At 36.2% G+C, this 57,671-nt stretch carries 52 protein-coding genes and 1 tRNA gene (2 of these 53 running past the window's edge); 22 read left to right on the forward strand and 31 right to left on the reverse strand.

Translation table 11 applies throughout. The features are described 5' to 3' along the window. Positions 1 to 236: the beginning of an acetyl-CoA hydrolase/transferase family protein gene (locus EGH73_RS09475; protein WP_123281621.1), read on the reverse strand. Its footprint begins 1,036 nt before the window's first position; the window shows 236 of its 1,272 coding nt (coding positions 1–236); it begins with the start codon at positions 234 to 236; its stop codon lies off the left edge, out of view. Between the two features lie 174 nt (positions 237 to 410). Here EGH73_RS09475 and EGH73_RS09480 point away from each other — a divergent pair, with 174 nt between their 5' ends. Continuing rightward, positions 411 to 701: a hypothetical protein gene (locus EGH73_RS09480; protein WP_089769035.1), complete on the forward strand. Its 291-nt coding sequence runs from the start codon at positions 411 to 413 to the stop codon at positions 699 to 701. 30 nt (positions 702 to 731) lie between these two features. On the opposite strand, the gene EGH73_RS09485 is transcribed toward EGH73_RS09480, so the two are convergent. After that, entirely contained in the window at positions 732 to 1,883 is a 1,152-nt protein-coding gene (locus tag EGH73_RS09485; protein WP_123281672.1) for a homogentisate 1,2-dioxygenase, read from the reverse strand. A gap of 373 nt (positions 1,884 to 2,256) precedes the next feature. On the opposite strand from EGH73_RS09485, the gene EGH73_RS09490 reads away from it, so the two are divergent. From EGH73_RS09490 to EGH73_RS09500, 3 genes are all read left to right on the forward strand, one after another. Beyond that, positions 2,257 to 2,940 (forward strand): Bax inhibitor-1/YccA family protein, encoded by a 684-nt coding sequence (locus tag EGH73_RS09490; protein WP_063971051.1) that lies wholly within the window; start codon positions 2,257 to 2,259, stop codon positions 2,938 to 2,940. Between the two features lie 152 nt (positions 2,941 to 3,092). Continuing rightward, positions 3,093 to 5,117 (forward strand): TonB-dependent receptor plug domain-containing protein, encoded by a 2,025-nt coding sequence (locus EGH73_RS09495; RefSeq protein WP_123281622.1) that lies wholly within the window; start codon positions 3,093 to 3,095, stop codon positions 5,115 to 5,117. A gap of 32 nt (positions 5,118 to 5,149) precedes the next feature. Beyond that, positions 5,150 to 5,626 (forward strand): thiol:disulfide interchange protein, encoded by a 477-nt coding sequence (locus EGH73_RS09500; protein WP_148041695.1) that lies wholly within the window; start codon positions 5,150 to 5,152, stop codon positions 5,624 to 5,626. Between the two features lie 40 nt (positions 5,627 to 5,666). Here the strand turns inward: EGH73_RS09500 and EGH73_RS09505 are convergent, their stop codons facing one another. Further along, a complete protein-coding gene (locus EGH73_RS09505; protein WP_123281624.1) occupies positions 5,667 to 7,004 on the reverse strand; it encodes a UDP-N-acetylmuramate--L-alanine ligase in 1,338 nt (445 codons plus the stop codon). Between the two features lie 336 nt (positions 7,005 to 7,340). After that, positions 7,341 to 7,544 (reverse strand): hypothetical protein, encoded by a 204-nt coding sequence (locus EGH73_RS09510; protein ID WP_123281625.1) that lies wholly within the window; start codon positions 7,542 to 7,544, stop codon positions 7,341 to 7,343. 292 nt (positions 7,545 to 7,836) lie between these two features. Here EGH73_RS09510 and EGH73_RS09515 point away from each other — a divergent pair, with 292 nt between their 5' ends. Beyond that, entirely contained in the window at positions 7,837 to 8,823 is a 987-nt protein-coding gene (locus EGH73_RS09515) for an SDR family oxidoreductase (RefSeq protein WP_123281673.1), read from the forward strand. Between the two features lie 121 nt (positions 8,824 to 8,944). On the opposite strand, the gene EGH73_RS09520 is transcribed toward EGH73_RS09515, so the two are convergent. Beyond that, positions 8,945 to 9,015, reverse strand: a tRNA-Cys gene (locus EGH73_RS09520). A gap of 309 nt (positions 9,016 to 9,324) precedes the next feature. Between EGH73_RS09520 and ribB the strand changes: the two genes are divergently transcribed. Next, the gene (ribB, locus tag EGH73_RS09525) at positions 9,325 to 10,446 is read left to right on the forward strand and encodes a 3,4-dihydroxy-2-butanone-4-phosphate synthase (RefSeq protein WP_089770682.1); all 1,122 of its coding nucleotides are present in this window, start codon (positions 9,325 to 9,327) and stop codon (positions 10,444 to 10,446) included. A gap of 113 nt (positions 10,447 to 10,559) precedes the next feature. On the opposite strand, the gene EGH73_RS09530 is transcribed toward ribB, so the two are convergent. Continuing rightward, on the reverse strand, positions 10,560 to 12,497 hold the full coding sequence (locus EGH73_RS09530) for a M1 family aminopeptidase (protein ID WP_123281626.1): 1,938 nt from the start codon (positions 12,495 to 12,497) through the stop codon (positions 10,560 to 10,562). A 122-nt stretch (positions 12,498 to 12,619) separates the two neighbouring features. On the opposite strand from EGH73_RS09530, the gene EGH73_RS09535 reads away from it, so the two are divergent. From EGH73_RS09535 to EGH73_RS14015, 3 genes are all read left to right on the forward strand, one after another. Beyond that, positions 12,620 to 13,114, forward strand: a complete 495-nt coding sequence (locus tag EGH73_RS09535) for a metallophosphoesterase family protein (protein ID WP_089770683.1) — start codon at positions 12,620 to 12,622, stop codon at positions 13,112 to 13,114. Between the two features lie 62 nt (positions 13,115 to 13,176). Next, positions 13,177 to 13,671, forward strand: a complete 495-nt coding sequence (locus tag EGH73_RS09540; RefSeq protein WP_123281627.1) for a Smr/MutS family protein — start codon at positions 13,177 to 13,179, stop codon at positions 13,669 to 13,671. Positions 13,672 to 13,680: 9 nt separating this feature from the next. After that, the gene (locus EGH73_RS14015; RefSeq protein ID WP_164467818.1) at positions 13,681 to 13,836 is read left to right on the forward strand and encodes a hypothetical protein; all 156 of its coding nucleotides are present in this window, start codon (positions 13,681 to 13,683) and stop codon (positions 13,834 to 13,836) included. Between the two features lie 76 nt (positions 13,837 to 13,912). Here EGH73_RS14015 and EGH73_RS09545 read toward each other — a convergent pair whose 3' ends face one another. Further along, positions 13,913 to 14,461: a YqgE/AlgH family protein gene (locus EGH73_RS09545; protein WP_123281628.1), complete on the reverse strand. Its 549-nt coding sequence runs from the start codon at positions 14,459 to 14,461 to the stop codon at positions 13,913 to 13,915. Positions 14,462 to 14,791: 330 nt separating this feature from the next. Between EGH73_RS09545 and pdxH the strand changes: the two genes are divergently transcribed. After that, entirely contained in the window at positions 14,792 to 15,442 is a 651-nt protein-coding gene (gene pdxH, locus EGH73_RS09550) for a pyridoxamine 5'-phosphate oxidase (RefSeq protein WP_123281629.1), read from the forward strand. A 139-nt stretch (positions 15,443 to 15,581) separates the two neighbouring features. Here the strand turns inward: pdxH and hisIE are convergent, their stop codons facing one another. The 15 genes from hisIE to EGH73_RS09625 form a co-directional block, all read right to left on the reverse strand. Further along, positions 15,582 to 16,169 carry a bifunctional phosphoribosyl-AMP cyclohydrolase/phosphoribosyl-ATP diphosphatase HisIE gene (hisIE, locus tag EGH73_RS09555; protein WP_123281630.1) on the reverse strand — a complete coding sequence of 196 codons (588 nt, stop codon included), beginning with the start codon at positions 16,167 to 16,169 and terminating at the stop codon, positions 15,582 to 15,584. Continuing rightward, the gene (gene hisF / locus EGH73_RS09560) at positions 16,166 to 16,918 is read right to left on the reverse strand and encodes an imidazole glycerol phosphate synthase subunit HisF (protein WP_123281631.1); all 753 of its coding nucleotides are present in this window, start codon (positions 16,916 to 16,918) and stop codon (positions 16,166 to 16,168) included. Before hisF ends, hisIE begins: the two co-directional genes overlap by 4 nt. Next, the gene (hisA, locus tag EGH73_RS09565) at positions 16,918 to 17,634 is read right to left on the reverse strand and encodes a 1-(5-phosphoribosyl)-5-[(5-phosphoribosylamino)methylideneamino]imidazole-4-carboxamide isomerase (protein ID WP_089770672.1); all 717 of its coding nucleotides are present in this window, start codon (positions 17,632 to 17,634) and stop codon (positions 16,918 to 16,920) included. Before hisA ends, hisF begins: the two co-directional genes overlap by 1 nt. 171 nt (positions 17,635 to 17,805) lie before the next feature. After that, positions 17,806 to 18,387: an imidazole glycerol phosphate synthase subunit HisH gene (hisH, locus tag EGH73_RS09570; RefSeq protein WP_123281632.1), complete on the reverse strand. Its 582-nt coding sequence runs from the start codon at positions 18,385 to 18,387 to the stop codon at positions 17,806 to 17,808. 92 nt (positions 18,388 to 18,479) lie between these two features. Further along, on the reverse strand, positions 18,480 to 19,613 hold the full coding sequence (gene hisB, locus EGH73_RS09575) for a bifunctional histidinol-phosphatase/imidazoleglycerol-phosphate dehydratase HisB (protein ID WP_123281633.1): 1,134 nt from the start codon (positions 19,611 to 19,613) through the stop codon (positions 18,480 to 18,482). Between the two features lie 100 nt (positions 19,614 to 19,713). Beyond that, positions 19,714 to 20,748, reverse strand: a complete 1,035-nt coding sequence (gene hisC / locus EGH73_RS09580; protein WP_123281634.1) for a histidinol-phosphate transaminase — start codon at positions 20,746 to 20,748, stop codon at positions 19,714 to 19,716. Between the two features lie 88 nt (positions 20,749 to 20,836). After that, positions 20,837 to 22,141 carry a histidinol dehydrogenase gene (hisD, locus tag EGH73_RS09585; protein ID WP_123281674.1) on the reverse strand — a complete coding sequence of 435 codons (1,305 nt, stop codon included), beginning with the start codon at positions 22,139 to 22,141 and terminating at the stop codon, positions 20,837 to 20,839. Beyond that, on the reverse strand, positions 22,141 to 22,998 hold the full coding sequence (hisG, locus tag EGH73_RS09590) for an ATP phosphoribosyltransferase (protein ID WP_123281635.1): 858 nt from the start codon (positions 22,996 to 22,998) through the stop codon (positions 22,141 to 22,143). The genes hisD and hisG overlap by 1 nt, the downstream gene beginning before the upstream one ends. Positions 22,999 to 23,227: 229 nt before the next feature. Then, the gene (locus EGH73_RS09595; protein WP_123281636.1) at positions 23,228 to 24,034 is read right to left on the reverse strand and encodes an aminotransferase class IV; all 807 of its coding nucleotides are present in this window, start codon (positions 24,032 to 24,034) and stop codon (positions 23,228 to 23,230) included. Positions 24,035 to 24,080: 46 nt separating this feature from the next. Further along, positions 24,081 to 24,467 (reverse strand): START-like domain-containing protein, encoded by a 387-nt coding sequence (locus tag EGH73_RS09600; protein ID WP_089770678.1) that lies wholly within the window; start codon positions 24,465 to 24,467, stop codon positions 24,081 to 24,083. Between the two features lie 126 nt (positions 24,468 to 24,593). Next, the gene (locus EGH73_RS09605; RefSeq protein ID WP_123281637.1) at positions 24,594 to 25,772 is read right to left on the reverse strand and encodes an aspartate aminotransferase family protein; all 1,179 of its coding nucleotides are present in this window, start codon (positions 25,770 to 25,772) and stop codon (positions 24,594 to 24,596) included. Between the two features lie 306 nt (positions 25,773 to 26,078). After that, positions 26,079 to 27,824 carry an OstA-like protein gene (locus EGH73_RS09610; RefSeq protein ID WP_123281638.1) on the reverse strand — a complete coding sequence of 582 codons (1,746 nt, stop codon included), beginning with the start codon at positions 27,822 to 27,824 and terminating at the stop codon, positions 26,079 to 26,081. Further along, on the reverse strand, positions 27,824 to 28,303 hold the full coding sequence (locus EGH73_RS09615; protein ID WP_123281639.1) for a Fur family transcriptional regulator: 480 nt from the start codon (positions 28,301 to 28,303) through the stop codon (positions 27,824 to 27,826). The genes EGH73_RS09610 and EGH73_RS09615 overlap by 1 nt, the downstream gene beginning before the upstream one ends. A gap of 27 nt (positions 28,304 to 28,330) precedes the next feature. Beyond that, entirely contained in the window at positions 28,331 to 30,310 is a 1,980-nt protein-coding gene (locus EGH73_RS09620; protein ID WP_123281640.1) for a KUP/HAK/KT family potassium transporter, read from the reverse strand. A gap of 132 nt (positions 30,311 to 30,442) precedes the next feature. Continuing rightward, positions 30,443 to 30,769 carry a hypothetical protein gene (locus EGH73_RS09625; protein ID WP_123281675.1) on the reverse strand — a complete coding sequence of 109 codons (327 nt, stop codon included), beginning with the start codon at positions 30,767 to 30,769 and terminating at the stop codon, positions 30,443 to 30,445. Between the two features lie 40 nt (positions 30,770 to 30,809). Between EGH73_RS09625 and EGH73_RS14020 the strand changes: the two genes are divergently transcribed. Together EGH73_RS14020 and EGH73_RS09630 are read left to right on the forward strand one after the other, a co-directional pair. Then, on the forward strand, positions 30,810 to 30,983 hold the full coding sequence (locus tag EGH73_RS14020) for a DUF5522 domain-containing protein (protein WP_177165167.1): 174 nt from the start codon (positions 30,810 to 30,812) through the stop codon (positions 30,981 to 30,983). Between the two features lie 10 nt (positions 30,984 to 30,993). Next, positions 30,994 to 31,575, forward strand: a complete 582-nt coding sequence (locus EGH73_RS09630; protein WP_394338736.1) for a DUF4136 domain-containing protein — start codon at positions 30,994 to 30,996, stop codon at positions 31,573 to 31,575. Positions 31,576 to 31,643: 68 nt separating this feature from the next. Here EGH73_RS09630 and EGH73_RS09635 read toward each other — a convergent pair whose 3' ends face one another. From EGH73_RS09635 to EGH73_RS09645, 3 genes are all read right to left on the reverse strand, one after another. Then, a complete protein-coding gene (locus EGH73_RS09635; RefSeq protein ID WP_123281677.1) occupies positions 31,644 to 32,960 on the reverse strand; it encodes a sensor histidine kinase in 1,317 nt (438 codons plus the stop codon). Positions 32,961 to 33,071: 111 nt separating this feature from the next. Next, complete coding sequence (locus tag EGH73_RS09640) at positions 33,072 to 34,415, reverse strand: sigma-54-dependent transcriptional regulator (RefSeq protein WP_123281641.1); 1,344 nt, start codon at positions 34,413 to 34,415, stop codon at positions 33,072 to 33,074. Next, positions 34,415 to 35,548, reverse strand: a complete 1,134-nt coding sequence (locus EGH73_RS09645) for an ATP-binding protein (RefSeq protein WP_123281642.1) — start codon at positions 35,546 to 35,548, stop codon at positions 34,415 to 34,417. The genes EGH73_RS09640 and EGH73_RS09645 overlap by 1 nt, the downstream gene beginning before the upstream one ends. 310 nt (positions 35,549 to 35,858) lie before the next feature. Between EGH73_RS09645 and EGH73_RS09650 the strand changes: the two genes are divergently transcribed. The 6 genes from EGH73_RS09650 to fabV all read left to right on the forward strand — a co-directional run bounded on the left by EGH73_RS09650 (position 35,859) and on the right by fabV (position 45,480). After that, entirely contained in the window at positions 35,859 to 37,100 is a 1,242-nt protein-coding gene (locus EGH73_RS09650; protein WP_123281643.1) for an efflux RND transporter periplasmic adaptor subunit, read from the forward strand. 100 nt (positions 37,101 to 37,200) lie between these two features. After that, complete coding sequence (locus EGH73_RS09655) at positions 37,201 to 37,923, forward strand: ABC transporter ATP-binding protein (protein WP_123281644.1); 723 nt, start codon at positions 37,201 to 37,203, stop codon at positions 37,921 to 37,923. Between the two features lie 105 nt (positions 37,924 to 38,028). Beyond that, complete coding sequence (locus EGH73_RS09660) at positions 38,029 to 40,443, forward strand: FtsX-like permease family protein (protein WP_123281645.1); 2,415 nt, start codon at positions 38,029 to 38,031, stop codon at positions 40,441 to 40,443. Between the two features lie 77 nt (positions 40,444 to 40,520). Then, positions 40,521 to 41,810, forward strand: a complete 1,290-nt coding sequence (locus EGH73_RS09665) for a TolC family protein (protein WP_123281646.1) — start codon at positions 40,521 to 40,523, stop codon at positions 41,808 to 41,810. Positions 41,811 to 42,101: 291 nt separating this feature from the next. Continuing rightward, entirely contained in the window at positions 42,102 to 44,204 is a 2,103-nt protein-coding gene (locus EGH73_RS09670; RefSeq protein WP_123281647.1) for a type IA DNA topoisomerase, read from the forward strand. Between the two features lie 73 nt (positions 44,205 to 44,277). After that, the gene (gene fabV / locus EGH73_RS09675) at positions 44,278 to 45,480 is read left to right on the forward strand and encodes an enoyl-ACP reductase FabV (RefSeq protein WP_123281648.1); all 1,203 of its coding nucleotides are present in this window, start codon (positions 44,278 to 44,280) and stop codon (positions 45,478 to 45,480) included. Between the two features lie 96 nt (positions 45,481 to 45,576). On the opposite strand, the gene EGH73_RS09680 is transcribed toward fabV, so the two are convergent. The 3 genes from EGH73_RS09680 to EGH73_RS09690 form a co-directional block, all read right to left on the reverse strand. Then, on the reverse strand, positions 45,577 to 46,374 hold the full coding sequence (locus tag EGH73_RS09680; protein WP_123281649.1) for a lysophospholipid acyltransferase family protein: 798 nt from the start codon (positions 46,372 to 46,374) through the stop codon (positions 45,577 to 45,579). Positions 46,375 to 46,418: 44 nt separating this feature from the next. Beyond that, positions 46,419 to 47,048, reverse strand: a complete 630-nt coding sequence (locus tag EGH73_RS09685; protein WP_089768451.1) for an NUDIX hydrolase — start codon at positions 47,046 to 47,048, stop codon at positions 46,419 to 46,421. A 142-nt stretch (positions 47,049 to 47,190) separates the two neighbouring features. Continuing rightward, positions 47,191 to 48,555, reverse strand: coding sequence for a TolC family protein (locus EGH73_RS09690; protein ID WP_123281650.1), 1,365 nt, complete (start codon positions 48,553 to 48,555; stop codon positions 47,191 to 47,193). Positions 48,556 to 48,721: 166 nt separating this feature from the next. Between EGH73_RS09690 and EGH73_RS09695 the strand changes: the two genes are divergently transcribed. The 4 genes from EGH73_RS09695 to EGH73_RS09710 all read left to right on the forward strand — a co-directional run bounded on the left by EGH73_RS09695 (position 48,722) and on the right by EGH73_RS09710 (position 53,422). Beyond that, on the forward strand, positions 48,722 to 49,411 hold the full coding sequence (locus EGH73_RS09695; RefSeq protein WP_123281678.1) for an ABC transporter ATP-binding protein: 690 nt from the start codon (positions 48,722 to 48,724) through the stop codon (positions 49,409 to 49,411). Between the two features lie 118 nt (positions 49,412 to 49,529). After that, entirely contained in the window at positions 49,530 to 50,759 is a 1,230-nt protein-coding gene (locus EGH73_RS09700) for an ABC transporter permease (protein ID WP_123281651.1), read from the forward strand. 153 nt (positions 50,760 to 50,912) lie between these two features. Beyond that, positions 50,913 to 52,181 (forward strand): ABC transporter permease, encoded by a 1,269-nt coding sequence (locus EGH73_RS09705; RefSeq protein WP_228411425.1) that lies wholly within the window; start codon positions 50,913 to 50,915, stop codon positions 52,179 to 52,181. A gap of 47 nt (positions 52,182 to 52,228) precedes the next feature. Continuing rightward, positions 52,229 to 53,422, forward strand: coding sequence for an efflux RND transporter periplasmic adaptor subunit (locus EGH73_RS09710; RefSeq protein WP_184808094.1), 1,194 nt, complete (start codon positions 52,229 to 52,231; stop codon positions 53,420 to 53,422). A gap of 256 nt (positions 53,423 to 53,678) precedes the next feature. On the opposite strand, the gene EGH73_RS09715 is transcribed toward EGH73_RS09710, so the two are convergent. The 3 genes in view from EGH73_RS09715 to dapF are tightly spaced (at most 29 nt apart) and all read right to left on the reverse strand, a layout consistent with a single transcriptional unit that may run on beyond the window. Then, on the reverse strand, positions 53,679 to 56,258 hold the full coding sequence (locus tag EGH73_RS09715; protein ID WP_123281654.1) for a TonB-dependent receptor domain-containing protein: 2,580 nt from the start codon (positions 56,256 to 56,258) through the stop codon (positions 53,679 to 53,681). Positions 56,259 to 56,287: 29 nt separating this feature from the next. Continuing rightward, positions 56,288 to 57,313, reverse strand: coding sequence for an endolytic transglycosylase MltG (gene mltG, locus EGH73_RS09720; protein ID WP_123281655.1), 1,026 nt, complete (start codon positions 57,311 to 57,313; stop codon positions 56,288 to 56,290). 20 nt (positions 57,314 to 57,333) lie between these two features. Next, positions 57,334 to 57,671, reverse strand: partial view of a diaminopimelate epimerase gene (gene dapF / locus EGH73_RS09725; RefSeq protein WP_123281656.1) — the end only. 427 nt of this gene lie beyond the right edge of the window; only the last 338 of its 765 coding nucleotides appear in the window; the start codon falls outside the window, past its right edge; it ends in the stop codon at positions 57,334 to 57,336.

Consider the following 57,671-nt stretch of genomic DNA (forward strand, 5'->3'; position numbering starts at 1 on the left):
ACAGGAGCAGAAGTAAAGAGGGAATTGATATAAAAACTGTCTTTATATTGAGGTTTGGCAATTTCAACATTTCCTTGTTGAGTGATAGAAACCATCTCCACATCTTTTAGCCTGTGAGCCTGATTTGCAAGCTCCTCATAAAAAAGATTGGGTGTACAGGCACTTCCGTGACCGAAAATCCTGTCACCACTTTTAATAATTGAAACCGCTTCTTCTGAACTAACATAATTAAACATAGCTTTCTTTTTTTTCAAAATTAATTATTATTGATAAAATATTTGATGAGTCTTATCAGTTATGTGTCAATTTGTTATCCTAAATGATAAAAATCAGAATTTTCTTTGACAAACCAAAAATAATATTTTAATTAGTCCTTTAAAGTTCTTTACAATAGTTAAAATTCGCAAATTATGATGGCACCAGCTTTAAGAAGTACTTTACTCTACTCAATTCCTTTAATAATATTGAGCTTTCCGCTCATCGCAATGCAGCTTACCAACGAAGTAAATTGGACTATCTCAGATTTCCTTGTAATGGGAATACTTTTATTTTCAACAGTTTTTACAATTGATTTCGTTTTGAAGAAAGTCAAAACTTTGAAATCTAGGCTTATAGTGATCTTTGCAATTGTTATTCTACTTGTTTTAGTTTGGGCAGAATTGGCGGTAGGGATTGTTGGCAGTCCTTTAGCTGGGAGTTAGAAACATAATTTAAAAATCGAAGTTATTATTTTATTCTAGCCAACTCGTTTTATAACTCGGGTCTTCTACCTTAATCGCTTCTTCGGTCAACTTCAGAGGTCGGAAAGGGTCAACCATTACCGCATATTCGTCAGTGAATTTTTTACCGATGCTCCGTTCCATTGCACCGGGATGTGGACCGTGAACAATTCCGCCTGGGTGAAGGGAAAAATCCATCAAATCGACGTGATTTCGGCTCATAAAATCACCTTCGGTATAAAACAAAACCTCGTCTGAATCGATGTTGGAATGATTGTACGGCGCTGGAATGGCTTGCGGATGATAATCATACATTCTTGCACAGAACGAACAAACCACAAAATTGTGTGCTTCAAAATTCTGATGAACTGGAGGCGGTTGATGAACTCTACCTGTAATGGGTTCAAAGTTTTTGATATTGAATTTATATGGATAAAAATAACCATCCCAACCAACGACATCAAAAGGATGTGTCGCATAGATGAAATCGGTAATTTGGTTTTCTTTTTTGACTTTGATGAGAAAATCGCCTTTTTCATTTTTCGGTTCTACAAAAGTTGGAGGAATAATATCTCTCTCACAAAACGGCGAATGTTCCAGCAATTGTCCGAACTCATTTCGGTAACGCTTTGGAGTATAAATCGGAGAATGTGCTTCTATGAAAAAGAAAACATTTTGCTCCGATTCAACTTCCAACTGATAAATGGTTCCTCTTGGAATTATGAGATAATCTCCAACAGAAAACTCAATGTTTCCGAGCATTGTTTTCAGAGTTCCTTTGCCTTCGTGGACGAAAAGTAACTCATCACATTCTGCATTTCTATAAAAATAATCAGTAGATTTTCTAGGTTTTGCAAGACCCATTTTGAGATCGTTATTAAGCATCAGAACTTGCCGGCTTTCCAAAAAATCATCCTCAGCGGTGATTTTTGCACCTTTAATCATTCTCGGCGTTACGTTTTTTTCCACAGCAATTTTGGGTGTTACGTCTTTTACATTGCCAATTGATCTGATCTGAGTCGGGCGATGTGTATGATAAAGCAACGATGCAATCCCGTGAAAACCTTCTGTGCCAAAGAGTTGCTCGTAATAAAACTGGTCATCTTCGGATTTGAAAACGGTATGTCTTTTTGGTGGAATCTTACCTAACGGAACGTATCTCATTTTGTTGGATTTGGCTTTTCTCAAATGTAATATTTTTTTGAGAATTAGATTGCAACTTATTTTTGAACGCATACTTCCACTCCGCTCAGTACACACGCAAATATTTTTTTTGACTATACTAAAAATATTTTTGAGTTCGCAAAGACGCTTTCGCTGAGCTAAGATGACAAAACGTGATTTTACGCTGACTGTTGTTTTGTACTGAAAACTGCAGCCCGACTTGAGTGGAAATCCTTTTTTTGTGGCTGGAAAAGCTAGGCAAAAAAGATTGGGAACGGAAGGCGGATAAAGCTGCCCAAATAAAAAATACGGCATCAACTTTTCTTGATTCTTGTATCTTTTACTATCTTTGAGATTATTAAAATTTTTACAAATGAATGATTCATTAATGGTTTCTCAGATTTCAGAAATCGAAAGGGCAGAATTTTACAGAAAAACGTATATGCACGTCGCAGTGGCGATTTTGGCGTTCGGAGCGGTGGAATATTTGTTGTTGAAAACGATTCCATTGGAGACCGTTTTGTCAATGGTAACCGGGAAATATATCTGGCTGGCGGTTATCGGCGTTTTTTGGTTAGCGTCTATGCTGGCGACAAGACTCTCTTTTTCAGTTTCCAAAAACACGCAGTATTTGGGATTGGGATTGTACGTTTTGATAGAAGCCGTCATTTTCCTTCCAATGCTGGGAATTGCAAGTTTGTACGCACCGGAAATCATCACACAGGCTGCGCTGGTAACAGCTTTTATGTTTGCGGGTCTGACTGCAGCGGTCTTTATGACCAACAAAGATTTTTCTTTCCTTAGGAACATCATCGTTATTGGTGGATTTGTTGCCTTGGGCGTGATTGTCGTTGGCGCGATTTTCGGGTTCAATCTTGGACTTTGGTTCTCTTTGGCGATGGTTGGATTGGCGAGTGCAAGTATTCTTTATGAGACTTACAACATCAAAAATATCTATACAAAAAACCAATATGTTGGCGCGGCTTTGCAAATGTTTGCTTCGATAATGCTTTTGTTCTGGTATATTCTGAGAATTTTTATGAGCAGAAGAAGCTAATCAAGAAGCTAGATTTTAGAGATTAGAATTTAGACTTATCTATAATTAAACTCATCATTTTTTGGTGAGTTTTTTTGTGTCCGAAAAATTAAAATAAAAGTAAATTTTTTATTTCTAATAAAATTGTTAGCTTTGTCTAACATTTTTGTTTTATGAAATTAATTATCGCCTTACTACTATTTTTATCCGTTTTCATTAATGCTCAACTGGATTCTGCTAATGTTTCTAAATCTGATACAATCAACAATTCTAAAAGCATTGACGAAGTCACCATTACTCAATTCTCTGTGAAGAAATTGAATAGTCCGATTTCGACAGATGTTTATTCGCAACAGTTTTTTCGGAAAAATCCGACGGCTAATATGTTTGAAGCAATTGCGATGGTCAACGGCGTGAAACCCCAATTGAATTGCGCGGTTTGTAACACAGGTGACATTCACATCAACGGTTTGGAAGGCGCTTACACGATGATTTTGATTGACGGAATGCCGATTGTCAGTTCGCTTTCCACAGTTTACGGACTCAGTGGAATTCCGAATAGTTTGATTGATAGAATTGAGGTTACGAAAGGTCCGGCTTCGTCTATTTATGGTTCGGAAGCGATGGGTGGCGTTATTAATATCATTACAAAAAATGCTTTGCAGGCGCCGGATTTTGCGACCGATGTGATGACGGGAAATCAAGGTGAAATCAACCTTGATATTGCGAAGAAAGTGTTTGATAACAAGAATTTTTCCAGTTTGTTGAGTCTCAATTATTTCTATTTCGGGAACAGAATTGACCAGAATAAGGATAATTTCACGGACACACCTTTGCAAAACCGAATCTCCGTTTTCAACAAATGGAATTTTAAAAGAAAAGAAAACCGACAGGCGAGTTTTGCCTTGAGGTATTTTTATGAAGATAGATTTGGTGGTGAAATGCAGTGGCAAAGGAAAAATCGCGGTTCGGATGATGTTTATGGCGAAAGCATTTATACGAATCGTTTTGAGTTTTTTGGAATTTATCAATTGCCTTTGAAGGAGAAATTTCTGCTTCAATATTCTTACAATTACCATCATCAGGATTCGTTTTACGGGAACACTTCTTACTTGGCGACTCAGAAAGTTTTGTTTCTTCAAATGAATTGGGAAAAGCAATTGGGCAAACATCTTTTGAGAAGTGGAACAACTTTAAAATCGACTTTTTATGATGATAATACGCCAGGAACTGCCAACTCGATGGAAGAAAATCAGCCAATGAAATCTCCAATTTATGGTTTTTACCTTGAAGACGAATGGGAAATCAATCATAAAAACACCTTGCTTTTGGGTTACAGATATGATTATCACAAGATTCACAAATCCGTGCATTCTCCGAGAGTGGCGTGGAAATTTGAGCCAAATCCTAACCATACTTTGAGGCTGAGTTTTGGAACTGGTTTCCGTGTTGTGAATCTTTTCACAGAAGACCACGCGGCGTTGACTGGTTCGCGGGAAGTGGTTATTGCGGATGATTTGAAGCCGGAAAAATCTTTAAATACAAACCTGAGTTATCTGATGAAAATTCCAATCAAAGATTATTTTATTAATGTTGATGTGAACGGATTTTACTCTTATTTTAATAATAAAATTGTGGGCGATTTTGATTCGGAGCCTGATAAAATTATTTACGATAATTTGGCTGGACACGCGATTTCGAGAGGAATTTCTGCAGACGTCAGTACGAATTGGACTTTGCCGATTCAGTTGATGTTTGGAGTGACTTATATGGATGTTTCTCAGGAAAATGAAGGCGACAGAATCCAACAATTGCACGCACCGAAATGGAGCGGAACTTACAATTTGAGTTATCAGTTTGCGAACAAATTTTCGATGGATTTGACTGGACAATTCTACGGACCAATGCGATTGCCAACTGTTCCAGATGATTTCCGACCGGAATATTCGCCTTGGTTTACGTTGATGAATATCCAGTTGACGAAGAAATTTGATAATGGTTTTGAGATTTATGGAGGCGTGCGAAATCTGTTAAACTTTACGCCGAAAAATCCAATTCTAAGACCTTTTGACCCGTTTGATAATCAAGTGGATGATGTTGCAATTAATCCATACGGCTATACTTTTGATACGACTTATGGCTATGCGCCGATGCAGGAAATCCGGACGTTTTTGGGGATTCGTTATCAGATAAGATAGATGTTAGAAATTAGATTTTAGAAGTTAGATTAATGAAAATACTGACTTTCATATTATTAATGATTTCCGGGATTTTTAATTCGCAGGAAGTGAAGCATTATGGGTTTGAAAGTTTACCGGAAAAGTTGGAGAAACCGATTTTGATTTATATGAAAACCGATTGGTGCTCAATTTGTAAGGTTCAGAAATATCAAGTTGAGAAAGATTTGGAGTTGAGAAATCTGATGGATGAAAAGGTTTATTTTATCACTTTTAATCCTGAAAAATATAAGGAATCGATTAAATTCTTTGGTGAAAATTACCATTATATTTCAAACGGAAATTCTGGCATTCACGAACTGGCATTTGAATTTTCATCCAACAAAAAACCTGTTTATCCGAGTTGGATTTTGATTGATAAAAATGGGAAAGTTTTGTTACGAAATGAGGGATTGGTTGATAATGGGACTTTGAAATTATTGATAAGCACTTCGACTCCGCTCAGTGTGACAAATAAAAAAACCTTCTGAAAATTAATCCAGAAGGTTGCTATTTGTATTTAATAAAATCTTATTTCGTCAAATCCAAACCGCCGAAATTACCGGAACTCATCATCACAAAAGCGCCTTGGGATTTGTCCAAAGTTTCCCAGTAAGCGTGAAGGTCTTCGGCATTGGTAAAGACTTTCAGGTTTTCTTTTTTGAATTTTTCCTTAATCAAATCCGGAGAAATCGGGTCCATTCTTTTGATTTTCAAAGCGTCTTCTGAATAGAAAACGACCGCATTATCCAAACCATCCATTGCGTGGTCGTATTGCTCGAGGAAAACCGGATTCAGACTGGAATAGGTGTGCAATTCTAAAAATCCAAACGTTTCAGTTTTTGAAAATTGTTCTGCAAATGCGGAAACAGTCGCTTTCACTTTGCTTGGTGCGTGTGCGAAATCTTTGTAAAGCAGTCCACCATCCGCTCTTTTAACAATTTCAAGACGTTTAGATGCTCCTTTAAAACTCATAATCGCTTCATAGAATTCCTCTTCCATTATTCCCAATTGAGAACAGATGAATCTTGCGCCTTCCATATTCAGCAAATTGTGTTTTCCAAAAACAGACAGTGGAATATCGCCCATATCGGTTTTCAGATTGACGATTCCGTTTTCTATTTTGTAAGCTGGGGTTTTGTATGGGATTTTTCTGAAGAAATTCTCAGAAGCTTCCACCACTTTTACCACTTCTTCATCTTCTTCGTTATAAACCAAAACACCGCCAGGCGTGATGCTCGCAACAAATTTTCTGAATTGGTCGATGTAATCATCAAAGGTTTTGAAAACATTGATGTGATCCCAAGCAATTCCGGAAATCAAAGCGATATTGGGTTGGTATAATAGAAATTTTGAACGTAAATCAATTGGAGAAGACAAATATTCATCACCTTCAAGAATCATAAAGTCATTGTCATCCGTGATTTTCACCATACAATCAAAACCTTCCAATTGCGCGCCGACCATATAATCTATGTCTTTCTGATGGAAATTCAGAACGTGAAGAATCATTGATGTAATCGTCGTTTTCCCGTGAGAACCACCAATTACAACTCTCGTTTTCTCTTTGGATTGTTCGTAAAGAAACTCAGGATAAGAATAGATTTTCAATCCCAATTCTTTCGCTCTTGCTAATTCAGGATTGTCGGTGTGTGCGTGCATCCCGAGAATGACAGCATCAATATCCGAAGTCAGTTTTTCCGGAAACCAACCTAACTCTGCAGGAAGAATCCCTTTTCTTTCCAATCTGGATTTTGAAGGTTCGAAAATAGCATCGTCGGAACCGGTCACCTGATAGCCTTTATCTTTGAGAGCAATGGCAAGATTGTGCATCGCAGAACCGCCAATGGCAATGAAATGGGTTTTCAATTCAATATAATTTTACACAAAAGTAAGGAGTTTTCTTTGAAAGATGTTAGAAATTAGAAGTGAGAAGTAAGATTTCCGTCATTAATCATAAAATAAAAAACCTGATTTTTTACAATCAGGTTTCGAGGATATTTATGATAAAGTGGTTTGGAGCTTAGGACGTTCGTATTCTATTTTCAGTTCTTCGCCTGTTAATGTAAAGTAGATATTCTGCAATTGGTGAAGATAACTACATTTGATATAGTTTCCGAAAAACAAAAAACCTTCTAAAATTTTATTAGAATTGAGATCAAAATCATATCGGCAATAGTTTGGAAGGTCGAATCTTATTCTGCTTTAAGAACGATAAGCCTCCTTAAATCCCAATTTTGAAAACCATTCAGCAGTCAATGCAATTGGTTTTAGTTTTCTAGAATCAATAGCAGTTTCAGAATCAATTTTCACAAGGATTTCTTCATTAATATTTTCCATTCCGATAATTGGCACAATCGAGTCTTCATACATAAGCAGATTGTTGAGTCTAAGTTCTGTCGCTTCCATGTCTATAAGATATTAGTGATTTGTATAATTCAGTGTCACTAGCAGTAAACAAAAGCTTTGCCAAGTTCATGTAAAATAAATAATTAATTTAATTTATCATTGATGAATTAATTTTATGTAATCGAGCATATTTTGTTGTGTTTCTGACATTTCTTCATTGTTTCTGTATATTCTGTCTTTTATTATATTTTCAATTTTTTGTTTTTATGATTTTGTAATAATCAAATATAGAATTCAATGTTTGATGGCATTTTCTTTGAACTGGCTTAAATATAACATCAAATCTATAGTTATGAAAAGTAAAGAAATAATATCTATCCGTAATAAAACTGTAGTTATTACCGGTGCCTCAAGTGGTGTAGGAAGGGCTGCAGCAGAGGCATTTGCACAGGAGGGTTGTAATCTTGTATTGGCTGCCAGGGGGAAAGAAGCGTTAGAAGAAACTGTTGCCATCTGCAAAGGTTTTGGTGCATTTGCGATAGCGATTCCAACTAATGTTGCGGAATATAAGGAAGTGGAGCATCTTACAGAAAAAGCTTTGGAAATTACAGGAACCATTGATTTCTGGGTCAATAATGCAGGCGTAATGGCTACAGGAAGATTCGAGGAGACGCCTGTGGAGGTAATAGACCAGCTTATCAAAACTAATCTTTTAGGTTATATGCACGGAGCAAGAAGTGTGCTTCCGGTCTTTAAAAAACAAGGACATGGCATTCTTATAAATAATATATCTATTGGCGGATGGATGCCTGCGCCTTATGGTGCTGCTTATTCTGCTTCAAAATATGGAATTCGTGGGATGGTGGAATGCCTTCAGGGTGAAGTTTCGGATCAGCCGGATATTCATTTGGTAGCGTTGTATCCCAGCATCCAGCGCTCTACAGGTAATATGCACTCGGCGAAATATTCTGGATTAGATTTTAAAATTCCGCCAACAGCAGCCGACCCAAAAAAGCTGGCTGAGGAAATGGTGGCAATGGCTAAAAATCCTAAAAAAAGCAAATTTACGGATTGGTCATCACTGCTTATGAAGACGGCTTATGGTTTTTTTCCGAAAGTGGTTATCAATTCAACTTCAGCGGCATTACGTCTGCTGATGAAAGAAGACCGTACAACAGATACGGATGGCAATATTCTTACACCATCCAAATCTCCAATGCAAGTGTACGGCGAAACGATATTGCCAGTGCCTAGTAAGAAATCTAAGATTTTAATGGCAGGTATTTTGGCAGCTGGAGTCATTTTGATGATCTCGAAATCCCGAAAGCCGATATCGTGAGAGATTTACAGAGTAATCTATAATCCTAACCATAAATAGGTTGGTACTTATAACGTTTCCCTGTTTTTTCTCTTAACAAAATAAAAAACCCTGAATAAGAAATATTCAGGGTTTCATTTTGAGGTGCCTAGCGGATTCGAACCGCTGTAGATGGTGTTGCAGACCACTGCCTAGCCGCTCGGCCAAAGCACCGTTTTATTGGAATGCAAATTTAGTGTTTTTTTTTAAATTTCAAATTTTATAACTAGTTTTCTTCAACTTTTTTGAGAAAAAAACAGTGCAACTAAAATTAATGAATTGCAAAAATAGCCCTGATGGCAGCGGTTACCCCGCAGTGAGATGGGAAGAACGGCATCGGAGGTGGAAGAAAGGGCACGAGGAGTATGAGCGAACAGCAGGTTCCCGGCTTCTAAATATTAATGTTTTGAATTTCTTTAATTATTGATTCCAATCTTTATTTCGGTTCCAAATAAGTATCTTTGCAGAAATTTTTTAGAAATAATGGATAGAATCCAACTGAATACAATTGAAGAAGCGCTGGAAGATCTTAAAGCGGGTAAAATGGTAATTGTGGTAGACGATGAGGATAGGGAAAATGAAGGCGATCTTGTCGCAGCTGCAGAACTTACTACGGCAGAAACAGTCAATTTTATGGCCACTTTTGCCAGAGGTTTGATCTGTATGCCTATCACAGAAAAACGGTGCGACGAGCTGGAACTGCATTCTATGGTTGCTAATTCTACGGATCCTAAAGAAACCGCTTTTACCATTTCTGTAGATCTTCTTGGAAAAGGTGCTACCACAGGAATCTCTGCGAGTGACCGTGCAAAAACAATACAAGCCATTATGGACCCCGAAACCAAACCTGGTGATCTTATGAGACCGGGCCATATTTTCCCTCTCCGGGCAAGAGAAGGCGGCGTGCTGAAAAGAGCCGGACATACGGAAGCTGCCATAGACCTTACAAGACTTGCAGGATTGAAAGAGGGTGGTGTGATCTGCGAAATTCTGAATGAAGACGGAACCATGGCAAGATTGCCACAGCTGAGAGAGTTTGGTAAAAAACATGATTTGAAAGTGGTTTCTATTGAGGATTTGATTCATTATAGATTGAGACAGGGCGATCTTGTAGAAAGAATAGAAGAGCGTGATATCAAAACGCATTTTGGGGATTTCAAATTTTATGTTTTTGAAGAAAAACCAACAGAACAAATCCATTATGCACTAACGAAGGGAACTTGGACTACAGATGAAGCCGTGCTGGTGAGAGTGCAATCTTCGGGAACTTATTTTGATGTATTCAGTCGTTTGTCTAATGGTGAGCATCCATTGATGCAGAAAGTTACAGACTTGATAAATGCGGAAGGTAAAGGCGCTGTGGTTTTCATCAACAATGTTTCTAACAAAGAAAATACATTGAGCAGGATTCAGCATTTCCTTAATTTCCAGGATGGAACTAATGATCAGCCGACCATTGCTCCTAATTTCAGGGATTATGGTATCGGGACTCAGATCCTTAAAGATCTTGGAATTAATAAGTTCAAAGTCATTACTCAAAATCCGAACATAAAACCGATTATTTCCGGCTATGATGTGGAAGTGAGTGAAATGATTGCCTTGTAGACATAAAGTTAATATGAGTATAGATAATAGATTTTTATCTTGATTATAACAAGAAAGCGCTCCAATCGGAACGCTTTTTTTTTGTATTTTCTATTCGTTTATTCTTTCTAAGTCTATTTTGCAGGCCAAATATTATTCTTTGGATTAATATCCGGAACAATTGATTTTGGGTCAAGTGAAACTGAGCTTATCTCCTTTGTAGAATCCATTTGGAAAGTCCATTCTGTGTTTCTTTTCCAAACTTCTACAGGTAGTTTTACTGTTTCAGTTGTTCCGTCTTTAAAGGTTACCAAGACTGTTGTAGGCATAGGCAGCTGACCAATATTTTCTACCGTGATCTGCGCGCCGTTTTTGTAATCACCATTCACAGGTTTTACAGCTTTCACGGCTTGATCTACTTTCCATTTGTTCATAAACCAACCTCTCCAGAACCAGTTAAGCTCTTCTCCGGATACATTTTCCATCGTGTGGAAGAAATCCCAAGGCGTAGGATGTTTAAAAGCCCATCTGTGAACATAAGTTCTGAAAGCTTTATCAAATTTTTCGGGTCCGAGGATGGTTTCTCTCAGGATTCCCAAGCCAAGTCCTGGTTTAAAATAAGCAAGAACACCAATGCTTCTTTCTTTCATATTATCCGGGCCTACCATGACCTGCTCAAAGTTGTCACTTTGCACGAAAGGTCCCATTTTTCCTATATCTTGTTTATGGTAATATTCGCCTTTGTTGAAAGCTTCTGTCGAAAGTTCATTAATAAACGTATTGAAACCTTCGTCCATCCAAGCAAAAACCCTTTCATTGGAACCAACAATCATTGGAAACCAAGTATGGCCAAATTCGTGGTCAGTCACACCCCAAAGATCATCGCCTTTCGAATTCCTATGACAGAACACAATGCCCGGATATTCCATTCCTCCTTCATTTCCAGCTACGTTGGTTGCCGCAGGATAAGGATATTCAAACCACTTTTGGGAATAATGTTCAATAGAAGCTTTGGTATATTCTGTAGATCTTCCCCAAGCTTTTTCGCCGGCACTTTCTACAGGATAAGCTGAGATGGCCAGAGATTTTTTACCGCTTGGCAGATTGATTCTTGCAGCATCAATAATAAAAGCGGCTGATGATGCCCATGCGAAATCTCTTGCCTTTTCAATTTTGAATTTCCAGGTTTTGGTGCCGGAATTATTTCCTTTTCCTAGCTCAGATTCCGGGTGAATCATTACTGTTTTTTCGCTGTTTTTTGCAGTATTCCAACGGCTGATTTCTTCTCTGGAATACACTTCTTTCTCGTTCAATAATTCTCCCGAAGCTACTACATAATGATTAGCGGGAACAGTAATATTAGCAGATAAAGTTCCATATTCTAGGTAGAACTCCGATGCACCAAGGTAAGGGAGTGTATTCCAACCCATTACATCGTCATAAACACACATTCTGGGATACCATTGTGCAATCGTAAAGATCTTTCCATTCTTTGTCTCTTCCACGCCCATTCTGTCTGATCCATATTTCGGTGATTTGAAAGCATATTCTATTTTAAGCTTTGCAACACCGCCATTGGCTTTAAGTTCTTCCGGAAGGTCGATTTGCATTCTGGTGTCTGTAATTGTATATTTTACGTCTTTACCATTATACTTTACCGATTTGATTTTATAACCGCCATCGAAAACTTCGCCTTTTGCCCCATTTCTGCTTCCGGCAATCGGGATGACGGCATTTCCTCGGGAATCTTTGGAGAACAGATTCTGATCCAGCTGAAGCCATAAAAAACTGAGCTGATCCGGACTGTTATTGGTATAGATGATGTCTGCTGAACCTGTAAGTTCATTGCTTACATCATTTAGGCTCACATTCAGCTGATAATCTGCGGAGTTTTGCCAGTACTTGTGACCCGGTTGTCCGCTTGCAGAACGAGTTTCGGTTCCTGTTTGCGGATAAAAAAACGGTTTAAATGCTTCTGTGTAATCATACTTTGGAGATTCCTGCGCAAAAGTATGCCCTGTAAAAGCAACAAGAGCAACAGCAGAAAGCAAATACGGAAGTCTGAATTTCATTTAGGGAAAATTTTTGGTTAAGTAAAATTAGTGCTTAAAAAACTTCTGATGTTACAAATAAAACGTTATAATAAGGATTAGATAAAAAATCTGTTTGTACATTTGTGATTGAAAATCCGAAAATGACACGTATTCTTCTTTTATCAGACACGCATTCTTACATCGATGACAGGATTCTCGATTATGCAAACGATGCCGATGAAGTTTGGCATTGTGGCGATTTCGGGAGTATGACTGTGATTGAGGAATTAGAAAAAATAAAACCAATCCGTGGTGTTTATGGCAATATAGATGAAGCCAAAATCAGAACCATTTTCCCGGAAGTTTTGAGTTTCAAATGCGAAGATGTAGAGGTTCTGATGATTCATATTGGTGGTTATCCGGGGAAATACTCACCGTTGGCAAAGAAAGAAATTGCTGAGAAAAAACCGAAATTATTCATTTCCGGACATTCTCATATTTTGAAAGCAATGCACGATAAAAAGAATAATCTTCTTCATCTTAATCCTGGCGCATGTGGAAAATCCGGTTGGCACAAAGTGAGAACAATGATGCGTTTCACGATTCATAAAGATGAAATCAAGGATTTAGAAATCATAGAACTCGGAGCTCGGTAGGAGAGTTTGAGAATTATTGAGTTTGAGAAATCACATATCAATCATCATTTATCAATTATTATATGAAAGTTGGAGATTTAGTTTCTGTTATTGATGAAAATCTTAAAGGTAAAGTTCTAAAGATTATTGCTCAGCAAGTAAAAATCGAAGACGAACACGGTTTTACGTATAATTTTTCTAAGGATAAATTAACAATCATTGATGCCGATTTGTACGAAAATTCTCCAATTATTAGAAAAAATGAAACACCCAAAGTTGTTTCGAAAAAACATAACAAAGCACCTTTGAAACTCGATTTGCATTTTGATTTATTAGTCAAAAATCCATCAGATTATGATGCTTTTGAAAGATTGATGATTCAGAGAGAAAAATTGCTGGAAACGATTGATTTTTGTAGAAAGAATAAAATCAAAACCTTACAAATCATCCACGGAATTGGCGATGGTGTTTTGCAAAAAATGGTTTATGATGTTTTGGAAGGTCTTACAAATATCGAATATGACAGTGACGGATTTTTCTATCATCAATCCGGAAATGTCGAAGTCAAATTTTTATAAAAAGTAATTATGTGCAGAAAACAAATCAGTCTTATTTTAATTTTAATATTTGCGTTCAATTTTGCTCAAACCCAATATAAAACCGAAAGCAACATCTCTTATTATCCTGAAAAAATCAGTAGAACAGATTCTTACATCGAAGTTCAGGATCTGACTAAAAAATAAAGTCAGAGAAGAATATAAAAGAAAAAAAAAGTCGAAAACCGGATATATAGTTTGCGACTTTTTTCTGAGGTAAAATTTAATTCAAACTCACATCTTCCGGTGCATTTGCCCAAAGAAGAAACTCGCCGCCGAGATTTTGCATAATATTTTTCCAAAGATTCTGGTCATTTGGAAGCGTATAATCTAAGTTGTAAACATCTACAATTGTCCACATTTTACGCTGGATTTCGCCTTCAAGTTGCATCGCAGACCAACCAGAATATCCGGAAAAAACCTTGATATTTTCTATATCAGTAGAGCCTTCAACAATTGACGAAACTACAGAGTCAATATCTTCAGTAATATAGAATTCATCATTGATTTCAGAATATTCCTCCGCAATTTTTTCACCTTTCAGGATAAAATAAATCTTATCATTTTCCACAGGTCCGCCTTCATACACATCCACTGGAAACCCGAAAATATTCAGCAGACGGGAACTAATATTTTTGTTCTTTTTGTTCAAAATCAGCCCAAAAGCACCATTTTCATTATGCTCAATAATCAGCACCACAGAACGCGAAAATATATCGCCGGAAATATCAGGCGTTGAGATTAAAATTTTACCTTTGTAAGAGTAATTCATCTATCAAAGCTATTAAAAAATATTTTTTTTGAAAAAGAATTCAAGCAAAAATTAATCTAAAATTGTGACAAGTTGAATAATTTGGGCGCCTTTATCCGCCCTCCGTTCCCGCTTTTTTGTTTTTTTAGAAAAAACAAAAAGAGCTCCACTCAGGTCGGGGCGCGCTTCGCAAAAAAGGAAAATTTGTCAAAGAATCCAAAATAAACCTTTAGTTTAGTTTTTCTTTGATGAGCAAAGCGTCTTTGCGACTCCTAAAACATTGAATCAAAAAAAAACTTTGCGAACTTTGCGTTTAAAAAAATCAATATTATAAAGCATCTCAATCATAAAATGAACAACGAAAACCTCCACGATAAAAGAAAAGTTTACGATAAGTCTCAATTAGTCGAAAGTGAAATCAAAGCCAATCCAATCGAGCAATTCCGTAATTGGTTTTTGGAAGCTGAAGAAAATCCACAAGTTTCCGAAGCCAACGCAATGGCAATTTCAACGGTAGAAGAAGACGGTTGTCCAAGAACCAGAATGGTTTTGCTGAAGTCGTACAATTGGGAAGGTTTTATTTTTTATACCAATTACGAAAGCCGAAAGGGAAAATCACTCGAGAAAACTAAAAAAGCCTGTCTTCATTTTTTCTGGCCAAGTTTAGAAAGGCAAATTATCATCAAAGCCAATATAGAACGAATTGCGGAGAATATGAGTGACGGCTATTTCCATTCTCGTCCGAAAGGAAGTCAACTTGGAGCAGTGGTTTCGCCTCAAAGTCAGGAAATCCCGGACCGAAATTTCCTAGAAAACAAACTAAAAGATTTAGAAACCGAATACGAAAACAAAGAAATCCCAAGACCTGAAAATTGGGGCGGTTATATCGCAAAACCCTACGAAATCGAATTTTGGCAAGGCAGACCAAACCGTCTTCACGACAGGATTTTATATTCTTTGACAGAAAATTTCGATTGGAAGATCTCCAGATTAGCACCGTAAGTTTTAACCACAAAAGTCACAAAGATGTATTGATCTTTAGATACTCAAAAGATTAGATAATTTTATAACATATCTTTTAAAGCTTTTTGAAAATTAATGTTTTCAAACTTTTCTTTTGTGACTTTTGTGGTTGAAAAGATTATTTACTTCTCGACTTCAAAATTGTCTCAACATCTTCCAAGGTAAAACCTTTGGCCTTCAACAAAATCAAATAATGATAAAACAAATCTGCTGCTTCATTCAAGAATAATTCGTCATTATTATCTTTCGTTTCGATAATTAATTCCACAGCTTCTTCACCTACTTTTTGCGCTACTTTATTGATACCACTTTTAAATAGAGAATTGGTGTAAGAATTTTCATCATTATTATCAATTTTATCAGAAATTGTTTTCTGTAATTCGTATAAAAAACCTTTGTCCGTTTCTTCTGCAAAACAAGTCGTCGTTCCTTTGTGACAAGTTGGTCCAAGCGGTTTTGCTTTGATGAGAATCGTATCTTTATCACAATCTAATTTCCAATCCATCAATTCCAAAAAATTTCCCGAAGTTTCACCTTTTGTCCAAAGTCTGTTTTTGGAACGGGAAAAGAAAGTTACTCGTTTTTCTTGTAGCGTTTTATCAAAAGCTTCTTGATTCATATAACCAAGCATCAGAACTTTCAGATTAAGATAATCCTGAATGATGACAGGAACTAAACCTGTGTTGTTATCAAATTTTATATTCATCTTATTGGTAAATTTTTGGATTTAAGATAATTTTTAAGTTCCGGAATTTCTATTTCATTAAAGTGAAAAATACTGGCTGCCAAAGCTCCGGTTGCTTTGGTTTCTGTAAAAATGTCTTCAAAATGTTGCAACGTTCCTGCACCACCAGATGCAATCACCGGAATATTAACTAATTTCGAAAGTTGTTTTGTAATGTCGATAGCAAAACCGGATTTTGTTCCGTCTGTATTCATCGAGGTTAAGAGGATTTCTCCGGCTCCAAGATTTTCGACTTCTTTTGCCCAATAAAACAATTCTTTTTCGGTTTCGATTTTGCCGCCGTTGCTGAAAATCTTATTCTGATTTTGTACCAATTTGGTGTCAATTGCCACAACCATACATTGTGAACCAAATCTTTTGGCAATTTCTGTTATCAGATTAGGATTGGAAATCGCAGCAGAATTAATTGTGATTTTATCTGCGCCGTTTTTCAGAAGTTCTTCCACATTTTCCAAAGCGTTGATTCCACCGCCAACCGTGAAAGGAATATTGATATGTCGGGCAATTTCCCGAACAAGCGGAATCAAAGTTTTTCTTCGTTCTTCTGTCGCAGAGATATCAAGAAAAACCAATTCGTCTGCACCTTGGTCAGAATATTTGATGGCCATTTCCACAGGATTTCCAACTTCTTTCAAATCCAAAAAATTGACACCTTTTACGGTTTCTCCGCTTTTGATATCGAGACAAGGAATGATTCGTTTTGCTAACATCAGAGAAATGGTTTTAAATCGTTAAGAGAAATCCTGTTTTCATACAAAGCTTTGCCGATAATTGCGCCTTCACAACCAATTGAGTTTAACTGAACTAAATTGTTAGTAGAAGTAATTCCGCCCGAAGCAATAAGTTTAATGTCTGGATTTTCGGCAATTATTTTTTCATATAAATCGAAAGAAGGACCTTCTAACATTCCATCTTTATCAATATCTGTTGAGATAATATATTGGATTCCGTCTTCTGTTTTTTCTTTGATGAAGTCATAAATATTCATTTCGCTTTCTTCCAGCCACCCCGAAACTGCAATTTTTTCTTTTTTAGCATCCGCTCCCAAAATGATTTTTTCTTTACCATATTTTTCTAAGGTTTCAAGAAATAATTCTGGATTTTTGACAGCAACACTTCCCAAAGTCACTTGTTTTGCACCGCTTTCAAAAGCGATTTTAATATCTTCTTCGGATTTTAAACCACCTCCAAAATCTATAATTAAAGATGTTTTTGAAGAGATTTGTTCTAATGTTTTATAATTGATAATTCGGTTTTCTTTTGCACCGTCCAAATCGACCAAATGCAAAAACTGAATTCCATTATCTTCAAAATTTTTCGCGACATCCAAAACGTTCTTGCTGTAAATGGTTTTCTTATTGTAATCGCCTTTGGAAAGCCGAACACATTCGCCGTTGATGATGTCTATTGCTGGGATTATTCTCATTTTCTATTTTTATTTACAATGAATTAATAGCTTTTAACCACAAAAGGCACAAAAGATTTTTATATTTTTTAGTTGTTCAAAAGTTCAAAATAGGTTTATTTGAAATTTTGTTTTCTTTTGAACAGCTTTTATTTTAATTTTTCCTTTTGTGTCTTTTGTGGTTCAAATCAATCATAATTTTAAAAAGTTTTCTAATATTTTACTTCCGAAAACACCACTTTTTTCCGGGTGAAACTGAACGCCGAAAAAATTATCTTTCTGCAAAGCTGTGCTGTAAGACTCGGAATAGTCTGTTGTGGCAATTGTATTTTGATTTTTCTCAGCATAATAACTGTGAACGAGATACATATAACTCTGCTCAGGAATATTTTTGAACAGATCCGATTTCAATTCATAAATTTGATTCCAACCAATCTGCGGAACCAATACAGAATCGGGAAATCTCTTCACCGAAACATCAAAAATCCCCAAAGCTTTTGTCTCACTTTCCTCCGAATCTTTGCAGAGTAATTGCATCCCAAGACAAATTCCCAAAAGTGGTTGTTTGAGTTCTGGAATGAGCAAATCTAATTTTGTTTCTTTTAAAGAATTCATTGCAAAAGATGCTTCACCAACGCCCGGAAAAATAACTTTGTCAGCTTTAGAAATTTCATCAGGATTATTCGTGAGTTTTGCTGAAAATCCTAATCTTTCTATCGCAAACAGAAGACTTTGGACATTTCCGGCTTTGTAATCTATAATGACTGTTTTCATATTTTAATTTTTAGATACTTCGACAAGCTCAGTATGACATCTTTAATATTAACTTTTTTGTCAGGCTGAGGCTCTCGAAGCCTTTTGATTATTTATAACATTCCTTTTGTTGATGGTAAAATCATTTTTTCCGAATCACGTTTTACTGCAGATTTTAAACACTTAGCAAAAGCCTTGAAAATCGATTCTATTTTATGATGCTCATTGTCGCCTTCTGCTTTGATGTTTAGATTTGCTTTAGCTGAGTCTGAAAACGATTTGAAGAAATGAAAGAACATTTCGGTCGGCATTTTTCCAATCATTTCGCGTTTGAATTCTGCATCCCAAACGATCCAGTTTCGTCCGCCAAAATCCAAAGCGACCTGAGCTAAACAATCGTCCATTGGCAAAACAAAAGCATAACGTTCGATTCCTAATTTGTTTCCTAAAGCCTGATAAAAAGCTTCGCCAAGTGCAATTCCTGTATCTTCTATTGTGTGATGTTCATCCACTTCCAAATCACCATCAACCTTGATTTCCAAATCCATTTGACCGTGTTTAGCAATTTGGTCAAGCATATGGTCGAAGAAGGCAATTCCTGTATCAATATTGGATTTTCCTGTTCCGTCGAGGTTTAGATTGATTTTAATTTTGGTTTCGTTGGTATTTCTGATGATTTCTGCTGTTCTGTTTTCAAGTTTTAGAAATTCGTAAATCGATTTCCACGATGTTGTTTTCAGAGCAATTACATTGTCTAAATCATCATTTTCTAAAATCTCCTCGACTCCAAGAGTTTCATCATTATTAATGAAAATCGCTTTTGAATTAAGGTTTTTCGCCAGTTTTACATCAGTAATTCGGTCACCAATCACGAATGAATTTTCTAAGTTATAAGTGTCTTTATCGAAATATTTTGTCAGCAAACCTGTATTTGGTTTTCTGGTTGGCGCATTATCTTTTGCAAAAGTTTTATCAATAAAAATATCTTCGAATTTCACATCTTCATTTTCAAACGTTTCGATAATGAAATTCTGAATTGGCCAGAAATTTTCTTCTGGATGAGAAGCTGTTCCCAAACCGTCCTGATTCGTTACCATTACCAATTCGTAATCCAATTCTTTGGCGATTTTTGATAAAAAAGTGAAGACTTGTGGATAGAATTTCAGTTTTTGAAAAGAATCAACTTGATAATCTTCGGGTTCAAGAACCAAAGTTCCGTCGCGGTCTATAAATAGTAATTTTTTCATTTTTTTTATGGACTTTTTATTTTTATTAAGGCTTCGAGAGCCTCAGCCTGACAGCGTTTGATGAGCAGTGTCACACTGAGCGGAGTCGAAGTGTCTGTTTTTAGTTATCAATATTTTGGAGAGTTTCTATCAATTTTTTATTTTCATCAGGATAACCAACTGTAATTCTCAAACAGTTTTTGATAACCGAATTTCGGTTTCTGATAATGACATTTTGATTGACCAATTCCTGATAAACTGAATTTGCATTGTCAACTTCTATCAAAATAAAATTGGCATCTGAAGGGAAGATTGTCTTAACCAAGTCCAGTTTTTCTAAGTTTTGGATTAAGGATTTTTTCTCTTCCAGAATAATTTTGATATTTTCTGAAACCTGATTTATATTTTCATCATTAAGTGTTTTTATAATCGCATCTTGATTAAGTTGACTAATGTTGTAAGGCGGTTTTACTTTATTGTAAAATTTAATGATTTCTTCGGAAGCATAAGCAATTCCAACTCGCACAGAAGCCATTCCCCAAGCTTTGCTGAAGGTTTGGCTAACAATAAGATTTGGATAATTTTTGATTTGATTTGTGAAACTTTCTTCCGGACTGAAATCGATGTAGGCTTCATCAATAAAGACAATTCCATTGAAGTTTTCAAGAATATATTCTATGTTTTTGATCGAATTTCCCGTCGGATTATTTGGCGAACAAATAAAAATTATTTTTAGATTTTCATCATTTAAATAAGGTTTTAAAGATTCCAAATCGATTTGAAAATCTTCATTCAGTTCAACATTGATTAATTCCACATCATTGATATTGGCCGAAACTTCGTACATCCCATAAGTCGGCGAGAAGGTTAAAATTTTATCTTTTTTTGGTTCACAAAAGATTCTGAAAGCCAGATCTATGACTTCATCACTTCCGTTTCCGAGGAAAATATTTTCGGTTGAGATTTGATTTAGTTCGCTTAATCTTTCTTTGATTTTTCTTTGAGTTGGGTCAGGATAACGGTTCAGTTTTCCGAAAGGATTTTCATTCGCATCTAGAAAAATTCCGTTTTCACCTTCAAATTCATCTCTTGCGGAAGAATATGGTTTGAGACTGAGAATGTTTTTTCGAATTAATTTTTGAATATCAATTGTCATTTCTATTTTTTTTAATTGGTAAAAATTGGGAACACTTCGACAAGCTCAGTTTGACATCTCTAATACTAACTGTCTTTGATTTTCTTTGTCAGGCTGAGCCTGTCGAAGCCTTTTCTAAGGACTTTAATCTTATCGAAATAGCGTTTTTATGGGCAACCAATTCTTCAGCTTCTGCCATTAACTCAATGGTTTTTCCTAAGTTTTTAATTCCGGTTTTTGTCACATTTTGAAAAGTTATTTTCTTTACAAAGCTGTCCAGAGAAACACCGCTGTAATTTTTTGCGAAACCGTTGGTCGGCAAAGTATGATTGGTTCCCGATGCATAATCGCCTGCACTTTCTGGACTGTAATTTCCAAGAAAAACAGAACCTGCATTAGTGATTTTAACAGTAAAATTTTCTGCGTTTTCAATGGCTAAAATCAAATGTTCCGGTGCGTAACTATTAGAAAATTCAATCGCTTCGTTCGTGGAACTTAACAAAATTGATTTGCTGTTTAGTAAAGCGATTTCTGCAATTTCTTTTCGAGGTAAATCGTTAAGTTGTTTTTTAATTTCAATATTAATTTCGTTAATGATTCTTTCAGAATTACTTAATAAAATCACTTGAGAATCGGTTCCGTGTTCAGCTTGTGAAAGTAAATCTGAAGCGACAAAACTTGGAATTGACATTTCATCAGCAATGACCAAAACTTCACTTGGACCAGCCGGAATATCAATAGCAAGATTGTAGTTAAGAGCCAATTGTTTTGCAGCTGTTACGTATTGATTTCCAGGTCCGAAAATCTTGTCAACTTTCGGAATTGTTTCTGTTCCAAAAGTCAAAGCTGCAATCGCTTGGCTTCCGCCAACTTTGAAAATATTTTTAATTCCAATTAAGTTTGCTGTGAACAAAATCGCTGGATTAATTTTTCCGTTTTTATCGGGAGGCGAACAAATCGTAATATTCTTACAACCTGCAATAGTCGCGGGAATTCCCAACATCAAAACGGTAGAAAACAAAGGCGCCGTTCCTCCGGGCACATAAATTCCAATATTTTCAATTGCGCGACTTTCTCGCCAGCAAAAAACACCTTCGGTAGTCTCGATGATTTTTTTCTCTTCTTGTTGAGAACTGTGAAATTTTCTAATGTTTTCCGCAGCCAATTTAATGGCTGATTTTAATTCATCGGGAACTAAATTGTTTGCTTCATCAACTTCGATTTCTGAAACTTTTAAATCATTTAAAATGACGTTGTCGAATTTTTCTGTGAAAAACTTCAAAGCCTTATCGCTATTGTTTTTCACTTCATCAAAAACAGATTTTACCTGCTCAGAAAGATTTTCTTGATTTTGTAAAGGTCTTTCACAAAGTGATTTCCATTCGGAAATTGGTGGATATTTGTATTGCTTCATCATAATATCATTTTTTCTATTTCTAATACCAAGATTCCTTGTGCGCCTTCTTTTTTCAGATTCTCAATCACGTCCCAAAATTTATCTTCTTTGATTACTGAATGAATAGACGACCAACCACTTTCAGCTAACGGAAGGACAGTTGGGGATTTCATTCCTGGTAAGAGATTGATGATTTTTTCGAGGTTTTCATTTGGAGCATTTAGGAGAATATATTTGCTTTCAGAAGCTTCTTTTACCGCATTGATTCTGAATAAAAGTTTCTTCAGAATTTCTTGATTTTTATTCGATAAATTCTCGTTGGAAATCAAAACGGCTTCGCTTTCTAAAACAGTTTCCACCTCTTTTAAACCATTCGTAAGTAGAGTAGAGCCTGTGCTGATGATGTCGAAAATACCATCTGAAAGACCAATTCCAGGAGCAATTTCGACGCTTCCTCCGATTTTTTCGATTTGAGCATTGATATTATTCTTTTGGAAATAATTTGATAGAATCTCAGGATAAGAAGTCGCTACTTTTTTATTCTCGAAATATTGGATTCCGTTATAATTTTCTTCTTTTGGAATGGCCAGAGACAATCTGCATTGTGCGAATCCAAGTTTCTGAACAAGGTCAATGTTTTTCTTTTGTTCCAGAACTTCATTAAGTCCGATAATTCCGATATCTGCAACGCCTTGCTCAACATATTGCGGAATATCATCATCACGAAGAAATAAGATTTCTAATGGAAAGTTAGAGGACACAGCTTTCAGTTTTCTGGTGCCGTTGGAGATTTTGATGCCACATTCTTCCAGAAGTTTCAGAGACTTTTCGCTCAGTCTTCCGTTTTTTTGAATGGCTAATTTTAGTTTACTCATTTTGGATTTTATAGATAGAGTCTGAGTAAACAGCAAGGAAAATTGGGAAACAAAAAACCGTCTGATTACTCAGACGGTTAATAATATTTAGAAGTTATGACATACCATTAACTTCCCGCCTGAACGTGAAAATGATGGTGATGATGCATAAATTGTATAGACATTTTTTGTTTTTTGTTAGGACAAAGGTAGAAATTATTTTTAATAAAAATATTTTTTTTGACAAAAATTATTCAAAACTGTTTTTCCATTGAGTAATCATTTCTGAAAATCTCGTGTTTTCAAACGATTTATTTCTGATTTTTGAAACTGAGTGAACGCCCTTTTCATCAGAGATTCTAAGGATTTCTTCCGCTTTTTGAGATTCGAAAGCGATGATTTCTGCTTCTTCAATTTCTGCCAATTTATTTTTATGAATAAAAGTGACAAAGTTTTCCATCAAAGGTGAAATGTATGCACCTTCTGTCTGTTTAGGAATTTTAATCACGTTCTCCTGAAGAAACAAAAGATTTCCGAAGATACTTCTGGCGATTTTCTTGTTCGGATTCAGGAGAATCACATCATCCAAATCATTTTCTTTCGCATAGATTTCGGCATAGATATTCTCCGCAGAATGAACTCGGATATTACTCAGAAGATTCGCATTCACATTGATTTCTTTAATCAAATCCAATTCTATATTGCCTTGGATTTCAAGAATATCTCCGGATTCTTCCATTTCAAAATAGAAAGCTGTATCCGATTTCGGCAGCGGTTTGTCTTCTTGTTTTCTGTAAGCCATCAGTTGAATAATTCCGTTCTGGACGCCTTTGTCCAAAACTTCTTTCTGGAAAAGTTCCTGAAAAAACTCTAGGGTGTAACTTAGTGGGATATTCAATCTCATTTTTCTCATTGATGCCATCAGGAAGAAATAAGATTCTTCTGCCATTATGAGATTTCCTTTTCGTACGAAAAATGAAACCCAAACCGAATCTCCAAAAAGAAAAGAACGGTTAATGAGTTGTAAGTTATCTTCTGTGAAAACTAATTTTTGCATAGTAGTAAAAAAAATAATGAACGATAAAATCGTTCATCTAAAAATATTAAGCTGCACCTAATTTTATCTGTAGATTCTCAATGAGGTTTTCCCAGTAGAGTCTATTTTCTTCTTCATCGCCAGGCTCACAAAAATCGGTAATGTTTAGTGAAAGATCGTCAGTAATTTCATCTATTATGATAGAAAGTTCGAAGAAATATTTGGTACCTTCATCTTCTTCCCAACGGAAACGCACAAAACTTTCTGGCTTATAACGGATGAGTGTTGCTTTCTCCGCAGGACCGCCGCCCCAACTGAAAAAGAAATCGTCACCACGTTCAACAACATCGTCTGCAAACCACTCTGATAATCCTTCTGCACTTGCCAGATACTCATACAATATCTCCGAGAGACAATGCATATTGTATTCATACTGTACTTTCGTTTTCGCCATATCTTAATTCTAATTGTGGCGCAATATATAAATTAATTTCTTATTTCCAAATGAAAATCTCTATGGAAATTCAAATTTTTTATAGAAAATAAGTATGATTTTTATTAGTTGATTTTTGAATCTAATTTACCAATCCTCATTCAAAGCTTCCAGAATGATAGCGCAACCTTTTCGGATTTCGTCTTCAGAAATTGTGAGTGGAGGAGAGATTCTTAGATATTCGTTTCTGTATAGTTGCCAGAAAACAATCAGACCTTTTTCCATACATTTTGACGCCACTTTCAAAGTGTATTCTGGAGAACCGAGATTCACAGCCAACATCAATCCTTTTCCGTTCACATTTTTGATTTTTGGATGAACCAATAACTCTCGGAAAAGTTTTTCTTTTTTGTCGGTTTCGTTCATCAGTCCGCTTTCCAAAACTTCTTTCAAAGTGGCGTGGGAAGCAGCTGCAATCAAAGGATTTCCTCCAAAAGTTGTAATATGTCCTAATTTCGGCGAATGAGAAAGGCTTGTCATAATTTCTTTCGAACTCATAAATGCACCCACAGGAACGCCGCCGCCCATTCCTTTTCCCATTACGAGAATGTCCGGAACAATTCCGAAATGTTCAAATGCAAACAACTTCCCGGTTCTTCCAAACCCAGGCTGAATCTCGTCTAAAATCAATAAAGCACCAACTTCTTCACAACGTTTTTTCAGATTGATGAAATAATTCTCTTTCGGCATAATGAAACCTGCCGCACCTTGAATGGTTTCTACAATTACACAAGCTGTTTTTTCTGTAATCTTATCAAAATCATTTTCATTATTAAACTCGATGAAATTGACCATCGGCAACAGCGGACGAAATTCTCTTTTGTGAACTTCATTCCCTGCAACAGAAAGCGCACCGTGCGTATTCCCGTGATAGGCATTTTTGAAGGCAATGATTTCTTCTCTTCCTGTGTAACGTTTTGCCAGTTTTAAACTGCCGTCAATGGCTTCTGCTCCGGAATTTACAAGATAAGTAACTTCCAAAGGTTCGGGTGTGGCTTCTGCTAAAAGTCTGCAAAGTTCGACAGGTTTTTCCTGCGCATATTCGCCATAAACCATTACATGCAAATATTTATCAGCTTGTTCTTTGATCGCATTGACCACTTTTGGATGTGAGTGTCCAAGCGTGTTGGCAGAAACGCCAGCTACAAAATCCAGATAGGCTTTTCCGTCCTTTCCATAAATATAGCTTCCTTCGGCTTTTTCAACTTCGAAACCGGCTGCATAAGGTGTTGTTTGAGCTTGGTATTTAAAGAAATCTTGCTTCATTTGAGATAGATGTTAGAAATTAGATTTTAGAAGTTAGAACTTAGAATGCTTTTCAATACTAAATGGACTTCTAAACTTTTACAAAGGTCGTGAATTTTAAGTTTCGATGTTATGAAATGGCTAAATTTTCGACTTGGCGAAGCGCCCCGACTTATTTTATTTATATTCTTTTATTTGAATCGATGAACCGCTTTGTTAGGTTTGAGTGAAGCTTTTTTTCTGTTGTTGCGATTATATAAAGTTTTAGAGATTACTTTACTTCGTTAGCAATGATAGAAAAAAGCTGGAACGGCCCCAATAAAATTTTTACTTTTTGACCCGCACCGGCGTTTTCGGTTTGTTTTTTTCTTCGATTTTCTTACGTTCGGCTTCAGCCCGTTCAAAAAGGGAATTATCAGATTGATAAACAACTTCGGGATAATTGGGTGTGTCCAGGAAAATGTCGCCCCATTTTTGGAGTCGGTCTTTGGTATTCCAGTTAAAATCTTTGAAAAATCTTTGATCTTTAGAGATCTTGCTCATAGGGTAAGTATCTGTGTTGGCGCCGATATTACAGTCCACCTGTTCCAGTTTTTTTTCGGTAAAATGAGCCACAATCTCGCCGCATGTGGACAATGCAACACCGATTCTAGTCACTTCTTTAGTCTTCTCATTGGTATCATCGGCATAAGTGATGGCTTGCGCGTTGCCGACAGCTTTTGCAATATCTATGGCGTTATCTTTGAGGTACACCATCATATTCTTGCTTTTGATCTGGTTGAATTCATCCTTTATATTCAAGGAATCCGCTTTGCTGATGGCGAATGCATTGCCCAAAACTCTTATTGAATCTGTGATTTCCTTTTCCGGATTACTGTATACACGGATCTCGTCACCAGTTACCTGTTTTGCGCCCATCCAGAGGATTGGTTTACGCATCATATGCATCTCGCCATCGGTTTCATTAAAACTCAATGAATCTGCACGTCCCTGCATATTGGATTTAAAAATACGGACTTTTCGAAATGCCCTTAGAAAACTTTTCTTTTTGAGCGAGTTGGCAGAATCTTGCCTCTGGAAAGTTAAAAATTTATCCGCCGACATATAAAGAGAATCCTTTGCGAAAATTTTCACAAAATAAGGTTTATCGGTAATCATGGCGGAATCTTTCTTTTCAAAGATCTCTCCATAACCACCTTTTATATATCGTTTCTCTCTCGGATCGTCCAGCATAACATTTCCAGTTCCTTTGCCGAAACCAGTGTTTCTGTTGAAGTACAATTTGTCACCTGTCAGGATTTTGCCATTGTTATGTATTCTGGAGTTTTTGTTGAGAAAAGATTCACCAGTTTTTGAGTTATAAGAACCTTGTTCTGTATAAACGTAATTGATAGGATTTTTTTTGTCTCTAATAGTCGTAGGACCAAAAAAATCGGAGACACCTGTGTTTTGATTCTGTTTGATATTATCGCTGACAATGGTATATTTATCTGTTTCGATGTTCGAACGTCCTACAAAATCTATCATTTTTGAGTTGAGATTATAGGTAGCCGATTTGGTGTACATCACACTTCCGTCGTTACTGTAAATCGTCCCACCAGTGTTGAAATATGCAGTATTAGGAATTTTATCGTAATAAAGCGTTTCTGTTTTTATGGTCTGCTTTGGATCTGTAAGCACTACATTTTTTCTGGCAATTCCGCGTTGTGTATTACCATCATATTCCATTTCTGCAGCGGTAATTCTGCTTCCGTCAGCACTTGTAAGGACAACATTGCCAATGGCTTTCAGGAAATTTTCTTTTTGATACCAAACCACTTCGTTGGCCGTGAGAACAGAACCTTGCTGCTCGAAAACAACATTGCCAGAAAAAACAGGATTTCCATCATATTTATCCGGGCTTACACCAAAAGTATCCGAGTGCTTGTGCTGAACTTTTTTACCGGATTGTTCCTGAGGATTTTGATTATTGAAAAAAGGATCCTTTACCAAACCTTGATTTTGAGCTGGAATATCTTGAGAAAATATTCTGATAAATACCAAAAATAGAACAGCTAAAAGAGATTTCTTCATTAATTTTCAGACTTCTTGTGTCCGTAGAAGTATAGTGAATGTGTATCAATACTTACGCCAAAGGCTTTTTCTATAGATTCTTTGATGCCTTGGATTCTGGGATCGCAAAATTCTATAATTTCTTCAATTTCTTTGTCAGAGTCACTTTTATAAATCACCAAGTGATCGTGCTGTTTGTCAAAATAAGATTTTTCGTAGGAAGAAGAACTCTGTGTTTTTTCTCCAAACTGATGTTTTCTAATCAACCCAGCATCAAGAAAAATCTCGATGGTGTTATAAATGGTAGCCTTACTGACGTGGTATTTCTTCTGCATCATCAGAAGGTAAAGATCATCTACATTGAAATGATGCTCCATATTATAGATCTCTTCCAGAATGGTATATCTTTCGGGTGTATTACGAAATCCTTTGTCCTGAAGGTATTGCTTCAGAACATCTTTTATTGTGGCAATGTTAAGCTCTTTTTGTTTCGTATCCATAATACAAAATTAGTCAAATTTTCGGGATTAGTCGTAATGCTTAGTTTCGACTTTTTCTATCCTTTCGATTTTGATGGTTTGATCCAGTAGTGGAGCAGATTCTACAACAACGTTATGACTGGCAACACCGTATGCTGTAAAATCATTACTTCCCAATTTTTTAACAAAATTATAGATGCCCAGAATAATCTTGTCTCTAATTGTTAACAGAAAATCATTGATGTAGACATTGTCTATGATAACAAACTTCAGGTCAGGTGGAATGTTGTGCGCTCTGAGTGAAGGGTGAGAACTTCTTGAAGGAATGATTCCATCGTCCATCATATCACTAAGAATCTGTTGGAAATAATCATTTATCCTACGGTCTCTTTTGAAGCCGAGTAAAAAGCTAATTTTATAAATCGTTCCCGGAAGTATTTCTTCTACGTTATATTTGAAGCTGTAAGGATCTTCCTGATTCACAATATTAAGAATAAAATAATGATCTGCTCTTTTTGGCTGGGCACGAATGATGGAATAAATAATTTTGGATTCTACTTCATCATCACGTTTTGCACGGCTGAAAAACGCAAGATTGGTCGCATATTTCGGAATAGTCTCGTCCAACTTCATATCCTTGATGGTGGAAATATATTTTTCGAGCTTCACAAATTTGATGAATGTCGTTTTAATAATTCTGCCGTTGTACCAAGCATACATACATATCCCGATAAAGCCTGCAAGTATAACAGACATCCAGCCGCCTTCGAAAAACTTAATGATGTTAGCACTGAAAAATCCGCCTTCAATCACGACATAAACAATTGCAAAAAGTCCGATCCAGACTTTATTAGTCCTTGTTTTTAGGAACCAGAATACCAATAAAATAGTTGTCATCAGCATGGTTACAGTAATAGAAAGTCCATAAGCGGCTTCCATTTTACCGGATTCTTTAAAATATATCACGACTACAAAACATAATAACAAAATACCCCAATTGATTTTCGGGATATACATCTGTCCTTTTATGCCCGAAGGATACTCGATTTCCTGATTGGGCCAAAAGTTAAGAGACATTGCTTCTGAGAACATGGTAAAAGCACCAGTAATCACCGCCTGACTTGCAATAATGGCAGCAGCAGTTGCGATGATAACCCCGGGAATGATGAACCATTCCGGCATAATTCCGAAAAATGGATTCTTGCCACGGAATACTTCGTGGTAATTACTTAGTAACCACGCACCTTGTCCTAGATAATTGAGTATAAGCATTGCTTTCACAAAAATCCAGCTTACACGGATGTTTTTGATACCACAATGCCCAAGATCCGAATATAAGGCCTCTGCTCCCGTTGTACACAGAAAAACAGCACCCAGAATAACAATAGCACTAGGAGAGTTATAGATCAACTTTACGGCATAATATGGATTGAAAGCTTTCAGAATCATTGGGTGTTCTATCAAATGAACCAACCCAAATCCTCCTAAAACTAAAAACCAAAGAACCATAACAGGACCAAAAAACTTACCTATGAAACTGGTGCCAAACTGCTGGACTACAAAAATAATTACTAAAATAGATAGTGTAATTGGAACTACAGGCGGCTTATGTGTTACAAGTTCTAATCCTTCTATTGCAGACATCACGGTTAGTGACGGTGTGATGATACTGTCTGCAACCAAAGCCGCAGCTCCTATTATCGCAATGATATAAAGCCACTTTTTCTTAAATCTTTTAACGAGAGAGTAAAGCGAGAGAATACCACCTTCGCCCTTATTATCAGCTCTCAGAGCGATGATGACGTATTTAATGGTAGTCTGCAATGTCAGGGTCCAGATGATGCAGGAAAGTGCACCTTCTATATATTCTTCTGAGATGATTCCGCCTGTTTTTCCTGCATTGATAATGGCTTTCATCACATAAAGAGGAGATGTTCCGATATCTCCGAAAACGATTCCTAAAGAGACCAAAACGCCAACCCAGGAAAGTTTTTTCAGGTCAAAATGACCGCTGCTATCTTGCGACATAATTTATGTTGTCTAGAAAATAATTCTGCAAATTTAGATTATTTTATATTCTGAGAAATTTTTTTCAGTAAAATGTAATATTGTAAAGCTGGTGATTTTGAAAAAGTGCTAATAATCATATCTTTACTGAATCTAAATATAACTAATGAAACTCCAGAATTTTCTTTTTTTGAGATAATTAAGGTCCTGCTCATTGGCATAGGCTTCCCTTTCGAAACTGATATTGCGGTAAGCGAGCTGCGGATTTCTATATCTAAGATATTTTAGATAATATTCTGAAAGATACCAGATATAGAATGGAATAATCAACAATTCCATCTGCTGATGGATGTGGATTTTTTCGTGATTGATAAGAGTATTATTCTGTCTGTATTTTTTTTCTCTAAGCAATATAAACGGAAATAGTGTTATCCCCGAAATTTTAGTATTTTTGAGTAATCTTTGACAGACGATGATTATCATACATCAAAGATAAAAATTTTGGTACAGTTTTTAACTTATGAAACTAAATGACATCAAAGAGAATGAAGACTTTTATTATAACGAGCAGGGTTATAAGGTTTTTACAGAAAAATTCCATTTAAAAAGGGGCTATTGCTGTAAAAGCGGATGCAGACATTGCCCGTACGGTTATGATAAAAAGACGGATACTTTTATTAAAAAACCTAAATAATCTTAATATTATGAAATCGAAGATTCACGAATTCCAAAATAAAAATATATTAGCGATGAGTAAAAAATATTACTTCATATTACTGGCTGCGGTTTCTCTTGGAATCACTTCTTGCAGCCCTTTCCAAGTAAAATCCGACTATTCTGCCACAGCCAATTTTTCCGACTACAAAACATATTTGCTAAGAACGGATGATCTCAAACTGAATGATCTGGACAAAGACAGGGTTTTGAATGAATTATCCAAACAAGTTCAGGCAAAAGGATTGACTTCTTCCCAAAACCCTGATTTGATTATCAATGTAAAAGCATCTCACAAAAAAATTCAGGATGTAACCACATCTTACAATGCGGGCTTCGGCTGGGGAAGACCTTGGGGTTGGGGAGGCGGATTCGGTATGGGGAATACCTGGACCAATAACTACAACAGCGGCACCATTGTGATAGACATTATTGACGCCAAAACTCAAAAATTAGTTTGGCAAGGTGCTGGAAGCGGAATTTCGGTAGATTCGCCAAAGTCAAAACAAAAACAAATTCCACAGGTTGTGGCGGAGATAATGGCGAATTATCCACCGCAGAAAGGAAAATAGTTTTTTAGACTTTGAGATAATAGACTAATAGAGAAAACCGTAGAATTTTCTGCGGTTTTTTTTATTTTCTAATCCATAAACCAAATCTCAAATCGACTTCCTTGTTCCAAAGGTTTATAATTCAAATAACCTTTATGCGCTTCTATAATGCTTTTGCTTAGCGTTAAACCAATTCCAGAACCACCACTTCTCGTTGTAAAAAACGGAAGAAAAATCTTATCCTGAATTTCCTTTTGGATCCCGATTCCGTTATCTTCTACAGTTAGAATGATTCGTTTGTTTTGAGTTTTGATTTCGGATGTTATCGTTCTTTCAACATTGTCAGAAACGGCGTAAATGGCGTTGAGGTAAAGATTAATTAAACAACGTTCAATCATTTTTTCATCAGCAAGAATAATTTGATTTTCTAGTGAATTGACAATTTTAATATGATTTTTTTCAAATTCTGGTTTCAGAAAATTAAGAGCCGATTCTACAATATTCGTCAACGAAATTGTTTTGAAAACCGGTTTTGGAAGTTCTGCAACTTGTCGGTAATCATCTACGAAATTCAATAGTTGCTTTGATTTTGAATTAATAATCATCAGACTTTTCTTCATATCCTGTTGGTCTTCTTTTTCGATAATTTCTTGATTAGCAATGTATTCAAGGTTTTGGATCAAGCTATTTACGGGCGTTAAAGTATTCAGTAGTTCGTGAGAAATCACTTTCATCAGATTGTTCCAAGCCAGCTTTTCTTTTTGTTCAATAATTTTCTGAACAGATTCTAAACTGATGATGCAAAACCGATATTTCGCATTCTGAACTTTTTTCGTTCTTAATGAAAATGATTGTTTTGTGTTTTCATTAATCGAAATATCAAAAAATTCCTGCGAGTTTTCGTAGTTGGTTTGTTCGATAATTTTATAGAAATCGGAAGCTTTCTTTTCGTAAAGATTCCAAGAATTATATTTCGGAATTTCCAGGATTTCCAGGAAAACAGGATTCACATAAAAAATTTCCCAATCCTCATTTTTATTTGACAAAATCATCAATCCGATTTCAAGTTGATTCAGGATTTCCTCGTACAAAAGTTTATAAGACGATAGAGAAAGATGTTCTTCCTTACTTTGATAATACAATTTCACCGCATTATCGACCAAGCCGTTTTCCTCAATTTTTGGAAATAATGAAAAGTCTTTTTTCTGAATTGCCAAAAGCAACTTTTCCGTTTTCCGGATGTAAGCCAAAGCCGAAGTCTGCGCCAAAATAATGCAAACCAAACTTACTAATGAAAATAAAGTACAGTTAATCCATTTGTTCAGAGAATAAAAATCAAATGCAAAAATGCCGCTGACCATCGCCAACAGAATAAAAAAAAGCCAGATTATTTGTTGTATTTTCATTTCTAATTTTTGTTGGATGCCGGATGCTGGACGTTTGATGTTTGGCAATTCGGAAATTATTTTAAACCTTATATTAAAAAACATCCATCATCAAACATCAAACATCCTGCTTTATAAACTAAACTTCTCCATTCTTCTATACAACGCCGCTCTCGATAATCCCAAATCTTCCGCTGCCAAAGAAATATTTCCTTGATGTTTTTTCAAAGCTTTTTTAATCAGGATTTCTTCCATTTCTTCGATGTTGAGGTTCACAATTGTCTTCTCAGATTCTTCATCTTGAGGCATCAGCAATTTAAGATTTTTTTCGTTAGACAGAATCACGCTTCTTTCGATACAATGGTCAAGTTCGCGAATGTTTCCGGGCCAGGAATATTGCGTTAACTCTGAAATTAAATTCTCATTTAAAGTCAAATCAGGTTTATGATATTTCTGTTTATATTTTTCCAAAAAATAATCGGCTAAACTTGAAATATCCTCAACTCGTTCTCTCAGACTTGGAATATTTAATTCAACGGTATTAATTCTATAGTATAAATCTTTCCGGAAACGGTTTTCAGCAACCGCTTTTTTAAGATTTTCATTAGTCGCAAAAATAAATCTCACGTCTAAAATTCGCTCTTTGCTTTCTCCAATTCTAGACAATTTTCTATTTTGAATGAGACTCAGTAATTTGGTTTGCAGATGAAGCGGAAGATTCCCGATTTCATCAAGAAAAACAGTTCCGTTTTCGGCATTTTCAATTTTTCCGGCGTAATCCTGATGCGCATCTGTAAATCCTCCTTTTTTGTAACCAAATAATTCGGCTTCAAAAAGATTCTCGGAAAGACTGCCCAAATCAATGTGAACAAAAGGCTGATTTTTCCTTTCCGACAACTCGTGAATGTGTTCTGTCAAAACATATTTTCCGGTTCCGTTTTCTCCTAAAAGCAAAACATTGGCGTCGGTTGTAGAAACCCTCGAAATCTGATCCATCACTTCCTGCATTGCCGGAGATTGGGTTTCCAATTGATATTGATTGGTTTTGATGTTAATATTTTCCCACTGATTTAGCTTTTTGTTTTTTCGGGAAACATCGACGGCGAGATTCACGGAAGCGTATAATTTTTCGTTATTCCAGGGTTTTAGAATAAAATCGGAAGCACCGTTTTTCAAAGCTTCAACGGCCAATTCCACTTCACCATAAGCGGTCATCAGAATAATCGGAAGCTGAGGTTCAAGCGTTTTGATTTCCTGCATCCAATACAAACCGTCCTGTCCGTTTTCAAAACCTTTCCGGAAATTCATATCGAGAAGAACCGTGTCAACTTGCTGTTCCGATAAAAATTTCAGAATATTTTTTGGCTGACTTAGACAGCTTACTTCTGTAAAGAATTTTTTGAGCCAGACTCTCGCCGAGAATAAAATATCTTCATCATCATCAACAATTAAAATATGAGCTTCTTTTTTTCGCATTAGGAGATAAAATCTAAATAATTATTTTGATTGATTAATGTAAACTCTGCTTCTGAATAAGCCTTCGCAAAAGCTCCCGGTATTTTGGCTTTGTCGGATTTCCATTTGGTTTCCCATGCGCTTATTTTCTGATAATTATCAATCTCCAGCAAGTCGATTTCCTGTCCGTCGTAAGTTCTCCAGAAATGGTATTGTGGGTAATACAAATTAGATGAATTAAACTTTATTCTTTCCGAAATAAAATATTGTTCCCACAATTGTCCTACATCGTTTCTCTGAGATAAAATATTAAAATTATTAATCAGTGCATTTCGGATTCCGTTATCATAAAAATACCATTTTTTGCTTTTCGTAATTTCTTTTCTGAGATTTTTGCTGAAACCACTTATCGGGAAAATAATATAAACTTTTGACAAAAGATCCAAATAGCGATCTACAGTTGCTTTATTGATTTGCAATGCGTTGCCAAGTTCCGTTGTGCTCACCAGATTGCCACATTGGAAAGCTAACAGTTGTAATAATTTGTACAAAATATCAGATCCTAAAACATTCTCGTACATTAGAATATCTTTCAGGAGATAATTTTCTACCAATTGTTTCAGGTAATTTTGCTTCTCTTCCAAAGTTTCGAGGTGCCAAAGTTCTGGGTAGCTTCCATAGATTATTCTCTCTTCCAGATTGTTTTTGGTATCCAGAAGATTTTCGATTTCGGAAAGTTCTTTCTGCGCAATCGGGAACATTTGAAAGTCTATATTTCTACCAACCAAAGGTTGCCCGGAAGAGTTCTGAAGATCAAAACTACTGCTTCCGGTTACAATAATGTTTAAGGGTTCTATGTTGTCAATCATCAGTTTTAGAATGTTTCCTATTTCTGGAATAACTTGAGCTTCGTCTATCATCAAAATTGTTTTCTGACCAATGATTTTTTGATAGTTTTTTATGCTTCGGGTTTTCAGAAGTTCTTGTACATGCATATCTTCACCTTGCAAAATGATTGCATTATCAGCATTTTGAGTAAAAATATCTTTTAGCAAAGTAGATTTTCCGGTTCTTCTTGTTCCGAAAATCCTTATAACTTTTTGTTTATTAATATTTTGCTCTATTATTTTTTTTAAATACCGAGGAACATTCATCTTAAATAATTTAGTGCAAGATAATGAAATAATTTATTAAAATAACCTAATTAATATTAATTGAGTTATTCAAATAGCCTAATTAATATTAATTAAGTCGTTTAAATAACCTAATTAACAATTTTAATAATTTTCATAATTATGTTTTACAAAAATTATAACTGTTCATTTCCGTACAAAAAGTGTCCGATAATGAACAGTTTTAAAATTAATAAATTGATGTTTAATCACATTTACAGAGCGTTACAAGATTATAAATTTGTGGCACTTACCTTGTGTAATTATCTGTAAGTAAAACAGTTATCTAAATATGGATACGAAAATAGTAAAAAAGAAATCGAAACTAAAATTTGTCTTAATCATCATTGCTTCCGCAGTTGCGATTGCGATTTTTGGATGGTATTTCTTAAACCAGAAAAAAACTTATAATGTAAAATCGGAAGATATCACGATTGATGAAGTGACCAATGGAAAATTTGAAGATATGTTAATGGTAACTGCGCAAACACAATCTCTTAATTCTTCTCTTGTGAATGTTTTGGAAGGTGGTGCTGTAAAAGAAATTTTTGCGGAAGATGGACAAATGTTAACTAAAGGACAACCAATCGCAAGAGTTTATAATCCAAATACGGAATTCAATTATCTGAATCAGGAAACGGGAATTATGCAACAGATCAGCCAGATGAGAAGTTCGCTTTTGGAATTGAAAAATCAGGAATTCAATCAGGATAAAGAATTGTTGCAGTCTCAAAATGATTATAATACGGCGTTGCAGACTTTTAATCTTCAAAAAAGATTGTACGATGCGGAAATCGGAAAGAAAACCGATTATGATATTGCACTTCAGAATTTGAATTATCAAAAAGACAGAAAACAAATCGTGGAAAAAGGCGCTTCTAATGAGAAACTTTCAAGAAATTCTCAATTTTCAGCCATCAATAATTCCATTAATCAAATGGAAAAAAGCTTGAATATCCTTCGTTCCAACAAAAATAATTTCCTAATAATGTCGCCTGCTTCTGGAAGATTATCATCGTTCAATATTTCTCTTGGACAGAATTTGACAAGTGGAGAAAGTATTGGAAAAATCGATTTGATGGGCGGTTACAAACTCATTGCAAAAGTGGACGAATTTTACATCAATAAACTAACCAACGGAATCAAAGGAACGCTTGATAACAACGGAAAAGAATACGAAGTCATTATCACAAAAATTCTTCCCGAAGTGAAAGACGGACAGTTTTCTGTAGAGCTTAATTTCATTGATGCAAAAATTGAAAACCTAAAAATAGGAATGACATTCGGGGTGAAACTGAAATTATCTGCGGACACGCAAAGTATGATGATTCCGAAAGGGAATTTCTACAAAGACACCAATGGAAAATGGATTTTTGTAGTGAAAAATAACAAAGCTGAAAAACGAAATATTAGTTTGGGAAGAGAAAATCCTCTTTATTATGAAGTGACTTCTGGATTGAAACAAGGCGAATCGGTCATTACTTCAGATTATTCTGAATTGAAAAAATATGAAATTTTAGATATTAGAAAATAGACTGGATAGATAATAGACATTAGACAGAAAATTTAATTCAATTACTAATTTATAATAGGCTAAGAACTATCAACCAACAACTAAAAACAATCAACTAATTATGATAAATATCACCAACCTTTCAAAAGTCTATAAAACTGAAGATGTTCAAACTAACGCGCTTAACAATGTAAGTCTGCAAATCAAAGAAGGCGAATTTGTTGCGATAATGGGACCTTCAGGTTGTGGGAAATCAACTTTTCTTAATATTCTTGGACTTTTGGACAGCGCTTCTTCTGGTTCTTATCAGTTTGAATCCATTGAAACCATCGGAACTTCTGAAAAGAAAAAATCAGATATCAGAAAGAAAAACATCGGTTTCATTTTCCAGAATTTTAATCTGATTGATGAATTAACAGTTTATGAAAACATCGAATTGCCTTTGATTTACAATGGTGTTTCTTCCTCAGAAAGAAAAAGAAGAGTGGAAGAAATTATGGAAAAAATCAACATTGCTCACAGAGCAAAACATTATCCACAGCAACTTTCCGGAGGTCAGCAACAAAGAGCGGCGGTTGCAAGAGCTTTGGTAACAAGACCAAAATTGATTCTTGCCGATGAGCCAACCGGAAATCTTGACAGTTCCAACGGAAACGAAGTCATGAATCTCCTTGCAGAACTTCACAGAGAAGGTTCTACAATCGCAATGGTAACGCACTCTTCCTATGATGCGGGCTACGCTTCTAGAATCGTAAATATGAAAGACGGCGAAATCTTCTCTGAAGAACATTCTTCTCAAAGAAAAGATGTTTTCGAAAAGGCAGACGCAAAAAACTTTGAGTAAAAGGCTGGAAGACGGAAGACGGAAGTCCGAAGTCGCAAAACCAAATAAACATTACCTTTTAATCTTCCGACTCCCGACTTCGGACTTCGGACAAAATCAACAATTATGCTAAACAACTGGCTCAAAATTGCCTTCATCAATTATAAAAAGAACTGGCTTTCCACGATTATCAATCTGTTTGGATTAACAATCGGTTTGACAGGATTTATGCTCATCCTGATGCATTGGAACGATGAAGAATCCTACGAAAAATGGAATCCGAAGAAGGAAAATATCTACGCTTTCCAAACTCATAACAAAGCAGAAAATACTTATGAAAATAATATTTCTGTTCCAATGGCGGAGCGCGCTGTAAAAGTGATTCCTGAGGTTAAGGATTTCGTTTTGTTCAATGGTTCCGGAATGGGTCGTAAAATGACTACGAAAAACAAAACGGTTTATCAGGGAGACGGAATGTCTGTTTCCGAAAGTTTTTTCAATTTTTTTCCATTTAAATTAGTTTCAGGAAGTTATAAAGATGCTTTGAAAGGCGATAAAGTGATTGCACTTTCCACAAAAGCAGCCAAAAATCTTTTTGGGAAAACCAATGTTGCCGGGGAAACTGTGAAATTCGATAATAGAAATTATGTAGTCACTGCAGTTTATGAATTGCCGACCGGAAATAGCCAGATAAAACCAGAATTTATCATCGCACCTTTTGAACAGATGAAAAATGATAAAGAACAATGGGGGAATTTCAATTACGGATGTTTCTTTTTGCTTAAACCTGGAACAGATGTGGAAGCTTTGCAACAGAAATTCTACGACAATATCTTTTTATTTAGAGCAAAAAGAGATGCGCAAGGTGCAGGTATAAGTCCGGTGAAATATTTGGAATTGTATGGACCAACAGGAAGTTTGTTTACACCAATTGATGAGATAAAATTACACGCCAAAGCATCTTGGTTTGGAACAGGAGATTTCAAAACGATGATGATTCTGTTTACGCTTTCTGTTTTGATTGTTGTTTTGTCAGCCATTAATTTTATTAATCTAAAAACAGCTCAAGCTTCTCAAAGAGCTAAAGAAATAGGCGTAAGAAAAGCAATTGGAAGTACAAAATCAAATTTGGTTCTTCAGTTTTTATTGGAAACTTTTGTGATTTGTTTTGCTTCATATGTTTTGGCGTTAGCTTTAACAGAATTGCTTTTGCCAAGCTTCAACAAATTTTATGACAAAGAAATCGTGATGAATGACTGGCGTATTTACTACTATTCATTTGCTATGGTTTTGGCGGTTACGTTGATTTCGGGATTGATTCCGGCAACTTATCTCGCCAACTTCAAAGCTATCGAAACTTTGAAAGGAAATTTCGCCAGAAGTAAACACGGTGTTTGGTTAAGAAACGGAATTTTGACTTTACAACTCATCATTTCATCATTCTTCATCATTGGAGGTTTGATTGTCAATAATCAGGTGAAATATATGATGGACAAAGATCTTGGCTATAATGGAAAGCAGGTTTTTCTGATTAATTTCAGTGAGAATGTCGCAAAACCCTGGCTGAAATATGAGCGTATTAAAAATGAGATGAGAAAAATCCAAGGCGTGGATGCCGTTTCTTATGGAGAAGCAGTTCCTGGAAGTGGTAGATTCAGCAATTCCAATATGGATTATATGGACAAAAGTATCTACGCTCAACACGGTTCTATGGATTACAACTACCTCCAGTTTATGGATGTCAAACTGAAAAAAGGACGCTGGCTAAACCCAAATCTCGCTTCTGATACTATCGCTAATGTTTTGGTTAATGAGGCTTTTGTTAAAAAATTTGGATGGACAGATGACCAAGCTTTTAAAAATGAAGTTCGTCCTGGATTTGACAATAAACCTTACCATATTGTGGGAATTGTAAAGGATTTCAATGTTTTCAATCCTCGTATAGATGTGGACCCAATCATATTTTTCCATTACAGAGAAACAGAATGGAAGCGATACAATGTTTATAATATCCAGTTGAAATTAAAAGCAGATGATATTGACGGGACTCTGAAAAGAATCAAAACCTATTGGCAGAATAATGTAGAACCGGGTTATCCTTTTGATTCTTATTTTATAGATAAAAAATTTGCTGAAAGTTTTGTGAAATATCAGAAACAGCAGACTTTGTTTACGATTCTGAATGCAATGGTTTTAATGGTAGCATTGCTCGGACTATTCGCTTTATCATCATTGATGATTGAGCAGAAACTGAAAGATGTCGCCATCAGAAAAACTTTAGGCGCATCAGACGGAACTTTGATTTTTGGTCTGACCAAGCAATTCCTTTGGATTACGTTGATTGCTGTTTTAATCAGTATCCCCATCAGTTATTACTTGATGAATGAATGGCTGAAAGATTTCGCTTACCGAATTGATATGCCGATTTTTCCATTCGTCCTCAGTTTGATTTTATTATTGATTTTGACATTCGCTGTTGTGAGTTTCAAAGCTTACCGAGCAACCAAAATCAACCTTGTTAAATATCTGAAATACGAATAAACTTAGTTTATTGTTGTCGGTTGTTAGTTGATAGAAACTAATGCCGACAGCCGACAACTATCAACAATCAACCAATTATGAAAAACCTCTTCTTCATATTATTAATCAATTTTCTTCCTGCTCAACAGAGTTGGACATTGAAACAATGTCTGGATTATGCTTCTGCCAATCATCCGCTAGTAAAGAAATCTGCGGTTAATATTCAGAAAAATGACAGACAGATTTCGGCTTCCAAAGGAATGTTGTTGCCGTCTATTGATGCTGGAATCAATCACAATTATAATTTCGGAAATGGTATCAATCAGCAAAATAATCAGCGTGAAGCAATCAATACACAAACTGATAATCTCTATGCACAAGCCAATTGGGAGTTGATGAACTGGAAAAATTATCTTAATATTTCGTTGTCCAAAATCAATAAAGAAAGTTCGATTTTCAAAATGAAACAGGCTCAGAATGAAGTCAAACTGAATGTCGTCACAATGTTTTTCACTTATCAGAACAGCAAAAGCTGGTTGGAAGTTTTGGAAACGCAACTTTCAGGAATCGAAGAACAAATCAAACGTACCGAAAAAGAAGTGGAAATTGGGAATCGTCCGAAAAGTGATATTTACGATATCAAAGCCAACCTTGGAACAATGCAGGAACAGTGGGTTTCCGCAAAGAATTCCAGAGACCTTTCCAAAATTAATCTTCTGAATGCGCTGGCGATTACAAAAGACTCTTTGGATTTTACAATGACCGAGGAAAATTTGGCGAGTTCAAATTTCAACGATGCTAATTTCATCCAAAATCTTTTGGAGAAAAATCCCGCTTATCAAACGACTTTGGCAGAAATCAAAGCTCAGCAAAAAAATGTTGAGCTTGCAAAATCGGCATATCTGCCTACCTTGAACGGTTCTTACACTTGGTCAAGTTTTTACAACAAGATTTTGGGACAACCTGCGACTGCCAATTTCTCAGACCAAATCAAAACCAACAAAAACCAACAGTTAGGATTTGGTCTCAATATTCCGATTTTCAACAAACTACAGGTGAAAAACAACGTTGAAATTGCTAAACTGAATGTCATCAATTCCAATTACGACAAAGATATTGTGATTAATAATTTGACTCAAAGCATCAATTCTATCAAAGCACAATTCCTGAATGCCCAAGAAAAGTACAATCTTTTGGAAGCCAATTTCGAAAACCAAAGATTATCATTCCAAAAATCCGAAGAAAAATACAAAGAAGGATTAATGGATGCTTATACCTTTTTTGTCGTTAGAAATGGTTGGTTACAAGCAAATTATAACCTAATCAACAGCAAAAACGACGTTGTGCAGCAAACCGAATTACTCAAAGTTTTTGAAGCTGGTTTTTAAAAAAATACATTATTATTTTCTCACGAATCCTTCTAGAGCTTAAAAGCTCGGAAGGATTTTTTTATTTAGTTTAGTCAAACCACTTTGTCAAACTTACTTTTTATAATTTTTGTTTCTCTTTGCTGAGTTTTACGCCTTTGCGAACCTTCAAATTATTTCCAATAATGACAAAAAAACTTTGCGCTCTTTGCGTTTTATTAGAATTATTAATTAACTTATTTTCAAAAAAACAACTTTTCTGATTTTAAATTTTTCCGCAACTTTGCTCCCCTTTCAAAAGCAAAAGAATCAATGAAACTTTGTATTGCCGAAAAACCAAGCGTTGCCCGTGATATAGCCAAAGTTTTGGGTGCTACAACTCCCAAAAGCGGTTATATGGAGGGAAACGGTTATTGCGTGACTTGGACTTTTGGTCATCTTTGTACTTTAAAAGAACCACACGATTACGCCGAGCATTACAAATCTTGGGATTTAATTTTTCTCCCAATTATTCCCAAAAACTTCGGAATCAAACTGATTGATAACAACGGTGTAGAGAAACAGTTCAATACCATAGCAAAGCTGGTCAGCGAATGTGATGAGGTCATTAATTGTGGTGATGCCGGGCAAGAAGGAGAGTTGATTCAGCGTTGGGTTTTGCAGAAAGCCAAATGCGACAAACCAATGAAACGTCTATGGATTTCATCCCTGACAGAAGATGCCATCAAAGAAGGTTTCGAAAACCTGAAACCTGCGGAAGATTACAAAAATCTTTATTTGGCGGGCAATGCAAGAGCAATTGGAGATTGGCTTTTAGGCATTAATGCAACCAGGTTATTCACTAAGAAATTTGGTGGAAACAAAGGTGTTTTATCGATTGGGCGTGTTCAGACGCCAACTTTGGCAATGCTTGTTCAGCGCCAGAAAGAGATTGATGCTTTTACGCAGGAAGAATATTGGGAACTCAAAACCAAATATCGGGAAGTGCTTTTCAGTGCGTCGATTGACCGATTAAAAACCTTAGAAAAAGCAGAAAAAGGTTTAGAATATCTCAAGAAAAACGAATTCGAAATCGTTTCTTTCGAGATCAAAGAAGGAAAAGAAAAGAATCCGAGATTGTTTGATTTGACGGGGCTTCAGGTTGAAGCGAATAAAAAATACGGTTTCTCTGCAGAGCAAACTTTAAATTATATCCAAAGTCTTTACGAGAAAAAACACACGACTTATCCGAGAGTTGATACGACTTATTTATCCGAAAATCTTTATCCAAAAATTGGTGGAATTTTGAGAAGTATGACCATTTATTCGGAGTTTACAGCACCGTTGCTGACGCAGCCGATTCCGAAAACGAAAGCAGTATTTGATGATACCAAAGTAACCGACCACCACGCGATTATTCCAACCGAAATTCCGCCTTCCTCTAATTTAACAAGAGAAGAAAAGTTAGTTTACGATTTGGTAGCGAGACGGTTCATTGCCGTTTTTTACCCTGAATGTAAAATCTCGAATACCTTGGTAGAAGGCCAGGTGGGCACGATTCCTTTCAAAGCTTCGGGGAAACAGATTCTGGAACCGGGCTGGCGAATTATTTATGCCAAAGACAAAAAAGACCAATCGGAGAAAGACGAAAAAGATAAGGACGAAGAACAGACTATTCCTGAATTCGTTGCTGGAGAAAAAGGCGACCACGAACCTTTGATCCATCAGGGGAAAACCTCGCCCCCAAAACCTTACACAGAAGCGACTTTGCTAAGAGCAATGGAAACTGCGGGAAAACAAGTGGAAGATGAAGAGCTTCGTGAAATGCTGAAAAACAACGGCATAGGAAGGCCATCAACCCGGGCCAACATCATCGAAACCTTGTTTAGAAGGAAATACATCGAGAAGAAACGTAAAAACCTCATCGCCACACAAACCGGAATCGAATTAATCGACACAATTGAAGATGAACTTCTCAAAAGTCCAGAATTGACGGGAGAATGGGAATCGAAACTTAGAAAAATTGAAAAAGGGGAGTACGAAGCCAATCAGTTCAAAGAAGAACTGATAGAAATGGTCACAACTTTAACCCAAAAAGTGATCAACGGCAAAGCGAAAGTCATTAATTTCGAGGAAGAAAAGCCCGCTCCGAAAGAAAAAAAACCAAGAGAAAAAACCGAAATCATCTGGGAGGAAACTGGGTGCCCAAAGTGTAAAACCAATAACTTGATGAAAGGTAAAACGGCCATTGGCTGTTCGGATTATAAGGGTTGTGGTTTCAAAGCCCCGTTTGAGATATTTGGAAAAAAACTGTCAGATAAGCAGCTTCAGGATTTGATTTTAAAAAGCAAAACCTCTAAACTGAAAGGCTTTACCGGCGACAGGGAAGAAGGTGTTTTGATATTGAATGACGATTTTTCTATCGGTTTCAAATGATAACAAGATTAGGAATTTTGCAGATTATGTCTTGGAAATTCCTTAATTTGCAATGCTAAAAATAATTTAAATAATGATTATTCAACCAAGAACAAGAGGATTTATTTGTTTGACAGCGCATCCGGACGGTGCTCTGCAAGCTGTTAAAAATCAGATAGAATATGTAAAGTCTAAGGGCAAAATCAAAAACGGCCCAAAAAAAGTTTTGGTCATCGGCGCTTCTACAGGTTTTGGCTTGTCTTCCAGGATTGCTGCTGCGTTTGGGTCAGATGCTGCAACCATCGGCGTTTTCTTTGAAAAGCCAGCTTCTGAAGGTAAAATGGGAACCGCAGGATGGTATAATTCTGCCGCTTTTGAAAAAGAAGCCCACGCTGCCGGTTTATACGCAAAAAGTATTAATGGCGATGCATTTTCTGACGATATCAAAAAGCAAACCATTGATTTGATTAAGAAAGATCTGGGGCAGGTTGATTTGGTGGTTTACAGTTTGGCTTCGCCTAGAAGAACGCACCCAAAAACTGGTGTTGCTTATGCCTCAGTTCTTAAGCCAATTGGCCAGCCCTTTACTAACAAAACAGTAGATTTTCATACAGGTGTCATCTCTGATATCACGATTAATCCTGTTGAAAATGATGAAGATATAGCCAACACCATTGCCGTAATGGGTGGCGAAGACTGGAAATTCTGGATAGAAGATCTGAAAGCAGCAGGTGTTTTGGCAGCAGGTGTTAAAACTGTAGCTTATTCTTACATCGGCCCGGAACTGACTTTCCCAATTTACAGAAACGGAACTATCGGTCAGGCTAAAAATGACTTGGAAGCAACAGTTCCTGTTTTGAATGATTTACTAAAAGATCTTCATGGTGTGTCTTATGTTTCAGTTAATAAAGCTTTGGTAACACAATCTAGCTCAGCAATTCCTGTCGTTCCATTATATATTTCCTTACTTTATAAAGTGATGAAAGCTAAAGGTACACACGAAGGAACTATCGAACAGATGCAGAGATTATTTGCGGACAGATTATATACAGAAAATGGAGAGGTTGCATTAGATTCAGAAGGAAGAATCAGAATTGATGATTGGGAAATGGCAGAAGATGTACAAGCAGAAGTGGCTAAATACTGGGATAAAGTTACAACGGAAACACTGGCTGAAATCAGTGATATTGACGGTTACAGGAAAGAATTTTTCAACCTTTTTGGTTTCGAGCTGGAAGGTGTAGATTACGAAAAAGATACGGATGAGAATGTAAAGGTTCCAAGTATTGAATCTTAGATTTTTAGACTCGGAGATAATGGACTTATAGATAATTAGATTTTTTTTCAGTCATTGGTAAAAAATAAAAACGGCTACTGAAAGGTAGCCGTTTTTCTATTGTTGAGATTGAGATTTTATCTCTTTTTGTTTGACGTCATATTCATGGAGCAGGTTATGCTCGGGAGTTTGTTCGATAGCGTGCATTATTTTGTCCAGAATCTCCGTTGCGGACTCATTATCATAATCAATATCCAAAGCTGGTTTAAACTCCATAGTTGGTTTCACGCCAGTTACTTTGATTTTCAATCCTTTCTTGTCAAAAGCTCTTCGGAATCCATTGATTTTAATCGGAATTACAGTTGGTCTTTGGTTTTTAATTAACTTAGCCGTTCCTTTTCTACCTTGTGCATAAGCAGAAGTCGTTCCTTGAGGAAACGTAATAACCCAGCCGTTATCCAAGGCTTTCATAATGTTTTCAACTTCGGTAAGGTCAACCATCCTGTTCACATTTTGACCTTCTGCTCTCCAAGTTCTTTTGACTGTAACTGCGCCAGCAATCTTGAAAATTCTTGCCAGGATTCCTTTGTTCATGGTTTCTTCTGCTGCTACATAATAAAAATCTACTTTCGGATTCAGCAGATAAACAGGGTTTTTTATCGTATTGTGATAACCGTTGTTCACCGCACAAAAAGCGTGATACATCGCGGCAACATCAGCAAAATAAGTCTGGTGATTAGACACGAAAAGAACATTGGTGTCCGGCAAATCGGTAAGATTTTCTGTTCCGGTAATCTTCAGTTTATTAAAACCGTTGAATCTCCTATATGATACTAAACCTAGAATGAAAATAATAATCCTTTTAAGGACGTAGATATTTCCGAAGGAATCAGTAAAAATATTTTTTTTTGCCATTGATATTTGATTATAACTTCTAAGATCTTAAAATGTTTGCAAAATTAAACATTTTTTAACAAGTTGCTGAATTCACTCAGAATCATTGAAGTAGCTCCCCAAATGATATAGCCATTGAAATCAATTACAGGCACTTCATAACCTTTCGTAGACGGTAAAGCCATTATTTTTGGCTGGTCCGGAAGACTAAGTAAAGATGAAATCGGAAATTCTATCAATTCAACAGCTTCGGTTTCCTGTAAAAAGAATTCCGGATTTTTCTTGGTGTATGATACAAATGAATGAACATAGAAATTGCTTGGTGGGATATAAATCGGAGACATCTCGCGGATGATTCTCACGTAATGTTCATCAATTCCCAATTCTTCTGAAGTTTCCCGTTTGGCTGTGTAAGCAAAATCCGGGTCTTCTTTTTCTCTTTTTCCGCCAGGTAATGAGATCTGTCCGCTGTGTCTATCATTTTCATTGATGCTTCTGACAATCAAAGGAAAATGCCATTCATTATCTTTAAGATAAAGTAAAATATTGACAGCTGCCAGTTTTGGATTTCTCGTCAGAATATCTTCGTAACTGAAAACAGGACGATACGGCGGCGAATAAATTTTGTGCGCATTCTCACCCAACAATTCTGCATTTTTAATATCTCTAAGTAAATCTTTTCCAAAAATCTGCATAATCTCAAAGATAAGAAAATTGAGACATTACCGCAACGTCAAAATTTTTCTAATGTTTTGTGAAAAAAGAAGTCGCAAAGAATGACTCTGCGACTTTGTTAATATTATTCTAAGAGATCTTACAAGTTTATACTGGAAAAAATTACAAATTAATTCCTCGTCCTGCATAAAAATCCAAAACCTTGATGCTGAACACATAATTATATTTGGCCTGCGCCACAGAACCTTGGGCATTCGCATAATTATTTCTGGCCATTGTTACATCATATATTGTAGAACGTCCGGCTTCATAACTTTTCTCAGCAAAATCTAACGCCAGTTTGGTGCTTTTTTCCGCCTCAACCGCAGAAGTGTAAACCTCAAAGTTAGAATCTGCATTGAACTGCGCTTGCTGGATGTCCTGTTTTAACTGGAACTTTTGCTGTTCAAGATTATTTTTAGCTAGCGTTTCATTGATTTTTGTCTGCTCCACTTGCAGCTTTGTAATCCCTTTATTGAAAATCGGTATGTTGGCAGATAAACTTAACTGTTGCCCGAAGTTGTCACTATATTGTTGGAAAAAATTTCTCTCCATAATCGGTGTCAATGCGCCGGTTACAGGATCTTGCTGATACCCGAGCGTATTTTTATTCAAAAGATTATTGTAAAAACTTCCAATTGCTGCATTGGCAGTTATAGTAGGATAAAAGTTGGTCTTCACCACTTCGGTTTGTGCTTCCGCAGCTTTGATTCGGATTTCGGCAGCTTTTACAACAGGTTGCGAAGTGTAGGCCATATTCAGAACTTCTTCTACAGATTCCGATTGTGGTGCTAACTTGTCAGGAACAGGAATATCCACCACATCAAAGGTTTTATAATCTTGCAGTTGAAGGAGCTGAGCCATCGCAAACAAAGCTTTATCTACATTAATTTGAGCCGTTTTTACATTCTGTTTTTCTCTTGCCAAAGATGCTGTCGCTTCTGCCAAAACCGTCTGCGCTGTAGTTCCTACTTCCGTGGTGATTTTAGCACGGTCATACAGCTTCTGGGCATTGTCCATTGCACTTTCAGAGATTTTTTTGATTTCTCTGTTCAGCATCACGTTTAGGTATTGCTGGGCAATTTGCAGTGCAATATTATTTTTGATGGTCTCAACATCTTGCAAGCTTGCTTCCACATCGAAACCTGTTTTTCTGATACTTTTTTCCAATCTTCCGTTGTTGTACACCAGCATGCTGGCGCCCACATTAGCACCATTGTAGTAGCTGTCATTCCGGATGCTGCTGGTTCCAACGAGGGTCTGACCAAAATTCGCATTGTTGTTGATCGTTCCGGAAACCGAAGGCAGATATTCCTTTTTTGCCATTTCCAGGTTTTTCGTCTGCACATCTTTGTTGTACATCTGTGCCTGAACCTGAAGATTATTCCTGATTGCATAATCCACACATTCCTGGATGGTCCATTTCTTCTGGGAAAACCCAAAAACCCCGACTGACAAAAGCGAAATGCAAAATACTTTTCTGAACATATAAGAAAATTATATACAATAAGACATCATAATTAAAAAAATGTTACGCCTACAGTTAATTTTTTTTTTAAAATTTTGATGCAAGATAAAAAGTAAAAATTTTTTTTATACGCTGTAACAATTCTAGATACGGATTTACTTATAAAGTAAAATCCAGGCAATGTCAATTCTGAAAATCGAAGACCTCAACAAATCTTATGATACGGGAAAAAGCAAACTGCACGTGCTGAAAGGCATCAACCTGAACATTGAGCAGGGCGAGTTTGTTTCCATTATGGGAAGTTCCGGTTCCGGAAAATCAACATTGCTGAACATTATAGGGATTCTGGACGAAGCAGATTCCGGCATTTATGAACTAGACGGTTTTCCCATAAAACACCTCACAGAAGTAAAAGCCGCCGAGTACAGAAGCCGTTTTCTTGGGTTTATTTTTCAGTCTTTCAATTTGATTAATTATAAAACAGCTCTGGAAAATGTGGCACTTCCTTTATATTATCAAAACGTTTCCAGAAAAGAGAGAACGAAGAAAGCAGAGGAATACCTGGAAAAAGTAGGATTGAGACAATGGGCAGAACATCTTCCAAGTGAACTTTCCGGAGGACAAAAACAAAGAATTGCCATTGCAAGAGCACTCATCACAGATCCGAAACTTATTCTGGCAGATGAGCCAACCGGAGCATTGGATTCTAAAACCACTCACGATATTATGAAGTTGCTACAGGATATCAATAATGAGGGTAAAACCATTGTTGTCGTAACGCACGAGCCCGATGTTGCAGCACAAACCAAAAGAAATGTTGTTTTGAAAGACGGTAGAATAGAAAGCGACGAATTCATTAATCAGATTGTATTATAGCTGGATGCAGCAAGTCGGATGACTGAAGCGATAGTGTAGAAGATAGAAAATAAAATAAAAAGTGAGAAGCAGGAAACATCAATCATCCTGCATCAAGCTTGAAACCAAAAACCAAAGAATGTTTGATTTAGACCGCTGGCAGGAGATTTTTAGTTCCATACGCAGTAATGTATTGCGGACGGTGCTTTCTGGTTTCACAGTAGCGCTCGGTCTGTTTATATTCATTGTTTTGTTCGGGATTGGTAATGGTCTGAACAATTCGTTTTCCAAAGCATTTATGAGAGATGCAACCAATCTGATTATGGTTTTTGCTGGTAAAACAACATTGCCATATGCAGGTCTGCAGTCAGACAGGCAGATTTCATTCAATAATTCAGATTTCTTAGCTATTGAAAAGGAAAGTGGTGATAAAATAGAATATGGCTCACCAAGATATACATCCAACCTCACGGTCAAGTATGGAAAAGAAAGTGGCAATTATCAGATAAACGGTGTTTTAGGTGATGAAAAGTTACTAGAAAACCGAACAATGATAGACGGCCGATACATCAACCAATTGGATAACGAGCGGAAGCAGAATGTAGCATCTATCGGTAGAATGGTTTGGCGTGATTTGATTCGTGATGGAAATCCTATTGGGAAAGATTTAGAAATCAACGGAACGATGTTTAAAGTTGTGGGCGTGTTTTCGGATCCTGGCGGTGACTGGGATGAGCGTCATATTTCGGTGCCATTGTCCACACTTCAGCAGATGAAAAAAGGGTCGGACACCATAAGTACCATTATGTTGTCTTATAACCAGAAGCTAACGCCGGATCAGGCGGTAGAATATGGTCAAGAGATTGAAAAAACCATCAGAAAAAGACATCAGATTTCACCGGACGATCAGCAGGGGATTTTTGTTAATAATAATGCTTCCAATACTAAAGATTCATTTGCATTTTTGTTTGTAATAACTGCAGTTGTAGGATTCATTGGGCTTGGGACTTTGTTGGCGGGAATCATAGGTATCAGTAATATTATGGTTTATATTGTGAAAGAAAGAACCAAAGAAATAGGCGTTAGAAAAGCAATTGGAGCAAAACCAAGAGGAATTGTTGCCCTGATTTTACAGGAAAGTATTGTTATTACCGTCATATCAGGAGTCGTGGGTGTAGGACTTGGTGTTTTGGCTTTGAAGCTTATTGGCAATAGCTTGGAAGACTATTTTATATCCGAACCGTCAGTAGGCTGGGGATTGATATTAGTCGCATTTTTCTGTTTAGTTATTTCCGGTGCTATTGCAGGATTTGTACCGGCTTACCGTGCATCGAAAATAAAACCGATTGAAGCGCTGAGAGCAGAATAATGAGAGAGAGTTTGAGATAATTGAAGTTTTTCAAGGAAATTTACAAAGAGAATATAATATTAAAATATCTGATTAAAGGAGCAAACATCATAGAAAATAATCCAGTACAAATTTTCAACCATAACTATCATTAATCATTTATAATCAGAAGACGTGAATATACTTTTTAAAAGAGATACCTGGCAAGAGATTTATTATTCCCTTCGGAATAATAAGCTAAGGACGTTCCTGACCATGATAGGCGTGGGCTGGGGTATGTTTTTATATGTCAGTCTTTTGGGTGCGGCAAAAGGTATGGAAAACGGATTCAATAAATTGTTTTCAGGTTTTGCTACCAACTCTATATTTCTTTGGGCTCAGAGTACCAATATTCCGTTTGAAGGTTTTCCAAAGGGAAGAGCAATGCAGCTCCATCTGAAAGATATTGAATATTTGCAAAAGAAAATTCCTCAGATTGATTACATCTCGCCTCAGAGTGTGAGAGGAAACTTCGGAACGCCAGGCGACCAGATTTCCAGGAACGGAAAAAAAAATACTTATATGATTACAGGCGATTTTCCGGTTGGGAATCAGATATCAAAAAAGAAATTATTGTTTGGTAGATATATTAATGATGCTGATATTGCTGGTAGAAAAAATATCATTGTAATAGGAGAGGAGGTTTATAAAAATCTTTTCGATGCCAAGAAAAATGAAAACCCCATAGGGAAATCAGTCAGCCTCAAAGGGGTTTTCTTTACCGTAATTGGCGTTTTTCGTGTGGCAAAAGGTGGCGGAATGGAGAATGACCGTTCTGCTTACATTCCTTTTTCTACCTATTCAGGTTTGTATAATGAAGGAGATAAAGTTGGTTTTCTGGCGATTGTAGGAAAGCCGGATGCGGACGTTTCTGTGATTGAAGACAAGGTGAAACAGGAGCTTAAAATCATCAACCACGTTTCGCCGGAAGATACCAATGCTTTTGGAAGTTTCAATCTTGCTAAAGAATTTAAAAAGCTGACAGGTTTTCTCACGGGAATGCAATTACTAACCATTATTGTAGGGACACTAACAATTTTGGCAGGCGTTATCGCCATATCCAATATCCTTTTGATTACAGTAAAAGAAAGAACGAAGGAAATCGGGATCAGAAGAGCGCTTGGCGCCAAACCTTCCGAAGTCCGGAATCAGATTTTGCTGGAAAGCGTTGTCATTACCTTGTCTTCTGGTTTGCTGGGTTTTTTAGGCGGAATTTTTCTGCTGATGATCCTGAATATTGCAACAATGAATAACGACTCATTCCCTTTTTATAACCCCACTGTAGATTACAGCAACGTTTTCACAGCAATGGGAATTATGATTTTCCTGGGACTGATCATCGGGTTGATTCCTGCCCAAAGAGCGGTTAAGATCAGGCCAATTGAAGCATTGAGGACAGAATAAAACTAATAATTTATCAAATATTAAATATCAATTATCATTAAAATATAATGGAAAAGAAAAAATTGACATTCAAAAAAGTGATTTCCATCATTCTAGGTTTGGTTTTCGTGCTGGCAGTAGTTTTCGGGATCGGCTATCTCATTAAGTCCAATTCCAAAGAAAGTGAGGTGTTTCTCACCAGAAAACCAAGCATCAAAAATCTGGACGATAAAGTGATGGCAACCGGAAAAATAGAACCGCGTGAGGAAATTGAAATCAAGCCGAATATTTCTGGGATTATTCAAAGCATCAGCGTGAAAGAAGGTGATAAAGTAGAAGCTGGCCAGTTGCTGGCTACCATCAGAATTGTCCCGAATGTGACAGATGTGAATAATGCCACTATGCAGATCAATAATTCACAAATCCAGCTGGCCAATGCCAAAATCAACGTAGATAATCAGCAGAAACAGTTTGCAATGCAAGAGAAGCTGTACAAACAAGGCGTGATCTCTAAACAGGAATATATCGCAGCCCAGCAACAGTTGCAGACCACGTTGCAACAGCAGAAATTGGCCAGTCAGCAGCTGAATGCTGCTCAGAAACAGCTGCAGATTGTAAGAACGGGCGCTACACCAGAACTTCAAAGCATGGCGACTACTCAGATTCGTGCGAAAGCTGCTGGAACTGTGCTGGAAATTCCGGTAAAAGTTGGTGGACAGGTTATTGAGGCTAACTCATTCAATCCCGGCACTACTATCTGTTCCATTGCGGATCTGAATTCTTTGATTTTTAAAGGTAAAATAGACGAAGCTCAAGCTGGAAAACTGAAAGAAGGGATGGATATGAATGTAGTGATTGGTGCACTTCAAAATAAATCTTTCCCCGGAAAAGTAACACTGATTGCTCCAAAAGGAACGGAAGAAAGCGGAACAATCAAATTTAACGTGGAAGGAAATGTCACCAATCCAAAAGGGGAATACATTAGAGCAGGATTCAGTGCAAACGGTGAGGTTCTACTAAGCTCACAGAAAAATGCATTACTTTTGGACGAATCTCTGATTCAGTATGATAAAGGTAATAACAAATCTTTTGTGGAAGTAAAACAACCAAACGGAAGTTTCAAAAAAACGTATGTAAAGCTGGGGGCAAGTGACGGTATCAATGTTCAGATCCTTTCAGGAATTGATAAAAATGCGGAGGTAAAAGTATGGAACCCTTCTGATAAGGATAAAGAGGAGCTAAAGGAGAAGAGTAAAAAATAAAACTTTAAATTATATTGTTAAAAAAGAATGCGCAGTCAATTATTGGCTGCGCATTCTTAATTTAGTAGAATTTGATTTAAATAATTTTTTTATAGTTATTATTTTAATTGTATAAACACTTCAATGTCAATAAAGTATGGAAGTTTCCTCTCGTTTTTATCTTTCCCAAAGTGGTGTTGAAACAATGAATAGTGACTCGTAAAAAGCAAAAAAGCTGCAAACTAATTGCAGCTTTTGATTTGTGATTACAATATGATTACATTGGTCCTTGCTGATCGTCGCCGGAAGCATTGGAATTGATGTCTTTTTTGCGTTTTGGCTGATCCACTTTCTCGCCTTGTTTAAACCTGTAAGTTAAAGAAAGTGTAAACTGTCTTGGCTGCCATTGCATGTAAGAATCTCTCACACTGTTTGCTGTGTAAGTTGTAGCCTGCATTGCTCTTGTATTAAAAATATCTTGAATATTGAACGCCAAAGTTCCGTTTCCTTTCCAAATAGTTTTTGATGCACCAAAATTAATAGCGTACATATCTTTTCTGACTTGATAGTCCGTTTTTGTACCACCTCTGTAAAAACCTTGCAATTGGAGATTTAAAGTTTTATCTATTTTGAATGTAGAAGTTAGTCTAGATCTCGTAGAGATCCCATTTCCACTAAAGTTAGCTGTTGCTGTAATTGGATTCCCTAATATATCTAGCGTCTCATAAGGTGTGCTACCTTTTATATTGTACCCGAAGACGTCTACATTTCCCATAAATTTTAACCAACTGGTAGCATCCCAATTAAAGTTAAGGTCTAACCCATACGTATCTTCAGTACCTAGGTTAATAGGTTTGGTGTGGAATTCTATTCTTTTACCAGTTTGCTGTATGCCGTTCTCATCAAAATATTCAAAATTTACAGCTTTATTATAAACCAACATCTTAGTGTCATCAGATTCGTGTTTGAAGTACAATGTAGGGTTGATAGTAAATTTCTTTTTAGAAATACTGTAACCTAACTCGTAAGAATCTACATAAGACGGATTCAGGTCGATGTTTCCATCAAATATATTCTGGTTATCGCTGTAACTAGGATTTGGAATGAGGAAAAAACCTCTTGGCCGATCGATTCTTCTCGTGTAGTTAAAAAGTAGCTGATTGTCCTTTGCAAATTCGTAGCTTAAAAAAACACTTGGGAAAAGGTTGTTGTAGTTTTTCTTCTTATTATCTATCGGATTTGTTCCTGCCAGATTGTGGTAATCGATTGTTACATTAGACTGTTCATCACGCAAACCAATTTGGTAGCCTACTTTGCCAATCTTACTCTTAAACTGAACATAGAACGCGTTGAAAAGTTCTTTATAATTAGCATCAAAAGTGTACAGCCCCAAATATTGTAAAGCAGGACTTACCGCAGTACTTTCCTGCACATTATTATCATAATTATTATTATTGGAGTCTAGTCTGTATCCAGCCTCCAGTTTGGAAACTTCTCCAATTGGTAATTCATAATCTGCTTTCAGAACAATATTCTTATTCAGGGTTTTCTGATTGATAATATTCTCAAGCGATGTTACATCACTGTAATTATCATATTCCTTTATGTTCGAATTATTATTAGAACGGTTTCTCTGTAAACTTAAAGATAATGAAAGATTTTGACCTTTATTATCGAATTTATGATCCAAACCAAAATCTCCCTGAAATGCTAGGTTATTATTGGTTCCCAAGTTTTTACGAAGCGTATGTTTGTTGTCTGTATTTAGTAAAATATAATCATAGTCAATATTACCAGTGTTTTGGCTGTCAAAAGTCCTCACTGTTCCAGAGGCATTAACAGATGTTTTGTCAGAAATATCATAAACGATTCCTGCGGTGGCATTATAATTATCCGTTTTGTTTTTAATTTCAGAATTCTGATGAGATTCTATTTGGTCACCTATTTTGGATGCATTATTGTAATAATTATCATTACGGTTTGTGTTTTTGCTTTCTCGGTAACCACCACCGCCATTCAGAAACCAAGTGAAGTTGCCTTTTCTCCAGCTCAGGTTGGTGTTGAGGTTGGTTTGAGGTAAGTATCCTAAAGTCCCAATTACACTTCCATTAAAACCTGTTTTTTTATTTTTTTTGAGGATAATATTAAGAATACCTGCAGTTCCGCTCGCCTCAAACTTAGAAGATGGATTAGTGATTACCTCAATTCTTTCAATCTGATCCGCAGGAATACTTTGCAAAGCGTTTGCTCCATCATCTATTCCTAGCAGAGCAGACGGTTTTCCGTTTATCAAAAATCTTACATTAGAACTGCCTCTCATAGATACAGTTCCGTCAGTATCTACAGAAACTGAAGGAACATTGGATAGAACATCCTGCAAACTACCACCTTTGCTTACAATATCTTGTGAAGGATCATATGTTTTTTTGTCTAATTCAACTTTATATGGTTTTGTAGAAGCAGCAGTAATTACCACTCCTTGGATGTCCGTTGTGTTATTCAGATTGGCTTTTCCATCAGAAACAATGATAAATGGCGCTATTGCTCCCGCTTTTTCAACTCTAATGGTTTGTGTAAATTTTTTATAATCTACAGCTTCAATGCTCACATTATAATTTCCCGGAGCAAGTTCCACCTTGTAATTTCCATTGACATCTGCAAGAGCGGCATCGCTTAACTGGTTGTTTTGCTGATTTTTAAAAGTTATTGATGCATAACCTACACCACCATTTGCATCTTTTACATTTCCAGAAATAGCTACTTTTTGCTGCGCCATTATAAAGCTTGCAGCACCAACTGTCAGCGCTAGTCCAAAGATTTTTTTCTGAATTACATTTACGATTTCCGTTCGTTCCATTATTGTTTATTTTTCGCTTTCGCTAATTTTTACTTGATTTGCCTGCTGTTCAGCCAGTCCTGATAGGCTTTTGCATTTTTAGCGTGTTCAGCATCATTATCTGTGAATTTATGATAACCAAATCTCGCAGGATCGGCACACATAAAAATATAGTTGTTTTTTTCTGCGTCCAAAACCGCATCTATAGAGTTTTTGTCAACAATACAAATTGGTCCCGGCGGAATTCCCTTATTCGCATAAGTATTATATGGAGAAGGTTCTTTCAGATGTTTGTAATAAACTCTTTTGATTTGTTGAGTGAAATTACTTGCTTTGTTTACTGCATAAATTACAGTCGGGTCGCTTTGCAATTTCATTCCTTTTTTATAGCGATTGAGATATAATCCCGCAATTGTTCTCTGTTCATCAGGTTTTCCGCCAGATTCTTTGTAAACGATAGATGCTAATGCATAGATTTGATCTCTCGATAATCCAGATTGTTTTTCTTTTTCGATTCTGTCAGCGGTCCAAAAATCTTTATAATCATTTTCGAATTTGTTGAAGAATTCTTTTGGAGTAACCGTCCAGAAAAAGTCATATGTATTATTGAAGAAATATTTTTTAAGATCTTCAGCATTCTTGTAACCTTTGCTGATAGCGATTTCGTTCAGTTGATTAGCAAATTTCAAAGAATCTATTTCTGTCTTTTTGGTCACTCTTCCAATCATCTGATAAACATCATCAAAATCTTTAATCCTGAAAGAATTAGGCGTTTGATTGCCCGCAAGAATCATATTGGCAATTTCCCGGTTGTTCATTCCCGGCTTTACTTCATATCGTCCCGGTTTATAATTTTCTTTCAGATTTTTATCATCAGCAATACTTGCGAAGTTGTCTTGATTTTTAACAAACGGAGCGATAGAATCCAAAATTTGCTTGTAGGAAGAATGATGCGGAATCAAAACAAATCCTTCTTTTTCTACATTGTTTCCAAGATATTTATTATAAACTCTCAATCCAAAAAAACCAAGGATTGCGACTATTACAACTAATATAATAAGAATTATTTTTTTCATAGTTTAAAATTCTCAGGTTTTTACAAATTGATATCTCCTTTAAAAACCTGAACTGCTGGACCTTCCAACCAAATGTTTTTGAATCCGTTTCCATCTTTCTCGGCGTAAACTTTTAAATTCCCACCCAAAACTTTGACTCCAACGGAAGTTTGATTACTTTTTTGCATAAATGTTAAAGCTGCAGCTGTAACGCCGGTTCCACAGCTGTAAGTTTCACCTTCAACACCACGTTCATAAGTTCTTACAAAAAGTTCTTTATCAGAAATTTTTTCTACGAAGTTGACATTGATTCCTTCTTTCTTATAAGTTTCAGAATTTCGGATTTTGTTACCATTTTCGTAAACATTATAATTTTTTA

Origin of the sequence: Epilithonimonas hominis (genome assembly GCF_003730015.1) — a bacterium.
Lineage (GTDB): Bacteria > Bacteroidota > Bacteroidia > Flavobacteriales > Weeksellaceae > Epilithonimonas > Epilithonimonas hominis.

Bases quoted from the DNA above. Each gene is read 5' to 3' on its own strand.
- hisG (WP_123281635.1), bottom strand. From the start codon at position 22,998: ATGAGTAAACTAAAATTAGCCATTCAAAAAAACGGAAGACTGAGCGAA.
- EGH73_RS09480 (WP_089769035.1), top strand. From the start codon at position 411: ATGATGGCACCAGCTTTAAGAAGTACTTTACTCTACTCAATTCCTTTA.
- EGH73_RS09615 (WP_123281639.1), bottom strand. From the start codon at position 28,303: ATGGATACGAAACAAAAAGAGCTTAACATTGCCACAATAAAAGATGTT.
- EGH73_RS09500 (WP_148041695.1), top strand. From the start codon at position 5,150: ATGAAAATACTGACTTTCATATTATTAATGATTTCCGGGATTTTTAAT.
- pdxH (WP_123281629.1), top strand. From the start codon at position 14,792: ATGAACAACGAAAACCTCCACGATAAAAGAAAAGTTTACGATAAGTCT.
- hisC (WP_123281634.1), bottom strand. From the start codon at position 20,748: ATGACAATTGATATTCAAAAATTAATTCGAAAAAACATTCTCAGTCTC.
- EGH73_RS09685 (WP_089768451.1), bottom strand. From the start codon at position 47,048: ATGCAGATTTTTGGAAAAGATTTACTTAGAGATATTAAAAATGCAGAA.
- EGH73_RS09620 (WP_123281640.1), bottom strand. From the start codon at position 30,310: ATGTCGCAAGATAGCAGCGGTCATTTTGACCTGAAAAAACTTTCCTGG.
- EGH73_RS09515 (WP_123281673.1), top strand. From the start codon at position 7,837: ATGAAAAGTAAAGAAATAATATCTATCCGTAATAAAACTGTAGTTATT.
- EGH73_RS09700 (WP_123281651.1), top strand. From the start codon at position 49,530: ATGTTTGATTTAGACCGCTGGCAGGAGATTTTTAGTTCCATACGCAGT.
- hisD (WP_123281674.1), bottom strand. From the start codon at position 22,141: ATGAAGCAATACAAATATCCACCAATTTCCGAATGGAAATCACTTTGT.
- EGH73_RS09605 (WP_123281637.1), bottom strand. From the start codon at position 25,772: ATGAAGCAAGATTTCTTTAAATACCAAGCTCAAACAACACCTTATGCA.
- EGH73_RS09690 (WP_123281650.1), bottom strand. From the start codon at position 48,555: ATGTTCAGAAAAGTATTTTGCATTTCGCTTTTGTCAGTCGGGGTTTTT.
- EGH73_RS09715 (WP_123281654.1), bottom strand. From the start codon at position 56,258: ATGGAACGAACGGAAATCGTAAATGTAATTCAGAAAAAAATCTTTGGA.
- EGH73_RS09650 (WP_123281643.1), top strand. From the start codon at position 35,859: ATGGATACGAAAATAGTAAAAAAGAAATCGAAACTAAAATTTGTCTTA.
- EGH73_RS09495 (WP_123281622.1), top strand. From the start codon at position 3,093: ATGAAATTAATTATCGCCTTACTACTATTTTTATCCGTTTTCATTAAT.
- EGH73_RS09595 (WP_123281636.1), bottom strand. From the start codon at position 24,034: ATGCAAAAATTAGTTTTCACAGAAGATAACTTACAACTCATTAACCGT.
- hisIE (WP_123281630.1), bottom strand. From the start codon at position 16,169: ATGAATATAAAATTTGATAACAACACAGGTTTAGTTCCTGTCATCATT.
- EGH73_RS09640 (WP_123281641.1), bottom strand. From the start codon at position 34,415: ATGCGAAAAAAAGAAGCTCATATTTTAATTGTTGATGATGATGAAGAT.
- EGH73_RS09635 (WP_123281677.1), bottom strand. From the start codon at position 32,960: ATGAAAATACAACAAATAATCTGGCTTTTTTTTATTCTGTTGGCGATG.
- mltG (WP_123281655.1), bottom strand. From the start codon at position 57,313: ATGAAAAAAATAATTCTTATTATATTAGTTGTAATAGTCGCAATCCTT.
- EGH73_RS09545 (WP_123281628.1), bottom strand. From the start codon at position 14,461: ATGAATTACTCTTACAAAGGTAAAATTTTAATCTCAACGCCTGATATT.
- EGH73_RS09660 (WP_123281645.1), top strand. From the start codon at position 38,029: ATGCTAAACAACTGGCTCAAAATTGCCTTCATCAATTATAAAAAGAAC.
- hisA (WP_089770672.1), bottom strand. From the start codon at position 17,634: ATGAGAATAATCCCAGCAATAGACATCATCAACGGCGAATGTGTTCGG.
- EGH73_RS09645 (WP_123281642.1), bottom strand. From the start codon at position 35,548: ATGAATGTTCCTCGGTATTTAAAAAAAATAATAGAGCAAAATATTAAT.
- hisB (WP_123281633.1), bottom strand. From the start codon at position 19,613: ATGAAAAAATTACTATTTATAGACCGCGACGGAACTTTGGTTCTTGAA.
- fabV (WP_123281648.1), top strand. From the start codon at position 44,278: ATGATTATTCAACCAAGAACAAGAGGATTTATTTGTTTGACAGCGCAT.
- EGH73_RS09610 (WP_123281638.1), bottom strand. From the start codon at position 27,824: ATGAAGAAATCTCTTTTAGCTGTTCTATTTTTGGTATTTATCAGAATA.
- EGH73_RS09630 (WP_394338736.1), top strand. From the start codon at position 30,994: ATGAAATCGAAGATTCACGAATTCCAAAATAAAAATATATTAGCGATG.
- EGH73_RS09600 (WP_089770678.1), bottom strand. From the start codon at position 24,467: ATGGCGAAAACGAAAGTACAGTATGAATACAATATGCATTGTCTCTCG.
- hisF (WP_123281631.1), bottom strand. From the start codon at position 16,918: ATGTTAGCAAAACGAATCATTCCTTGTCTCGATATCAAAAGCGGAGAA.
- EGH73_RS09485 (WP_123281672.1), bottom strand. From the start codon at position 1,883: ATGAGATACGTTCCGTTAGGTAAGATTCCACCAAAAAGACATACCGTT.
- EGH73_RS09655 (WP_123281644.1), top strand. From the start codon at position 37,201: ATGATAAATATCACCAACCTTTCAAAAGTCTATAAAACTGAAGATGTT.
- EGH73_RS14020 (WP_177165167.1), top strand. From the start codon at position 30,810: ATGAAACTAAATGACATCAAAGAGAATGAAGACTTTTATTATAACGAG.
- EGH73_RS09670 (WP_123281647.1), top strand. From the start codon at position 42,102: ATGAAACTTTGTATTGCCGAAAAACCAAGCGTTGCCCGTGATATAGCC.
- EGH73_RS09540 (WP_123281627.1), top strand. From the start codon at position 13,177: ATGAAAGTTGGAGATTTAGTTTCTGTTATTGATGAAAATCTTAAAGGT.
- EGH73_RS09510 (WP_123281625.1), bottom strand. From the start codon at position 7,544: ATGGAAGCGACAGAACTTAGACTCAACAATCTGCTTATGTATGAAGAC.
- EGH73_RS09530 (WP_123281626.1), bottom strand. From the start codon at position 12,497: ATGAAATTCAGACTTCCGTATTTGCTTTCTGCTGTTGCTCTTGTTGCT.
- EGH73_RS14015 (WP_164467818.1), top strand. From the start codon at position 13,681: ATGTGCAGAAAACAAATCAGTCTTATTTTAATTTTAATATTTGCGTTC.
- EGH73_RS09665 (WP_123281646.1), top strand. From the start codon at position 40,521: ATGAAAAACCTCTTCTTCATATTATTAATCAATTTTCTTCCTGCTCAA.
- EGH73_RS09535 (WP_089770683.1), top strand. From the start codon at position 12,620: ATGACACGTATTCTTCTTTTATCAGACACGCATTCTTACATCGATGAC.
- hisH (WP_123281632.1), bottom strand. From the start codon at position 18,387: ATGAAAACAGTCATTATAGATTACAAAGCCGGAAATGTCCAAAGTCTT.
- EGH73_RS09680 (WP_123281649.1), bottom strand. From the start codon at position 46,374: ATGGCAAAAAAAAATATTTTTACTGATTCCTTCGGAAATATCTACGTC.
- ribB (WP_089770682.1), top strand. From the start codon at position 9,325: ATGGATAGAATCCAACTGAATACAATTGAAGAAGCGCTGGAAGATCTT.
- EGH73_RS09710 (WP_184808094.1), top strand. From the start codon at position 52,229: ATGGAAAAGAAAAAATTGACATTCAAAAAAGTGATTTCCATCATTCTA.
- EGH73_RS09490 (WP_063971051.1), top strand. From the start codon at position 2,257: ATGAATGATTCATTAATGGTTTCTCAGATTTCAGAAATCGAAAGGGCA.